Annotated in this window: 32 protein-coding genes and 1 pseudogene; 12 read left to right on the forward strand and 21 right to left on the reverse strand. The window is 74.1% G+C overall.

The window, feature by feature from the left end; genetic code table 11:
• The coding region (locus tag ACFQ11_RS23910; protein WP_378302292.1) for a hypothetical protein at positions 1-266 on the reverse strand (266 nt) is incomplete at its 3' end.
• Positions 267-370: 104 nt separating this feature from the next.
• Here ACFQ11_RS23910 and ACFQ11_RS23915 point away from each other — a divergent pair.
• Both ACFQ11_RS23915 and ACFQ11_RS23920 read left to right on the forward strand, forming a co-directional pair.
• Entirely contained in the window at positions 371-1,876 is a 1,506-nt protein-coding gene (locus tag ACFQ11_RS23915) for a DNA polymerase Y family protein (RefSeq protein ID WP_378302294.1), read from the forward strand.
• The gene (locus ACFQ11_RS23920; protein WP_378302296.1) at positions 1,869-5,141 is read left to right on the forward strand and encodes an error-prone DNA polymerase; all 3,273 of its coding nucleotides are present in this window, start codon (positions 1,869-1,871) and stop codon (positions 5,139-5,141) included. The genes ACFQ11_RS23915 and ACFQ11_RS23920 overlap by 8 nt, the downstream gene beginning before the upstream one ends.
• An 8-nt stretch (positions 5,142-5,149) precedes the next feature.
• Here the strand turns inward: ACFQ11_RS23920 and ACFQ11_RS23925 are convergent, their stop codons facing one another.
• Positions 5,150-6,079 (reverse strand): Ppx/GppA family phosphatase, encoded by a 930-nt coding sequence (locus tag ACFQ11_RS23925; RefSeq protein WP_378302298.1) that lies wholly within the window; start codon positions 6,077-6,079, stop codon positions 5,150-5,152.
• Between the two features lie 101 nt (positions 6,080-6,180).
• Between ACFQ11_RS23925 and ACFQ11_RS23930 the strand changes: the two genes are divergently transcribed.
• Positions 6,181-6,609, forward strand: coding sequence for a PH domain-containing protein (locus tag ACFQ11_RS23930; protein WP_378302300.1), 429 nt, complete (start codon positions 6,181-6,183; stop codon positions 6,607-6,609).
• Here ACFQ11_RS23930 and ACFQ11_RS23935 read toward each other — a convergent pair.
• The 5 genes from ACFQ11_RS23935 to ACFQ11_RS23955 all read right to left on the reverse strand — a co-directional run bounded on the left by ACFQ11_RS23935 (position 6,582) and on the right by ACFQ11_RS23955 (position 12,294).
• Positions 6,582-7,472: a ribokinase gene (locus tag ACFQ11_RS23935; protein WP_378302302.1), complete on the reverse strand. Its 891-nt coding sequence runs from the start codon at positions 7,470-7,472 to the stop codon at positions 6,582-6,584. The genes ACFQ11_RS23930 and ACFQ11_RS23935 overlap by 28 nt on opposite strands.
• 17 nt (positions 7,473-7,489) lie before the next feature.
• A complete protein-coding gene (locus ACFQ11_RS23940) occupies positions 7,490-9,433 on the reverse strand; it encodes an ABC transporter permease/substrate-binding protein (RefSeq protein WP_378302304.1) in 1,944 nt (647 codons plus the stop codon).
• Positions 9,434-9,436: 3 nt separating this feature from the next.
• Entirely contained in the window at positions 9,437-10,942 is a 1,506-nt protein-coding gene (locus tag ACFQ11_RS23945) for a sugar ABC transporter ATP-binding protein (RefSeq protein WP_378302306.1), read from the reverse strand.
• A complete protein-coding gene (locus tag ACFQ11_RS23950; RefSeq protein WP_378302308.1) occupies positions 10,939-11,973 on the reverse strand; it encodes a LacI family DNA-binding transcriptional regulator in 1,035 nt (344 codons plus the stop codon). The genes ACFQ11_RS23945 and ACFQ11_RS23950 overlap by 4 nt, the downstream gene beginning before the upstream one ends.
• 102 nt (positions 11,974-12,075) lie before the next feature.
• Positions 12,076-12,294 (reverse strand): hypothetical protein, encoded by a 219-nt coding sequence (locus ACFQ11_RS23955; protein ID WP_378302310.1) that lies wholly within the window; start codon positions 12,292-12,294, stop codon positions 12,076-12,078.
• Between the two features lie 164 nt (positions 12,295-12,458).
• Here ACFQ11_RS23955 and ACFQ11_RS23960 point away from each other — a divergent pair, with 164 nt between their 5' ends.
• Entirely contained in the window at positions 12,459-12,875 is a 417-nt protein-coding gene (locus ACFQ11_RS23960; RefSeq protein ID WP_378302312.1) for a hypothetical protein, read from the forward strand.
• Here ACFQ11_RS23960 and ACFQ11_RS23965 read toward each other — a convergent pair whose 3' ends face one another.
• Both ACFQ11_RS23965 and ACFQ11_RS23970 read right to left on the reverse strand, forming a co-directional pair.
• Positions 12,876-13,670, reverse strand: a complete 795-nt coding sequence (locus ACFQ11_RS23965; RefSeq protein ID WP_378302357.1) for an aldo/keto reductase — start codon at positions 13,668-13,670, stop codon at positions 12,876-12,878. It lies immediately after the preceding gene.
• Positions 13,671-13,865: 195 nt separating this feature from the next.
• Positions 13,866-14,309, reverse strand: a complete 444-nt coding sequence (locus ACFQ11_RS23970) for a MarR family winged helix-turn-helix transcriptional regulator (RefSeq protein ID WP_378302314.1) — start codon at positions 14,307-14,309, stop codon at positions 13,866-13,868.
• 95 nt (positions 14,310-14,404) lie between these two features.
• Between ACFQ11_RS23970 and ACFQ11_RS23975 the strand changes: the two genes are divergently transcribed.
• On the forward strand, positions 14,405-14,755 hold the full coding sequence (locus ACFQ11_RS23975; RefSeq protein WP_378302316.1) for a DUF1801 domain-containing protein: 351 nt from the start codon (positions 14,405-14,407) through the stop codon (positions 14,753-14,755).
• A gap of 42 nt (positions 14,756-14,797) precedes the next feature.
• Here ACFQ11_RS23975 and ACFQ11_RS23980 read toward each other — a convergent pair whose 3' ends face one another.
• The 12 genes and pseudogenes from ACFQ11_RS23980 to ACFQ11_RS24035 all read right to left on the reverse strand — a co-directional run bounded on the left by ACFQ11_RS23980 (position 14,798) and on the right by ACFQ11_RS24035 (position 35,068).
• Positions 14,798-17,956 (reverse strand): family 78 glycoside hydrolase catalytic domain, encoded by a 3,159-nt coding sequence (locus tag ACFQ11_RS23980; RefSeq protein WP_378302318.1) that lies wholly within the window; start codon positions 17,954-17,956, stop codon positions 14,798-14,800.
• A gap of 8 nt (positions 17,957-17,964) precedes the next feature.
• Positions 17,965-20,484, reverse strand: coding sequence for a glycoside hydrolase family 127 protein (locus tag ACFQ11_RS23985; protein ID WP_378302320.1), 2,520 nt, complete (start codon positions 20,482-20,484; stop codon positions 17,965-17,967).
• Positions 20,481-22,547, reverse strand: a complete 2,067-nt coding sequence (locus ACFQ11_RS23990; RefSeq protein WP_378302322.1) for an alpha-L-rhamnosidase-related protein — start codon at positions 22,545-22,547, stop codon at positions 20,481-20,483. The genes ACFQ11_RS23985 and ACFQ11_RS23990 overlap by 4 nt, the downstream gene beginning before the upstream one ends.
• Before the next feature lie 103 nt (positions 22,548-22,650).
• Positions 22,651-25,611: a glycosyl hydrolase gene (locus ACFQ11_RS23995; RefSeq protein ID WP_378302325.1), complete on the reverse strand. Its 2,961-nt coding sequence runs from the start codon at positions 25,609-25,611 to the stop codon at positions 22,651-22,653.
• Between the two features lie 168 nt (positions 25,612-25,779).
• Positions 25,780-26,085, reverse strand: a pseudogene (locus ACFQ11_RS24000) (glycoside hydrolase family 78 protein); the annotation flags it as partial.
• Positions 26,086-26,577: 492 nt separating this feature from the next.
• On the reverse strand, positions 26,578-28,635 hold the full coding sequence (locus tag ACFQ11_RS24005; protein WP_378302329.1) for a bifunctional aldolase/short-chain dehydrogenase: 2,058 nt from the start codon (positions 28,633-28,635) through the stop codon (positions 26,578-26,580).
• Between the two features lie 39 nt (positions 28,636-28,674).
• Positions 28,675-29,841: an L-rhamnose isomerase gene (rhaI, locus tag ACFQ11_RS24010; protein ID WP_378302331.1), complete on the reverse strand. Its 1,167-nt coding sequence runs from the start codon at positions 29,839-29,841 to the stop codon at positions 28,675-28,677.
• A gap of 60 nt (positions 29,842-29,901) precedes the next feature.
• Positions 29,902-30,234: an L-rhamnose mutarotase gene (locus ACFQ11_RS24015; RefSeq protein ID WP_378302333.1), complete on the reverse strand. Its 333-nt coding sequence runs from the start codon at positions 30,232-30,234 to the stop codon at positions 29,902-29,904.
• A gap of 7 nt (positions 30,235-30,241) precedes the next feature.
• Positions 30,242-31,324: a rhamnose ABC transporter substrate-binding protein gene (gene rhaS / locus ACFQ11_RS24020; RefSeq protein ID WP_378302335.1), complete on the reverse strand. Its 1,083-nt coding sequence runs from the start codon at positions 31,322-31,324 to the stop codon at positions 30,242-30,244.
• Positions 31,325-31,388: 64 nt separating this feature from the next.
• On the reverse strand, positions 31,389-32,417 hold the full coding sequence (locus ACFQ11_RS24025; protein ID WP_378302337.1) for an ABC transporter permease: 1,029 nt from the start codon (positions 32,415-32,417) through the stop codon (positions 31,389-31,391).
• Positions 32,414-33,526 carry an ABC transporter permease gene (locus ACFQ11_RS24030; protein WP_378302339.1) on the reverse strand — a complete coding sequence of 371 codons (1,113 nt, stop codon included), beginning with the start codon at positions 33,524-33,526 and terminating at the stop codon, positions 32,414-32,416. Before ACFQ11_RS24030 ends, ACFQ11_RS24025 begins: the two co-directional genes overlap by 4 nt.
• A 3-nt stretch (positions 33,527-33,529) precedes the next feature.
• Positions 33,530-35,068 (reverse strand): sugar ABC transporter ATP-binding protein, encoded by a 1,539-nt coding sequence (locus ACFQ11_RS24035; RefSeq protein WP_378302341.1) that lies wholly within the window; start codon positions 35,066-35,068, stop codon positions 33,530-33,532.
• 299 nt (positions 35,069-35,367) lie between these two features.
• On the opposite strand from ACFQ11_RS24035, the gene ACFQ11_RS24040 reads away from it, so the two are divergent.
• The 7 genes from ACFQ11_RS24040 to ACFQ11_RS24070 all read left to right on the forward strand — a co-directional run.
• Positions 35,368-36,459: a LacI family DNA-binding transcriptional regulator gene (locus ACFQ11_RS24040; RefSeq protein WP_378302343.1), complete on the forward strand. Its 1,092-nt coding sequence runs from the start codon at positions 35,368-35,370 to the stop codon at positions 36,457-36,459.
• Positions 36,456-37,169: a (Fe-S)-binding protein gene (locus tag ACFQ11_RS24045; protein WP_378302345.1), complete on the forward strand. Its 714-nt coding sequence runs from the start codon at positions 36,456-36,458 to the stop codon at positions 37,167-37,169. Before ACFQ11_RS24040 ends, ACFQ11_RS24045 begins: the two co-directional genes overlap by 4 nt.
• Complete coding sequence (locus ACFQ11_RS24050) at positions 37,166-38,620, forward strand: LutB/LldF family L-lactate oxidation iron-sulfur protein (RefSeq protein WP_378302347.1); 1,455 nt, start codon at positions 37,166-37,168, stop codon at positions 38,618-38,620. Before ACFQ11_RS24045 ends, ACFQ11_RS24050 begins: the two co-directional genes overlap by 4 nt.
• Positions 38,617-39,237 (forward strand): LutC/YkgG family protein, encoded by a 621-nt coding sequence (locus ACFQ11_RS24055; protein ID WP_378302349.1) that lies wholly within the window; start codon positions 38,617-38,619, stop codon positions 39,235-39,237. The genes ACFQ11_RS24050 and ACFQ11_RS24055 overlap by 4 nt, the downstream gene beginning before the upstream one ends.
• On the forward strand, positions 39,234-40,655 hold the full coding sequence (locus tag ACFQ11_RS24060; RefSeq protein ID WP_378302351.1) for a rhamnulokinase: 1,422 nt from the start codon (positions 39,234-39,236) through the stop codon (positions 40,653-40,655). Before ACFQ11_RS24055 ends, ACFQ11_RS24060 begins: the two co-directional genes overlap by 4 nt.
• Before the next feature lie 16 nt (positions 40,656-40,671).
• Entirely contained in the window at positions 40,672-41,331 is a 660-nt protein-coding gene (locus ACFQ11_RS24065) for a fused DSP-PTPase phosphatase/NAD kinase-like protein (protein ID WP_378302353.1), read from the forward strand.
• Between the two features lie 237 nt (positions 41,332-41,568).
• The coding region (locus ACFQ11_RS24070; protein WP_378302355.1) for an ATP-binding protein at positions 41,569-44,103 on the forward strand (2,535 nt) is incomplete at its 3' end.

Genomic DNA, 44,103 nt, shown 5'->3' on the forward strand with positions numbered 1-44,103 from the left:
GTCCACGCGCCGAGGTCGTCGCCGAGGGCCGCGACGCGCCGCGGGGCCGCCGCGCCCGCCTGTGGCTCCCCGCCCCGGACGGCACGGTCGCCGCCGACGACGCCCGTCCCGCGCTCCACGTGGTGGGCGGGCCCGCCCGCGTCAGCGAGGGCGCCCCCGTACATCGCCCGCAGCGGCGGACCGGCACGACGGCGCCGGGCTCGCGCGGCGGCCCCGCGAGCGAAGCGCCCCTTCAGCACGGGCCCGGCGTTCCTGAACACGGGCAAGGCGTCTCCCCCCGGGCCGATGCCGAACACGAGGGCGCTGCCTCCGCCTGGACCGCCGCCCGCCGGCGCGACGCGGGCGCGCGCGAAGCGGGCACGGGGCCGGCGTGAGCCGGGTGGTCGTGGTGTGGTGTCCGGACTGGCCGGTCACGGCGGCCGGGGTCGACGCCGCGACGCCGGGGGCGGTCGTCGTGGGCGGGCGGGTCGCGGCGTGCTCGGCGGCGGCGCGGGCCGAGGGCGTGCGGCGGGGGCAGGCGCTGCGGGACGCGCAGCGGCGGTGCCCGGGGCTGGTCGTGCGGGACCGGGACGCCGACGCGGAGGGGCGGGCGTTCGAGCAGGTCGTCGCGGCGGTCGCGGAGCTGACGCCGAAGGTCGAGGTGGTGCGGCCGGGGCTGCTGGCGGTCCCGGCGCGGGGCGCGGCACGGTTCTACGGCGGCGAGGAGGCGCTGCGGGTGGTGCTGCAGGACGCCGTGGTGGAGTCGGGGTACGACTGCGGTGCGGGCGTCGCCGACGGGTTGTTCGCGGCGGAGCTGGCGGCGCGGGCCGGGAACGGCGGGCTGGTCGTGCCGGAGGGCGGCGCGGCGGATTTCCTGGCGCCGTACCCGCCGGCGGTGCTGGGCCGCCCGGAGCTGGCGGAGCTGCTGTGGCGGCTCGGGATCCGGACGCTCGGCGCGTTCGCGGCGCTGCCCGCGGGACGGGTCGCGGCGCGGTTCGGGGCGGACGGGGCGCTGGCGCACCGGCTCGCGCGGGGCGAGGAGCCGCGGCCGCTCGCGGCCGTGGACGGCGCCGCGGACCTGGCGGCGCACACGGTGTTCGACCCGCCCGCGGAGCGGGCCGACCAGGTGGTGTTCGCGGCGAAGCGGCTGGCGGACGAGCTGCACGCGGGGCTCGCGGCGGCGGGCGCCGCGTGCGTCCGGCTGGAGGTCGCGGTGGAGTTCGCGGACGGGCGGGAGTCGCGGCGGCTGTGGCGGCACGACGGGCTGCTGTCGGCGCTCGCGGTCGCCGACCGGGTCCGGTGGCAGCTGTCGGCGTGGCGGCCCGCGGAGGACGCGGTGTGGGGCGGGGTGGTGCGGCTCGCCCTCGTACCGGACCAGCTCGTCCCGGACACCGGGCGGCAGGAGGCGCTGTGGGGGCGGGTGACCGACCCGGTGGCGCGGGCGGCGGACCGGGTGCAGGCGCTGCTGGGGCACCGGGCGATCACCCGGCCGGTGCCGACCGGCGGGCGCGGGCCCGGCGAGCAGGTCGTGAAGGTGCCGCTCGGGGACCTGCCGCCGGAGGACGACCGGGACGGCCCGTGGCCCGGGCGGCTCACGGTGCCCGCGCCGGCCGTCGTCCCGGCCGAGCCGGTGCCCGTCCGGCTCGTGGACGCGGCCGGGACGGACGTGGTGGTGTCGGCGCGCTGCACGGTGTCGGCGCCGCCCGCCGCGCTCGTCGTCGGGGACGGCACGGCGGCGGTCGTCGCGTGGGCGGGGCCGTGGCCGGCGGACGAGCGCTGGTGGGACCCCAAGCGGGCGCGGCGGCGGGCGCGGTTCCAGGTCGTGACCGAGGACGGGGCGGCGTACCTCGTCACCGTCGAGGGCGGCCGGTGGCACGTCGAGGCCGCCTATGACTAGCTGGTTCAACCCGCCGGTGCCGTGGCGCGAGCTGGAGGAGCGGCTGGCGTGGCGGCCGAAGGCGCCGCGGCCCGCGGAGCCCGAGCCGGAACCGGTCGTCCCGCGCCGGGTCGAGGGCGGGGTGCCGTGGGCGGAGCTGCACTGCCACTCGTCGTTCTCGTTCCTGGACGGCGCGAACGACCCGGCGGCGCTGGTCGCGGAGGCGGCGCGGCGCGGCGTGGAGGCGATGGCGGTCACCGACCACGACGGGATGTACGGGGCGGTGAACTTCGCGCAGGCCGCGCGGGAGGCCGGTGTCGCGACGGTGTTCGGCGCGGAGCTGACCCTCGGCGCGCCGGGCCCGCGCGCCGGGGCGCCCGATCCGGCGGGGCGGCATCTGCTGGTGCTCGCGCGGAACCCGGAGGGGTACGCGCGGCTGTGCTCGACGATCACGCGGGCGCAGCTCGCGGGCGGCCGCAAGGGACGTCCGGTGTACGACGAGGACGCGCTCGCCGACGCCCACGGGGGTTCGTGGGCGGTGCTGACGGGGTGCCGCAAGGGCCCGGTCCCGGCGGCGCTCGATGCGGGCGGGCCCGGGGCCGCCGAGGCGGAGCTGCGGCGGCTCGTCGAGGTGTTCGGGCGGGAGAACGTGTTCGCCGAGCTCATCGACCACGGGATGCCGCACGACGACGAGCGCAACGACGTCCTCGCGGCGCTCGCGGAACGCGCGGGGGTGGGCGTGGTGGCGTCCAACAACGTGCACTACGCGGCGCCGGGCGCGGACGCGCGGCTCGCGCAGGCCCTCGCGGCCGTGCGGTCCCGGCGGAGCCTGGACGGCATGGAGGGGTGGCTCGCGGCCTCCGGTGCGGCGCACGTGCGGAGCGGGGCGGAGATGGCGGCGCGGCTGGCGCGGTTCCCGAGCGTCCGGGAGCGGACGGTGGAGCTGGCGCGGGCGTGCGCGTTCGACTTCGACGTCGTGGCGCCGAGCCTCCCCGACTGGCCGGTGCCGGACGGGCACACGGAGGCGAGCCTGCTGCGGCGGCTCGCGACGGACGGGGCGCGGGAGCGGTACGGGCCGCCGGAGGCGGAGCGGGTGGCGGGCGCGCACGCGCAGATCGCGCGGGAGCTGGACGTCATCGAGGGGCTCGGGTTCCCCGGGTACTTCCTGATCGTCCACGACATCGTGGAGTTCTGCCGGAGCCGGGGCATCCTGTGCCAGGGGCGGGGGTCGGCGGCGAACTCGGCGGTCTGCTACGCGCTCGGGATCACCGGCGTGGACGCCGTGCGGCACGGCCTGCTGTTCGAGCGGTTCCTGTCGCCGGGACGGGACGGGCCGCCCGACATCGACCTCGACATCGAGCACCGGCGCCGCGAGGAGGTCATCCAGTACGTCTACGGGAAGTACGGGCGGGAGTGCACGGCGCAGGTCGCGAACGTGATCAGCTACCGGCCGCGCATGGCGGTGCGGGACGCGGCGCGAGCGCTGGGGTTCTCCCCCGGCCAGCAGGACGCGTGGTCGAAGAGCGTCGATTCGCGGGACCCGGTCGGGACGGAGAACCGCGTCCCGGCGCCCGTCCGGGAGCTGGCCGGGCGGATGCTGGCGCTCCCCCGGCACCTGGGCGTCCACTCGGGCGGGATGGTGATCGCGGACCGTCCCGTCGGGGAGGTGTGCCCGATCGAGTGGGCGACGATGCCGGGCCGCAGCGTCCTGCAGTGGGACAAGGACGACTGCGCCGCCGCGGGCCTCGTGAAGTTCGACCTGCTCGGGCTCGGGATGCTGTCGGCCCTGCACGACACGTTCGACCTGGTCGCCGAGCATCACGGCCGCCGCTTCGACCTGCAGTCCGTCCCGGCGGAGGACGCGGCGGTGTACGCCATGCTGTCCGACGCCGACTCGGTCGGGGTGTTCCAGGTGGAGTCGCGCGCGCAGATGGCGACGCTGCCGCGGCTGCGTCCCGAGAAGTTCTACGACCTGGTCGTGGAGGTGGCGCTGATCCGCCCGGGGCCGATCCAGGGCGGGTCCGTCCACCCGTATCTGCGTCGCCGCAAGGGCGAGGAACCCGCGACGTGCCCGCACCCGCTGATGGAGAACGCCCTCGCGCGCACACTGGGCGTCCCTCTGTTCCAGGAGCAGATGATGCAGCTCGCCGTGGACTGCGCGGGGTTCACGCCGCAGGAGTCCGACCGGTTGCGTCAGGCGATGGGCGCCAAACGCGCGCCGGAGCGGGTGGAACGGCTGCGGCGCAGGCTGCTGGACGGCATGGCCGAGCGCGGCATCCCGCCGGACGTCGCCGAGGACGTCTACGAGAAGATCCTCGGCTTCACCGGCTACGGGTTCCCCGAGTCGCACGCGCAGAGCTTCGCGCACCTGGTGTACGCGAGCGCCTACCTCAAGCGCCACTACCCGGCCGCGTTCACGGCCGCGTTGCTGCGGAACCAGCCGATGGGGTTCTACTCCCCGAACAGCCTCCTGGCGGACGTCCGGCGGCACGGCGTCGAGGTGCGGGGCGTGGACGTCAACGTCAGCGACGTCCACCCCACGCTGGAGGAACCCGTGGAGGTCCGTTCGGCGCACCCGCACGCGCCGGAGGAGCCGCAGCCCGCGATCCGGCTCGGCCTGGACGGCGTCCGCAACCTGGGCACGGACGCGGCGAAGGCGGTCGCGGCGGGCCGCCCCTACACGGACATGGAGGACCTCGCGCGGCGCGTCCCGCTGTCGCCGGGGGCGCTGGAGGCCCTCGCGACGGCCGGGGCGTTCGGCTGCTTCGGGCTGTCGCGGCGGGAGGCGCTGTGGGCGGCGGGCGCGCTGGCCGGCGCGGGCCCCGGGCAGCTCGAGGGGGTCGCGCCCGGCACCGACGCGCCCGCCCTGCCCGCGATGACCCCGGTCGAGGAGACCCTCGCCGACCTGTGGGCGACCGGCGTGTCCGGCACGCATCCCGTCGCGCACGTCCGGGACGCCCTCGACGAGCTCGGCGCGCTGCCGGCCGGGCGGCTCGCGGACGTCCGCGCCGAGACGAACGTGCTGGTCGCGGGGCTCATCACGCACCGGCAGCGGCCCCCGACCGCCGGGGGCATCGTGTTCCTCAGCCTGGAGGACGAGACCGGCATCGCCAACGTGATCTGCCCGCCGCCGGTGTTCGAGCGGCACCGCGGCCTCGCGGTCGACGCGCAGGCGCTGCTGGTGAGCGGGCGGGTGGAGCGCGCCGACGGGGTGACGAACGTCCGCGCGCACCGGCTGCGGCGGCTGCCGGTGCCGGGCCGCGTCCGCACCCGCGACTTCCGCTGAGGCGGCCGTCAGGAGGTGAGGGCGTCGAGGCGTTCCAGGATGACCCCCTCGCGGAGCGCCCACGGGCACACCTCGAGCTCGGTGAGGCCGAACAGGTCCATGGCGGCGTCGGCGACGATCGCGCCCGCGGCGAGCTGCGGCGCGCGCCGTTCGGACACGCCGGGGAGGTCGGCGCGCTCGTCCGCGGGCATCTTCGCGAGCCTGTCGGCCCATTCGGTCAGGTCGGCGCCGCCGAGCACCCGCCGCTGGAACGGTCCCTCGGAGGTCGGTGCGGCGCCGCCGATGCGGGCGAGCTGCTTGAACGTCTTGGACGTCGCGACGGCGTGGTCGGGCGGCCCGTAGCGGGCGACGTCGCCGACGTGCCGGGCGATCTCCGCGCGGACGTGCCGGCGCAGCTTGCGGACCTCGTCGGCGGGCGGCGGGTCGCCGGTGAACCAGTCGCGGGTGAGGCGGCCCGCGCCGAGCGGCAGCGAGAACGCCGCGTCGGGCTCCTCGTCGATGCCGACGGCGATCTCCAGGGAGCCGCCGCCGATGTCGACGACCAGCAGCCGTCCCGAGGACCAGCCGAACCACCGGCGGACCGCGAGGAACGTCAGCCGCGCCTCGTCCTCGCCCGACAGCGCCTCGATGCCGACCTCCTTCTCCTCCCGGATGCGGGCCAGCACCTCCTCGCCGTTCGCGGCGTCGCGGACCGCCGAGGTGGCGAACGCGACGAGGTCCTCGACGCCCTTGTCCTCGGCGATCCGCAGCGCCTCGTCGACGAACTCGCGCAGCAGCTTCTCGCCCTCCTTGGAGAGCCGGTCGCCGTCCTCCAGGTGCGCGGCGAGCCGCAGTTCCGCCTTGTGGGAGTACGCGGGAAGCGGGCGCGCCCCCCGGTGGGCGTCCACCACGAGCAGGTGCACGGTGTTCGAGCCCACGTCCAGCACGCCGAGTCTCATGCCTCCGAAAATATCGGACCGCCGTCCGGTACGACGCGGCAGAGGGCGCACGAAGCTTCTGCGAAAAGGGTTGGAACTCCCTGGCCGGTAGGCTGGCGAACATGGCGGAACGGGAATGGCGGGTGCCCGTGGCGCAGGCGGCGGCCAAGTGGGCGGCCGCCGTCGCCGTCGCGGCCCTGGCGGCCGTGTCGGCCGGCGACCGCCAGTTCCTGCTGCTCGCCGCGGCGGCGGCGATCGGGCTGGCCGCGCTGGCGCTGCGCGACCTGCTCGCGCCGGTGCGGGTCGCGGCCGACGCCGCGGGCGTCACCGTCGTGGCGGGCTACGCGGCCCGGCGGCGGATCCCGTGGGACGAGGTCGCGGCCGTCCGGGTGGACGAGCGGCGGCGGCTGCTGCTCCACACCCGGCTGCTGGAGATCGAGACGTCCGACGACCTGCACCTGTTCAGCCGGTTCGACCTCGGCGCCGAGGTCGACGACGTCGCCGCCGCGCTCGGCGAGCTGCGTCAGGGCAGCTCGTCCGGGGTCGGATAGGACGGCTGCGCGCCGGACCGCCGGACCGCGGCGGCGCCCGCGCGGGCCGCGTACGCGGCGGCCGCCCGCAGGTCGTCCCCGCGCGCCAGCCGCAGGCACAGCGCGGCGGTGAACGCGTCGCCCGCGCCGGTGGTGTCCACGGCCTCGACCTTCGGGGACGGGACGGCCGCCGCGCCGGACGCGTCGGCGACCAGCACGCCGTCGGCGCCGAGGGTGACGACGACGGAGTGGGGCCCGCGCTCCAGCAGCGCCCGCGCCATCGCGGCGGGCTCCCCCGGCTCCCCGCCGCCGAGCAGGTACGCGGCCTCGTGCTCGTTGACGACGAGCGGGTCGCACAGGGCGAGCAGGTCGGTCGGGACGGACGCGGGCGGCGACAGGTTCAGCACGACCCGGCCGCCCGCCGCCGCGGCGGTGCGGGCGGCGGCCTGCACCGCCGGAAGCGGCACCTCGAGCTGGAACGACACGACGGCCGCGCCCGCGATCATGTCGCGGGCGGCGGCGACGTCGGCCGGGGACACCCGGGCGTTGGCCCCGGGCGACACGATGATGCTGTTGTCGCCGTCCGGGCCGACGGTGATCAGCGCGACGCCGCTCGGGCCGGGCGTCGTCGCCAGGTGGGCGAGGTCGACGCCGTCGGCGGCGAGCGCGTCCCGCAGCAGGCGGCCGTGGCCGTCGTCGCCGACCCGGCCGACGATCCCGGTCCGGGCACCGAGCCGCGCGGCCGCGACCGCCTGGTTGGCGCCCTTGCCGCCCGGATGGACGACCAGGTCGGAGCCCAGCACGGTCTCCCCCGGCGCGGGCCGCCGGTCCACCTTGACGACCAGGTCGGCGTTGACCGAGCCGACGACGACGACTTCCTGCATCACGGTGTTCCTCCGGCTCAGTCGGTGACGAACTGCGCGGCGTTCTCGCGGGTGGCGATCTTGACCGGGACCGGCGCGTCGGCCGGCAGCTCCTCGCCGTCCGCCGCCTTCAGCGCGCTCTCCACGGCCATCTTCCCGAGCAGCCGCGGCTGCTGCGCGACGGTCGCGTTCATCGTCCCGTTCCGCACGGCCTCGATCCCCGCCGGGGTCCCGTCGAACGCGACGACCTTGACGTCGCCGCCCGCCCGGTCGCCGAGCGCCTTGATCGCGCCGAGCGCCATCTCGTCGTTCTCGGCGAACACGCCGTCGACGTCCGGGTGGGACTGCAGCAGGTTCGTCATGACGTTCAGGCCCTTGGTGCGGTCGAAGTCCGCGGGCTGCTTGGCGACGACCTCGATGCCGGGGTGCGCCGCGATGCCCTCGGCGAAGCCCTGCCCGCGCTCCCGGGACGCCGACGTGCCCGGCTGGCCCTGCAGGATCACGATGCGGCCCTCGCCGCCCAGCAGCTCCGCCATCTCCTCGGCGGCGAGCTTCCCGCCCGCGACGTTGTCGGACGCGACGAGCTGCGCGACGCCGGCGCCGTTGACCGTCCGGTCGGCGGCGATCACCGGGATGTCCGCGCGGTTCGCGGCCTGCACGGCGGGCGCGGCGGCGTCGGAGTCGACCGGGTTGACGATGATCGCCTCCATGCCCTGGCTGACGTAGTTCTGCACCTGGTCGACCTGCTGCGACGCGTCGTTCTGCGCGTCCGAGACGGTCAGGTCGACGCCGAGCCGCTCCGCCTCGGCCTGCGCGCCGTCGCGGAACTGCACGAAGAACGGGTTGTTGAGGGTGGAGACCGACAGGCCGATCTTCGTGCCGCCCGCGGCGCCGCCGCCGTTGCCGGTCAGCGCGAGCCCGGCGGACAGGGCGACGATCACCGCGACGGCCGCGCCGCCGCCCGCCCAGAACGTCCGGGGGCCGAACTTCACGCCGCGGCGCCGGACGGTGTCCAGCAGGACGGCGAGCGCGATGACGACGCCGATGACGACCTGCTGCCAGAACGCCGACACCGACAGCAGGTTCAGGCCGTTGCGCAGCACCGCCAGGATGAGCGCGCCGACCAGGGTGCCGAACGCGCGGCCCTTGCCGCCCGACAGGCTCGCGCCGCCGATGACGACCGCCGCGATCGCGTCCAGCTCGTAGCCCTCGGCGGCCTGCGGCTGCGCGGACGCCAGCCGGGACGCCAGCACGATGCCCGCGACGGCCGCGAACGCGCCCGACAGCGCGTAGGTGACGAGCTTCTGCCGGTCGACGCGGATGCCGGACAGCCGCGCGGCCTCCTCGTTCCCGCCGATCGCGTACATCGCGCGGCCGCTGTAGGTGCGGGCGAGGATCAGCGCGGTGAGCAGCCCCATCACGATCATGACGAGGACGGGGACGGGCAGGTACTCGCCGATCGTGTCGCCCAGGCGGGTGACCGCGCCGGGGAACGCGATCGGGCTGCCGTCGGAGATGACCAGGGCGAGGCCCCGGGCGATGCCGAGCATCGCGAGCGTCGCGATGAACGGCGGCAGCTTCCCGTAGGTGATCAGCAGGCCGTTGACCAGCCCGGCGGCGAGCCCGGCCGCGATCGCGAACACGAGCGCGACCGGCCACGGCATCCCCTGCTCGGTGGCCGTCCACGCCAGGACGACCGCCGACAGCGCGGCGACCGAGCCGACCGACAGGTCGATCCCGGCGGTGACGATCACGAACGTGGCGCCGAACGCCAGGATCGCGACGACCGCGGCCTGCACGCCGACGTTCAGCAGGTTCGTCACCGTGAGGAAGTCGTCGGACGCGACGGCGAGGGCCAGCACCAGGATCACCAGGCCGGCCAGCGCGCCGTTCTCACCCAGCAGCCGCGCGGCCGTGCGCGGCGCGCCGCCGTCCCGCTCCGGGCCTCCGCCCGGCCGCTTGCGCAAGGTTTCGGTGGACATCCTTCATTCCTCCACGTCGTCCTGGCCGGACACGGCCAGCGCCATGACCGCGTCCTGCGTCGCCTCGCCCGCCGGCAGCTCGCCGGCGATCCCGCCCCGCGCCATCACGAGGATCCGGTCGCTCATGCCCAGCACCTCGGGCAGGTCGCTGGAGATCATCAGCACCGCGTGCCCGGACGCGGTGAGGTCGTTGATCAGCCGGTAGATCTCGACCTTCGCGCCGACGTCGACGCCGCGCGTCGGCTCGTCAAGGATCAGGACCTTCGCGTCGGCGAGCAGCCACTTGCCGATCACGACCTTCTGCTGGTTGCCGCCCGACAGCGTGCGGACCTCCTGGGTCAGCCCGCTCATCCGCACGTTCAGCCGGCCAGCGATCTCGCCCGCGCCGCGCCGCTGCCCGGCCCGGTCGACGACGCCGCCGCGGCTGGCGCGGCCCAGCGTGACCAGGCCGAGGTTCTCCTGCACGTCGGCGCCGAGGACGAGCCCCTGGCCCTTGCGGTCCTCCGGGACGAGCCCGAGACCGGCCTTCATCGCGGCCTGCACGTCGCCCGGCGGCAGCGCCCGGCCGTCCACCCGCACCTCGCCGCCGTCCGGGCGGTCCGCGCCGAACACCGCACGCGCCACCTCGGTGCGGCCCGCGCCGACCAACCCGGCGAGGCCGACGACCTCGCCCGCGCGGACGTCGAACGAGACGTCGCGGAAGACGCCCGCCCGGGACAGGCCGCGGACCTCGAGCAGGGCCGGGCCCGGCTCGGTGCGCTCGCGCGGGTACTGCGCGTCGATCGGGCGGCCGACCATCAGCCGGACCAGCTCCTCCTCCGGGGTGTCGGCGGGCACCTCGGCGACCGAACGGCCGTCCCGCAGGACCGTCACCCGGTCGCCGATCCGGGGGATCTCCTCGAGGTGGTGCGTGATGAAGATGATCGCGACGCCCTCGTCGCGGAGCCGCGCGACGATCTCGAACAGCCGGTCGACCTCGCCGGTGGTGAGGACGGCCGTCGGCTCGTCCATGATCAGCACGCGGGCGTCCAGGCCCAGCGCCTTCGCGATCTCCACCATCTGGCTGCGGGCGATGCCGAGCCCCGCCATCCGGTCGGCCGGGTCCGCGGCGACGCCCACGCGCGCCAGCAGGTCGCGCGCGGCGGCGTTCATCGCGCGCCGGTCGACGAGCCCGAACCGGCGCGGCGGCCGCCCGAGGAACAGGTTCTCGGCGACGGACAGCTCCGGGACGAGGTTGAACTCCTGGTAGATCGTCGCGATGCCGAGGTTCTCGGCGTCCTGCGCGGAGCGGATCCGCACCTCCCGCCCGGCCACCTCGATCGTCCCCTCGTCGGGACGGTGCGCGCCGGACAGCGTCTTGATCAGCGTGCTCTTCCCGGCGCCGTTCTCGCCGAGCAGCACGTGCACCTCGCCGGGGCGCAGCGCGAAGTCCACGCCGTCCAGGGCCACCACGCCCGGGAACGTCTTGCGCAGGCCCCGGACGCGCAGGATCTCGTCCGCACCGCTCATCGCGGGAGCCTCCCTTCGGTCTCGTCGGATCCCTGTTCGGCGGGCTCGCCGCAGGAGCGGCGCACCACCAGCCGCGCGTCCAGCACCACCGGCTCCACCGGGCGGCCGTCGATCCGGTCCAGCAGCGCGCGGACCGCCCGGCGGCCGAGCTCCTGCACCGGCTGGCCGATCGCGGTGATCGGCGGGTCGAGATGGGTGAACCAGGGGACGTCGTCGTAGGACGCCAGCGCGACGTCCCCCGGGATCGCGAGGCCCCGCGCGCGGATCTCGTCCAGCGCGCCGAGGGCCATCAGGTTGTCCCCCGCGAAGATCGCCTCGGGGGGTTCGGGCAGGTCGAGCAGCCGCGCGGCGCCCGCCCGCCCGCTGGCCGCCTGGAAGTCGCCGGCCTGCACGTACTCGGGACGGGCGGGCAGCCCGCACGCGCGCAGCGCGGCGGTGAACGCCGCCGTGCGCTCCCGGCCGGTCGACAGCAGCGCCGGTCCGGACACGAACGCGATCCGGCGGTGGCCGAGCGCCGCGAGGTGCGCGACCAGCGCGCCGATGGCGGCCGTCCCGTCCGCCCGCACGGTCGGGACGTCCAGCCCGGGGAGCGTCCGGTCGAGGAACGCCAGCGGGCCGCCGTCGCGGACGACGTCCCGCACCAGCGGCGTGACCTCGGCCGTCGGGCACAGCAGCAGGCCGTCCACCCGCTGCTCGAGGAGCGTGCGGACGTAGTGGTCCTGCCGGTCGGCCCGCTCGTCGGCGTTGCCGATCACCACCGAGTACCCGGCGCCCCGCGCCTCGTCCTCGACGGCGCGGGCCAGCTCGGTGAAGAACGGGTTGAGGATGTCGCCGATGACCAGGCCGATCGTCCGGGTCGTGTCGGTGCGCAGCGAGCGGGCGACGGCGTTGGGCCGGTAGCCCAGCTCCGCGACGGCCGCCAGGACCCGCGCGCGCGTCTCCGCCGTCACCCGGGCGCTGTCGTTGAGGACCCGCGAGACCGTCGCGACCGACACGCCCGCACGGCGTGCGACGTCCTTGACGCCCGCCATCCCGCCTCCCTGCGCGATCCGCGTGTAATCGTTTTCAGAGCTGTGCTTGTAAACGTTTACACGATGAGCGGCGCCCTAGGCAAGCCCGAGCCCGCGCACGGGTCACCGCAGGTACAGCTCCGCGAGATCGACGACGGCGGAGAGCTCCTCGACCGTCCGGTAATAGCCGCGCCCCACCAGCGTCCCGTCCCTGGTCACCAGCAGGGCGCTGTCCCCCCGCACGCCCATGAACTCCGCCCAGACCCGGTGCGCCCCCGCCAGCCGCACCGCCGTCACCCGCAACCCGTCCGGCCCGACCCAGCTCCCCCGCCCGTCCTCCATGCACACAACGTTACGATCATGTACTCTCCGGAGTTTCCGCAGGGTGCGGGCGGCCGGCCGCACGAGCGGCGGAACGGAGCTCCGTGCGCGCCGGGTGCCGCCGGAACCGGGCGGGAGGCGGGGTGCGTCGGAGGGGAGACCGGTCCATCGCCCGAGGAGGGGACATGGCGTTGCGGCTGCTGATCGCGATCACGGCGCTCGGCGCCGCGGCGGCGGTGGTCGGGTGCGGCGATCCCGCGCCGGACGGCGACCGGACGGTGCGGGCCGGTGAGGAGTTCACGCTCGCCCCCGGCGACACGGCGCGGACCGCCGGCGGGTTCGCGGTCCGGTTCACCGGCGTCCCGCGGGACAGCCGGTGCCCGGAGGACGTGACCTGCGCCTGGGAGGGCGACGCGACGGTGACGGTCGAGGTCACCGCCGCGGGGGCGTCGCCCGTCGAGCGGGAGCTGCACACCAACCGCCGGTTCGCCGCCGAGACGACCGTCGGCGGGCGCACGGTGCGCCTGCTGCGCCTGGCGCCCGCGGCGCGGCAGGGCGGGGTGCCCGCCGCGCGGTACCGGGCCCGGCTGACGATCGGGTGATCAGGCCCCGGCGTCGAACGTCGCCGGGTCCGGGCCGACGCGGGCGCCCTTGTCCAGGTCGCCGATCCGCTTCATGTCGTCCGGGGTCAGCTCGAACCCGAACACGTCGATGTTCTCGGCCATGCGCGACGGCGTCACCGACTTCGGGATGACGACGTTGCCGAGCTGCAGGCTCCAGCGCAGCGCCACCTGCGCGGGCGTGCGGCCGTGCGCGCGGCCGATCTCGGCGAGCGCCGGGTCGTCCAGGAGGCCCTTCCCCTGCCCGAGCGGCGACCACGCCTCGGTGCGGATGCCGTGCTCGGCGTGGAAGGCGCGCAGGCCCGCCTGCTGCAGGTACGGGTGCAGCTCGATCTGGTTGACCGCCGGGACGACGTCGGTCTCGTCCAGGACGTGCCGCAGCGTCTCGACGGTGAAGTTCGAGACGCCGATCGAGCGGGCGCGCCCGTCCCGCCGCAGCTCCTCGAGCGCCCGCCACGTCTCCAGGTACGTCCCGCGGTGCGGCATCGGCCAGTGGATCAGGTACAGGTCGACGTAGTCGAGACCGAGCCGCTCCAGGCTCGCGTCGAACGCCCGCAGCGTCCTGTCCCGCCCGTGGTCGCCGTTCCACACCTTGGTGGTGACGAACAGCTCCTCGCGCGGGACGCCCGACGCGCGCAGCGCCCGTCCGGTGCCGCGCTCGTTCTGGTAGACGGCGGCCGTGTCGATGCTCCGGTAGCCGTTCTCCAGCGCCGTCGTCACCGCCTGCTGGGCCTCGTCGTCGGGCACCTGGAAGACCCCGAAGCCCAGCTGCGGCATGGCGCGGCCGTCGATGAGGTCCACGTTCGGTACGGTCACGGTTCCGTCCCCCCTCTGGCGTGCACGTGCGGTGGCGTTCGTGCCCGGCGGACGGCCTCCGAACCGGGCACTGCGCCCACGATGGTCGAAATCTTGATCATATCCGCGTCCGCCCCGGCCCGGACGCGCTCCGCCCCGGCCCCGAGTGCGCCGAGGTCAGGCCCGGTCGCGCTGCGAGCGGACGACCTCCTGGAACGCCTCCTTGAAGGCGGCGTAGCGGTCGGCGCCGAGGTTCTCGGCGTGGCGGCGCTCCATGTCGGCGAGGATCGCGCGGGCCTTGGCGATCTCGTCCCGGCCGTGCTCGGTGGGGACGACCCGCTTGGCGCGGCGGTCGTCCGGGTCGGGCTCCCGGCGGACGTAGCCGAGCTCGGCGAGCTCGTCGACGATCGTGCCGATGATCTGCTTGTGCTGCCCGGTGCGCGCGGCGAGCTCGGTCGCGCGGGCGCCGTCCCGGCCGAGGAAGGCCAGGACCGTCCCGTGCCGCGGGCGCACGTCCGGGTGCCCCTGCTCGGCCAGCCGCTCGAACAGCTCGCGCTGGAGCGCGCGCATCAGCTGACCCGCCAGCATGCCCAAGTCGGGACCTCCCCTGTCCTCGTCCACGTTCCCCCCAATTTAGTCACGAATATTGACTATCAACCTCCGTGATTGTATCGTGGAAGCACACGGAACGCACACCGCCCCGAAGGGACCCGGCCATGAGCAGCACGGACGTGGACGTCTACATCGACACCAAGCTCGACCCGAAGCACCGCGGCACCGTCGACGCCCTGCGCGCCCTCATGGCCGACGCCGCGCCGGACGCCACGGAATGCCTCACCTACGGCTCCCCCGCCTGGCGCGGCGCGAAGATCCTCGCCGTGATCAGCCCGAGCAAGACGCACCTGACGTTCGCGTTCGAGCGCGGCGCCGAGTTCGACGACCCGCACGGCCTGCTGCAGGGCGTCGGCAAGCGCACCCGGCACGTCAAGATCAAGCCGGGGGCCGACCTCAACGAGGCGGCCCTGCGCGACTACATCGCCCAGGCCACCGCGCTCGACGCCGCGTGAGCGGGGCCGCTCCCGGGCCCGCGCCCGGGAGCGGCCCGCACGTCAGGCCGTGCCGTGGAACGTGTGATTCCCCGACCCCACGGTCACCGGCGCGTCGCGGCCGGGGACGCGGACCTCGGCGGTGCTGCCCGCCGGGACGGTCACCTTCAGCGTGACGCGGCCGCCCTCCAGCCTCCACGACGAGCGGACCTCGCCGTACGGGGTCCGCCGCGTCGCGGACGCGCTCGTCAGATCGCCGACGACGGACGGTGCGATCAGCAGCTTCCGGTAGCCCGCCGAACCGTCGGCCTGCCGGATCCCCGCCAGGTGGCCGCTGAACCAGGCGTCGATCGCGCCGAGCATGAAGTGGTTCTGCGACTGGCCGCTGCCGCCGTCCCACGTCTCGCCGAGCGCGGTGTTGCCGTGCACGACCTGGAAGCCGTAGCTCGGGCTGTCGGTCTGGGTCGCGATCTTGTAGAGGACGTCGTCGGGCAGCACGCGCAGCGCGGACGGCAGCGAGATCTCACCGAGCACGAGGTTCCAGCCCTTCTCCTCGATGGAGGAGACCAGGTGGTCGAGCAGCCGCCGCCGCTGGTCGTCCGGGACGGCGCCCATGTCGAGCGCGATCGCCTCCGCGCCGTGCCCGCCGCCGCCGAACGTCCCGGTCTCCGGGTCGTACAGCTCGTCCGACAGGGCCTTGGCGCTCAGGTCGGCCTTGGCGCGGAACGCGGCGGCCTCGTCCGGCTTCCCGAGCGTCTCGGCGATCTCGGCGAGGGTGTTGTTGAGGCTCCACCAGCCGAACGTGCCCGAGACGAGCTTGGGGAACGTGCGGTCGGGGCTGAACCAGTCGCCGAGCGTGTAGTCCGTCAGCCCGTTCTCGACGCGGCCCTCGATGTGCGCGGCGTACCGCTTCATCTGCGGGTAGTACGTCCGCATCGTCTCCACGTCGCCGTACTCCCGGTACAGCTGCCACGGGACGTGGACGAACGCGCCGCCCCAGTTGGAGTCGTCCCGGTACGAGCCCGCCAGGACCGTGTAGTCCGGGACGGTCGAGGGGATGAGGCCCGTCTCGGTCTGGGCGTCCGCCATGTCCTGGACGACCTTGCGCAGGTGCGCGTGCACGTCGTAGTTGGCGGCGAGGGTCGGGCCGACGAGGTGGTCCTGCTCCAGCCAGCCGAGTTTCTCGCGGCTCGGGCAGTCGGTGAAGACGCTCATCATGTTGCCCTCGATGGCGCGGCGGACCAGCCCGTGGATCCCGTTGATCAGATCGTTGGACGACCCGAACGAGCCGGCCGAGTCGTTGTCGGCGTGCAGCACCTGCCCGTTGACGCGGATCGACGCGCCCTCCGGCAGTCCCCGGACCTCCAGGTAGCGGAAGCCGTGGTAGGAGAACCGCGGGTGCCAGGTCTCCGGGCGGGACGACCGGGTGGTGTACTCGTCCCAGATCGGGGCGCCCACGTTGCTGATCGACTGGTTGACGCGCCCGTCCTTGAGGCTCTCGGCGGGCAGGACCCGGACGGACGTCCCGGCGGGCGCGTCGATCGTGATCTCGGGACGGCCGGCGATGTTGCGGCCGACGTCGAACACCTTGTAGCCGTCGCCGGAGCCGACCTCACGGCCAGGCAGCTCGTCGATGACGCGGACCGGCTCGGACATGCGGCCGGTCAGCGGGCCGGGCGCCGCCACGGGGACGGCGTCCTCCCAGCCCTCGCGGGACGCGCCGGGGCGGTCCCAGCCGGGGCGCTCGCGGCGGGCGTCGTGGTCCTCGCCGCCGTACCAGTTGGAGAAGGTGACCGGCCCGAGGACGGTCTTCCAGCTTCCGTCGCTGACGATCCGCCGCACGGATCCGTCCCGCAGGGTGACCTCGAGCTGCGCGGTCATCTTCGGGTCGCTGAACGTGTCGGCGAACTTGCGGTACCGGTCGGGCGTGGAGATCACGTTGGCGATGCCGTTGCCCAGCTCGACGCCGAGGGTGTTGCCGCCGGAGCGCAGCAGCTTCGTCACGTCGTAGGTCGCGTACTGGACGCGGTCGGCGAAGTCGGTGTTCGCGGGTTCGAGCTCGGCGTCGCCGATGCGGCGCCCGTTCAGCCGCGCCTCGTAGACGCCGAGGCCGGCGATGTAGAGGCGGGCGTCGCGGACGCCGCCGGGCAGCCGGAAGTCCTTCGCGAAGATCGGCATGGCCTCCGGGACGATCGCCTCCGGCGGCTCCTGGTCCGCGACCTGCTCGCGGGTCGTGAACGGGCCGCCGGCGGCGTCGGCCGTGCCGACGGTGAAGTCGGCGGGCGTGTGCGGCGCCTTGCCGCCCTCGGCGGGCCGGTCGGTGCGCGGCCACAGGACGACCTGGTCGAACGTCCGCGCCTCGCGGAGGTCGACGGTCAGCGCGAGCGGCTCGTCCGACACGTCCGGGTCGCCGTGCGCGGAGCTGCGCCAGCCCGCCTTCTCCTGGTTCGTGGTGCGGGTGCCGTCGGTCAGGTGCCGCGTCGCCCACTTGCGGTTGACGTCCCCGCCGGTGTCGGACGCGGTGACGGTGCGTCCCTTCGCGAGGTTGGTGTCCGGGTTGCCGGAGTCGCGGACCTCGAGTTCGGCGAGCGCCAGCCGGTGGGTGCCGCCGTCGAGGGTCTCCTCCAGCGGCAGCCCCAGCTCCGTCACGTTCAACCGGACGAACCGGGCGGTGGTGTCGGGCAGCTCGACCACGATCGGGTCGGGCTCCTTGTCCTTGATCTGCCAGTCCTCCTGGGTGATCCACCGGCCTCGCCAGTCGCTCTGCGCGGTCAGGCCGGTCTCGAACCAGGACGGCGACGACCATCCGGACGGGCGCCCGTCCGTCCAGACGCGGACCCGCCAGTGCACGCGGGTGCGGCTGCCGATCTTCTTCCCGGCGTAGTCGGCCTGCGGGAACTCCGACTCCACGCGGCCGGAGTCCCACAGGTCGGGCCGCCCGCGGTGCAGCGACCGCTCGCTGGTGGCGGCCTGGATCTGGTACGCGGCCTGGACGACGTTCCGGCCGCCGCGCAACCGCCAGGTGAGCGGCGGGGTCGTGTCGTCGATCCCCAGGGCCTCGTTCAGGTGGAACGCCTCCAGCCCGACGGGACGGACGCCGCCCGCGGCGTGCGCGGGTGCGGAGACGAGCGTGAGCGGAAGCGCGACGGTGACCGCCGCGGCGGCGAGACCGCGCAGTTTCCTCTTGGACGATTTCTTCTTGGACGATTTCGTATCGGGCAACGGGGCTCCTACTGGGTGTCGGCCAGAGCCGAGATCTCGGACGCCGTGAGGACGTGGTCGTAGAGGCGGAAGCCGGACACCGCGCCGTGCAGGTGCGGGCGGCGGGTGTCCTGCTGGTCGCCGAGGTAGTTCGCGGTCGTCGCGCCGAGCGCGAGGGGGCTCATGACGAGATCGTCGTTGCGCGCGGCCTCGGCGCCGTCGATGTACAGGACGGCCGAGCCGTTCCCGGCCGTGACGGCGACGTGCGTCCAGGCCCCGGTGGGCAGGGCGGACGGGGCGTCGGCGACGTCCTCGCCCTCCATGCCGGTGACGCGCATCCCGAACCGCGCCCGTCCCGAACCGGTGCGGGCGGTGAGCGCGAAGTACGTCTCCCGATTGAAGCCGAGGTCGAAGACGCGCACGTTGTTCACGAGCGAGTCGAGCCGGACCCGCAGCGCGACCGTCAGCTCGTCCAGGCCGCGCAGCAGCCCGGGCGGCAGCCGCACGTGGCCGCCCGCGCCGTCGAGGACGACCGCGTCGCCGTCCCCGGCCCAGGACGCCCCGGCGGCGAGCGTCGCGTCCGGCCATCGGCCGGTGGCGTCGGCGAGGCTGCGGCCGCGCAGCGGGAAGTGCGCCAGCAGTCCTCGCCGGTGCCGGTGCGCGGGCGTCAGCCAGTAGACGGTGTAACGCTCGTGCTGGACGTCCGCGAACGGTTTCAGTTCGACGTCGGCGCCGTCGGCCTTCGCCGTGTAGTGCAGCGGGCGGCGGCGGTCGGGGCGCAGCGACCGCGGGTCGATCGCCGGGAACGTGGCGAGCGCCCGGTCCCCGTACCGTCCGGCGAGGACGACCGGGCCGACGGTGACGGCCTGCACGTTCGGGTTGTCGGGGGCCTTGCGCCACACCGGGGCCATCGGGGCCGACAGCTCGACGACGTCGCCGCGCCGCCAGTGCCGCTCGATCTCGGCGTAGCGGCTCGGACGAGCGCGGAGCGGCACCGCCCGTCCGTTCACGCGCACGTGCGGCTCCTGCCCGCGCGCGCCCAGCCACCCGGGAATCCGAAGCTTCAGGACGAAGCGGGACGAACCGTGCGTCACGGTGAGCCGGGTCCGTTCCGCGTACGGGTAGTCGGTCTCCTGTTCGAGCCCGATGCCCCGTTCCCGCCACGTCAGTTCGGAGGGGATGAACAGGTTGACGTACAGCTCGTCCTTCGTGTGGAAGTAGATGCTGTCGGCGAACTTCGTGTGCGTCTCCATGGCGGTGCCGTGGTCGCAGGAGAAGTTGTCGTAGTCGCTGCTGTAGCTGCCGGGCGCCGCGCCGAGACCGCCCTTGGGCTCGCGCTGCGAACCGGGCCACAGGCCCGTGTAGTACGTGACGAACCCGTGCTCGGACTCGGGGTCCTGCTGGCCCAGCATCTGGTTCAGCAGGGTCCGCTCGTAGTAGTCCATGTACGCGGAATCGTCCGGGTCGTGCAGGAACAGCAGCCGCGTCAGCTTCAGCATGTTGTAGCTGTTGCAGTTCTCGCAGGTGTCCGAGCCGAGCCGGGACGCGATCTGGTCCGGCGGGCAGAACATCTCGTTGTTGCTGTTGCCGCCGATCACGTACGTGTGGTGGTGGACGACCGTGTGCCAGAAGAACGCCGCGATGTCGCGGTAGCGGGCGTCGCCGGTCGACTCGTACTCGCGCATCGCGCCGACGATCTTCGGGATCTGGGTGTTGGCGTGGTACCCGTCGAGGGCGTCGCGGCGCTCGGCGAGCGGCCCGTAGATCTCCTCGTGGTCGAAGCGGCGGGCCGTCCGCAGGTGGGCGGGGTCGCCGGTCACCTGGTGGAGGGCGGCCAGCACCTCGTTCATGCCGCCGAACTCGACGCGCAGGATCTGCTGCATCCGCTCGTGGGACAGCTTGCCGGTGCGGGCCTCGGCCCACGCCGCCATGCGGGTCACGACGTCCAGGGCCTGCCGGTTCCCGCTCAGCGTGTACTGGTCGAGCAGACCCGCCATGATCTTGTGGATCGTGTAGTAGGGCGCCCACGGTTTCCCGCCGGACTCCAGGTCGGCGAACACCGACTCGGGGAACGCCGACAGGTAGCCGGCGGTGAACCCCGCCGACGACGCCGCAGCCTGGCATTTCGCCAGCTCGGCGACGATGTACCGGCCCTTGGCGGCGAACGCGTCGTCGCCGGTGTTCGCGTGGGCCTGCGCGAGCCCCGACAGCAGGTGGCCCGTCGAGTGCCCGCGCAGCAGGACGTCCGGGGCCTCCCACCCGCCGCACGGCTCGGCGGACGACGGCAGCCCGGCGTTCGTCCGGAACGTGTGCAGCAGCCGGTCGGCGTCGACGAACTTCAGGTAGGCGCAGGTCCGCTCCATGTTCGCGCGGAACGGACCGTCCAGAAGGGTGACGTCGGAGAGCGGGAAGGGCGCGAGGGCCCCTCCCGCCGGGTGCCCGTGCCGGGCGGCGGCGAGCGCGGGGGGCGCCGCCGGGAGGGCGAGCGCGGTGGCGGTGGCGCCCGCCGTGCCGATGAAGGCGCGGCGGGTGAACGGAGCGGCCGTCATGCGCGCTCGCTCCGGACGCGGTGGTCACCGCGCAGGCCCTCGACGTACACGTAGGTCCCGTCGGACGAGACGCCGCGGGCGTGCGCCCGGCGGCCGTCCCACACCAGGCGGCCGTCCACCCGGACCTCGACGCGCTCGCCGAACGTCGGCACGCCGACGCGTCCGCTCGCCCGGCGCGGGGCGTCCAGGCGGGCGGTGAACACGCCGTGCTTCGAGACGTTCCAGGACGCCTCGACCCGCCCGAGCGTCGTCGTGATGCTGCCCCTGGCGAACGTCAGGTCGGCGGTGTGCGGGACGAAGTCGAACGTGCGCCCGCCGGCGCCGGTCGGCTTCAGCCCGAGGACGTTGAAGGTCAGGGCCGGGGTCGGGCCGGTCGCCCACGCATGCGCGAGGGACACGTAGGAGCTGCAGTGCACGCAGCCGTCCTCCAGGTTGCGGAACGACTCCCAGAAGGTGCTCTTGGTGCCCTCCGGGTGGTCCAGCATGTAGCCCCACTGGCGGCGGATGATGTCGACGCCCGCCTGGTCGGCGGCACGGCTTCCCGCGTTGAAGTGGGCGTTGACCTCCATCGACCCGGAGAAGACGCCCGGGTTGCCCTTGTTCTCGGGCGCGGTGGAGGAGATCGACGTCCAGTTCGTCTTGAGGCGGTCGCTGATGCGCCGCGCCTTGGCGTCGCCCGCGAGGCCGTACCAGACCGCGACGGAGTTGCCCGCCTGCGGGTGGATGGCGGAGTCGGGGTAGAACCGGTAGGCCCCGGCCTCCTCGTCCCACAGGTGGGCGTCGATCGCCTCGCGGATCGCGGCGGCGCGCTCGGCGTAGGAGCGGGCGAGGTCGCGGTCGCCCCGCGCCTTCGCCATCTCGGCGCCGGTGTCGAGGACGCGCCACGTCAGCACGTTCGCGAGGAGGTTCTCGCCCTTGGCGAGGATCCGCACGGAGTCGCTCGTCCCGGTGATGTGGACGAGGCCCTTGGCCCGGATCTTGCCGGTGATGAAGTCGACGGCCTCGGTGTAGTCGTCCCAGATCGTCGCCAGCCAGCGCCGGTCGCCGGTGTGCAGGTAGTGGTCCCAGGTGGCGGCGAGGGTCCACAGGTGGTAGGTGTCCGAGCCGTACTTGTCCAGCTCGGGGCCCGCGTACGGCAGCTCGCCGGTGTCGCGCTGGTGCCGGTACACGGTCGTGAGGGCGTTCTCGGCCGACTCGGTGTCGTCGAACGCCGCGTAGGCGGCGGGGACCTCGATGCCGAGGTCGCCCGGCCACACCGTCCGGTCGCGCTTGGCGCCGTCCACCAGGATCGTGTCGCCGACGCCGACGGTGCCGGTGTTGTCCCACAGTTCCGCGGGCGGCTCCCAGATCCGGCCGCGCTTCGGCGAGATGGTGTTGAGCTGGACGGTGTACGCCCCGGCGTACCAGATCCGGTTGAGCAGGTCGTCGGACGAGTAGAAGTAGTTCGCGTACTCCGCCGGGTCCGCCATCTTCGGGGCGGCGGTGAAGTGCAGGGACACCGCGTCGAGCTCGACCGTCCCCGCGGTCTTCAGGAAGATCGTCAGGTACCGGAAACCGCCGCGGAGGTGCTGGTCGGGCGTGGTGTAGGACGTGCGTCCGTCCACGTCGACGGTGAGGGCGCCGTCGCGGGAGCGGGGGCCGCCCGTGGACGCGTCACTGGTCGTGCCGACGTACACCGACGACTCGGCGAACGCGACGCCGACCTGCTGCGCGCCGTCCGAGCCGGCGAAGTGCAGGCTGGTGAGGCCGCCGACCTCCTTGCCGAAGTCGAGCGTGATCGACGCGCCCGCGCCGCTGAGCGTCGTCCGGCGGCCCTTCAGGACGGCCGCGGCGTCGTGGACGGTCCCGGTCGTGCGGAAGACCGACACGGGGCGGAGCGTCCGCGACTTCGACGGGGACAGGATGTACTTCTCCCAGGGGCGGGCGCCGTGCCCGTTCCCATTGCCGTTCCCATTGCCGTGGCCGGGGTCGGCCAGGGCGGTTCCCTGGGCCGCCACCAGGGCGGACAGCCCGAGGGCGAGGGCGGCCGCCCCGCGGCGGCGCCTGGATACTCTGGAGTGCATGGATTCCTCGCAATTCCGGTCTTGAGCAGGACGGGGATGAGGGATTCGGCGTGCGGGAGGGCGGGCCAACGCCCTCCCGCACGTGTCTCCGGGTGGTCGCGGGTCAGCGGGTGCGGACGGCCTCCTCGGCGTAGGGGACGAGGCGGACGGGGCCGATCAGGCCGTAGTCCTGCCGGCGCGCGTTCCCGTAGACGTCGGGGTCGGCGACGCGCAGCCGGTTGTTCAGCGTCGTCGCCACCTCGACCTCGATCGTGTTGCGGCCGCGCCGCAGGTACGGGCCGACGTCGACCTTCGGGACGAGCACGCTGACGGCGGGCAGCCGGCGGCCGTTGACGGTGACGCGGCAGGTGTCGAACACCTCGCCGAGGTCGAGGATCGCTCCGGCGGCGCCGTCCCGGCCGTCCCAGTCGACGGTGGTCGTGTAGGTGCCGATGCCGGAGACGTCCGCCAGCTCGGGGATCTGCGGCCACGGCTTGAGGGCGTCGAGCCGCAGGTCGTGCCGCTTCACGCCGTCGGGCGTCATGTCCTCGACGCGCAGCCGCCAGGACGTCAGCTCGCGCGCCTCGGGGACGCGGCGGATCTCGGTCCGGACCGTCCGCCCGTCCGGCAGGGTCGTGGCGTAGGTCCCGGCGGCGGTCGCGCGGGCGACGAGCCGGTTCCGCTCGACGCGCAGCTCGGCGTCCGAGGCGGTGGCGTGCGGCGCGTTCCCGCCGTGCGCCAGCTTGATCACGACGGCTTCGCCGGGCCGGAGCGCGATGCGGAGCGTGACCTTGTCGCCGTCCTCCTTGTAGACGGCGACGCGCCGCTCCTCGCCCGTCCACAGGTCCAGCAGGTACGGGACGGCGCGGCGGTCGGAGCGCGTGAACGCGACCTCGTGGTCGATCGGCGCGACCGGGGGCTTCACCTGGTCGGCGTGCTTGCCGTTGACCAGGTAGTAGTAGTCGGCGCGGCGGTCCTCGCGGTGGGCGACGAGCAGCGTGGAGCTGCGCGCGTAGGACACCGCGGGCTTCACGCCGAGGTCGGCGAGGGCGCCCGGGACGTCGGCCTCGGTGGCGATGACGCGGACCCTGGGCTGCGCGAACAGCTCCCCCAGGACGGCCCGCAGCTTCGCGTTCTCGCCGTCGCGCTCCAGGCCGGGGACGGTCGCCGCGGACCAGTCGCCGAGGAAGACCAGCGGCAGCCCGGCCTTCGCCAGCTTCAGCATCGTCCGGGCGCTGTCCAGCGGGAGGGTGCACTCCTTGCCGGCGAACCGGTCGCCCTCCACGAACAGCACCTTGTAGGCGGGGCCGTCCGGGGCGAGACGGCCGTTGCGGACGGTCGCCGAGGGCAGGTCGAGCAGCGGCGCGCTGATGAACTGGTGCGTCCAGCCGAGCGGGACGCCCTCCTTGGTGAACCATCCGGCGCCGATGCCCGTCTTGGTGTAGCCCTTCTGCCGGAATACGGCCACGTCGATGCGGTTCGTGCCGGTGCGCATCGTGTGGTGGATGCGCGACATGTAGGCGGCGATGTCCGGGACGTGGCGCCACGTCGGCTGCCGCGGGCCCCACGACTCCGAGTAGCCGATGTTGCCGCTGTAGGGGGTGAACCCGGCGAAACCGGGCCAGTTCGCGCCGGGGGCGGTGGCGTAGGAGAAGCCGTGCAGGACGGTCTGGTTCAGCCCGGCCGCGTAGGCGCCGCCCATGGTGAGCAGCAGCCGCTCCCACGTGGTGTTGTAGGCGCCGCCCTGGTACGCGCCCGCCTCGCACGACAGGACCTCGCGGCCCGCCATGTCCCGGCCGCCCGCGAGCGCCCGGTAGTCGTCGAGGTTCTTGAAGCCGAGCGACTCGCCCTCGGGGACGTCCAGGATCGCCGCCGCCCGCATGGAGTCGGTCTCCAGCCCGTACGGCTGCGCCCGGTACTCCAGCCCGATCGAGTGCGCCCACTTCGCGATCGCCGCGAAGTGGTTCTCGGCGAACAGGTCGGAGATCGTCAGCCAGAAGTCGTGCCGGACGTGCGAGGTGGTCGCGGCGTCGTAGGTGTAGATCGTGTCCTCGTCGTGCCGCACGATGACCGGCAGGTACGGCATCAGGTCGTAGCCGCGCCGCTTGCGGAACTCCTCGGGCAGGCCGGGCGTCCAGTTGAGGGCGTCGGTCTCCAGCTCGATCGAGTCCTCGAACAGCGTCCACCCGGCCCGCCGGATCAGCTTCCGGATGCGCGGGGTGAGGAGCTTCGCCTCCCAGAACGCGGTGACCGCGCGGGTCCCGGCCTTGCTGAAGTGGTCGACGACCGTGCTGGGCGGGTCGGTGTGCGGGCCGGACTCGGGCCGCTGCCCGCTGCCGCGCCGCCAGTACGACAGCAGCACCCAGTCGCCGTCCGCCGGGGCGGTCCAGGCGATGCGGCCGTTCGCGGCCTTCGCGGTCAGGTCCTGGAAGGAGGCGGGCGCGAGGCCGGTCTCCTTTCGGGTGTCGTTCGCCGGGTCGAGCCGGACCGCGTGCACCGCGACGAGGTGCCGCTTGGTGACGCCGGCCGCGGGCGCGGCGACGGGCTCGGGGACGGGCCCGTCGTGCGTCGCCCCCGCCGCGACGGTCGCCGCGCCGTACGCGAGCTCCTGCACGGCGGCCTCGTCGTCGGGCGTGATCGACGGGACGGCCGCGGGCCACGCCGGGCCGATCGTCAGGTCGACCGTGACGCCGCGCCGCCGCGCCTGGTCGAGCGCCGCCTCGACGGCCTCGTTCCAGGCGTCGGTGCCCCAGCCGTGCTTCTTCGGGTCGAGGAGCGACTTGTCGTCGATGCTGTGGTGCAGCGCGACGATCTCCGCGCCGCCGAACCCGGCGTCGGCCATCTGGTCGATCTCCCGGCGGATCTCGGCCGGGTCGACGTGGGCGTCCGGCCACCACCAGCGGAACCGGGGCCGGACGGCCGCCGACGGGCGGGCGAACGCGCCGTGCCCGCCGTGCCCGTTCCCGGGCTTGGCGGCGGCGACGGCGGTCTCTCCCCCGAGCGCGGGCGCGGCGGCCGCGGCGACGGCGGCGGCGCCGCCGATCTGCAGGACGCGCCTGCGCGAGACCTCGTTGCGGTCGTTCAACTCTTTCCTCCTGTGCGGATCACTGGAATGCGGCCGGGGCCGGCCGGGCCGATGGCGGGGAGCCGCCCGGTGGCGCCGCGGCCGTCGGTGCGGGGGGCGCGGGTTCGGGTGCGGGACCGCCGTAAGGGGACGGCCACGGAGTCGCGTTCGGTGGTCATGGAGCGTTCCCTACAGGCGGGTTCGAACGTGGGCGCGGGGCCGCACGGTCCGCGGCCGTCCGGCGGTGAAGTCCCGGCGGGCGAGCGTGCACGCGTCGGGGTCGCCGGTGGCGTGGCAGAGCCAGTGCGCGTCCGGGTCCCCGGCGCGGATGCCGGTGTCGATAGAGGCGGGCCGCGACCAGGGAGGGCGCTTCCCGGTGCGGTCCCACATGCGGACCCGCCAGGTGGAGGAGGCGCCGGGCGCCGGCGTCCTCCCGGCGCAGGCGGCGTACTCCTGGCGGCCGGGGCGGGCGCGGCCGCTGTTGCGGACTTGGGCGCCGGGCGCGGTCGCGCGCCTCGATCTCGTAAGCGGTCTGGATCTCGCCGGGGTCGCGGTCGCGCGGCCACCGGACGAACTGGGGCGCGCCCTCGACGTTCAGCGCGCGGGACCGGCCGTCGACGGCCGGGCGGGCGGGGGCCTGCCGCGCGCGCCCGGCCCGCGGGGCGGCCCGGGCGGTGCCGGGGAACGCGGCGGCGGGGGTGCCGATCGGGAGGGCGGGCGGGGGGATGAGGAGTCTGGACCGTGCCGGTCGCATGGGCTGCCTCCGGTTTCGGGCACGGCGGGGCGGGCCCGCGGCCGCGCGCACGCGGCCGGGGCTCCGCTCACCGGCCCCTAGGGTGGGATCCCCCGATCGCACTCTCTCGTCGTGACGGTCTTCGGTTGTGGCGGTCGCCGGCGCTACGTCAGTGCAGAACGCCGGTCAGTGCAGAACGCCGGTCAGTGCAGAACGCCGGTCAGCGCAGAACGCCGGTCAGCGCAGAACGCCGGTCAACGCAGGAACGCCGCGGCGACTCCGGCGTCCACGGGCACGTGCAGGCCCGTCGTGTGGGTCAGGTCCCCGCCGGTGAGGGCGAAGACCGCCGCCGCGACGTGCTCGGGCAGCACCTCCCGCTTGAGCAGCGTCCGCTGGGCGTAGAACTCGCCGAGCTTCTCCTCCTCGACGCCGTACACGGCGGCGCGCTTGGCGCCCCAGCCGCCGGCGAAGATCCCGGAGCCGCGCACCACGCCGTCGGGGTTGACGCCGTTGACGCGGATGCCGTGCTCGCCCAGCTCGGCCGCCAGCAGCCGCACCTGGTGCGCCTGGTCGGCCTTGGTCGCGCCGTAGGCGATGTTGTTCGGCCCGGCGAACACCCCGTTCTTCGACGCGATGTAGACGATGTCGCCGCCCATCTCCTGGTCGATCATCACCCGGGTGGTCTCCCGGGCGACGAGGAACGAGCCGCGCGCCATCACGTCGTGCTGCAGGTCCCAGTCGGCGACGGTCGTGTCCAGCAGCGGCTTGGAGATCGACAGCCCGGCGTTGTTCACGACCAGGTCCACGCCGCCGAACGCCAGGACGGCGTCCCGCACGGCCGCCGCGATCTCCTCCTCGGACGTGACGTCCGCCGCGACGGCCACCGCGACGTCCGACGCCCGCGGCGCGGACGCGCCCAGCTCGGCGGCGACCTTCTCCGCACCGGCCAGGTCGCGGTCGGCGACGACGACGCAGGCGCCCTCGGCGGCCAGCCGGCGCGCGGTGGCCGCACCGATGCCCGACCCGCCGCCGGTCACCAGCGCGACGCGGGTGGCGAGCGGCTTCGGCTTCGGCATCCGGCGGAGCTTGGCCTCCTCCAGCTCCCAGTACTCGATGCGGAACTTCTCCGCCTCGTCGATCGGCGCGTACGACGACAGCGCCTCCGCGCCGCGCATCACGTTGATCGCGTTGACGTAGAACTCGCCCGCGACCCGCGCGGTCTGCTTGTTCGCGCCGAAGGAGAACATGCCGACGCCGGGCACCAGGACGATCGCGGGGTCCGCGCCGCGCATCGCCGGGGAGTCCGGGGTCGCGTGCCGCTCGTAGTAGGCGGCGTACTCCTCCCGGTACTTCGCGTGCAGCTCCTTCAGCCGCGCCTTGACGGCGTCGAGCGGCGCGGACGGCGGCAGGTCCAGCACCATCGGGGCGACCTTGGTGCGCAGGAAGTGGTCCGGGCAGGACGTGCCGAGCGCGGCCAGCCGCGGGTGCTCGGCGCGCGACACGAAGTCGAGCACGGCCTCGCCGTCGGTGTAGTGCCCGACCTGCGGACGGTCCGTGGACGCGAGCCCGCGGATCAGCGGGAACAGGGCGGCGGCGCGCTCGCGGCGCTCGTCCTCCGGCAGCGGCTCGTACCCGTCGATCACCGGCCCGAACGGGTCGGCCCTGCCGTGCTCGGCGATGTACGCCTCGGCCGTCCGGATGATCTCCAGCGAGTTCGCCTCGCACTCCTCGCTGGTGTCGCCCCACGCGGTGATGCCGTGCCCGCCCAGGATGACGCCGATGGCCCCCGGGTTCGCCTTCTTGATCGCGGCGATGTCGAGGCCGAGCTGGAACCCGGGCCGCCGCCACGGCACCCACGCCACCCGGTCGCCGAAGATGCGGCGGGTCAGCTCCTCGCCGTCGGCGGCCGTCGCGATCGCGATGCCCGAGTCGGGGTGCAGGTGGTCGACGTGCGCGGCCTCCACCAGGCCGTGCATCGCGGTGTCGATGGACGGCGCCGCGCCGCCCTTGCCGTGCAGGCAGTAGTCGAACGCGGCGACCATCTCGTCCTCGCGCTCCACGCCCGGGTAGACGTCCACGAGCGCGCGCATCCGGTCCAGCCGCAGCACGGCCAGGCCCTTCTCGGTGAGGGTGCCGAGGTCGCCGCCCGAGCCCTTCACCCACATCAGCTCGACGTCGCGGGCCGTCACGGGGTCGGTGACGGTGCCCTTCGCCGAGGCGTTGCCGCCCGCGTAGTTGGTGTTGCGGGGGTCGGAGCCGAGGGCGTTGGCCCGTTCCAGTAGCTGGCCCACCTCGGGTGGGGTCGCGGTCATCGATGCTCTCCTTGTCGGTGATGGATCCGGCTCGGCGGGTCAGGCGCCCCAGCCGGCGGCCCGGCCGTCCTTGCGCTCGTCGACGATCCGCTCGTAGTAGCCGGACGCCTTGTACGCGGCGATCGGGTCCGGGTGCAGGCCCATCTCCTCGCGCAGCTCGGCCAGCAGCGGGCGGACGTCGGTGTTGTAGGCGTCCATGAAGATCGCGTTGGCCTCCAGGACGTCGCCGGCGGCCTGCGCGGCCGACAGCGCGTCGCGGTCGATCAGGAGCGCCTTCGCGGTGGCCTCCTGGACGTTCATCACCGAGCGGATCTGGCCCTGGATCTTCGGCTCGATGTTGTGGCACTGGTCGAGCATGAACGCCACGCCCGTCTCGGCGTCGTACCCGCCGCCGCGCACCACCTCGTGCATGATGCGGAACAGCTGGAACGGGTCGGCGGCGCCCACCATCAGGTCGTCGTCGGCGTAGAAGCGGGAGTTGAAGTCGAACCCGCCGAGCTTCCCCTCGCGCAGCAGGAACGCCACGATGAACTCGATGTTGGTGCCGGGCGCGTGGTGCCCGGTGTCCACGACGACCTGCGCCTTCGGGCCGAGCTTGACGCAGTGCGCGTAGGACGCGCCCCAGTCCGGCAGGTCGGTCATGTAGAAGGCGGGCTCGAACAGCTTGTACTCCAGCAGGAACCGCTGGTCGTCGCCGAGGCGCTCGTAGACGGCGGCGAGCGCCTCGGCCATCCGGTCCTGCCGGGCGCGGACGTCGTCCTGCCCCGGGTAGTTCGTGCCGTCGGAGAACCACAGCTTCAGGTCGCGGGAGCCGACCTCGTCCATGATGTCGACGCACTCGAGCAGGTGGGCCAGGGCCTTGCGGCGGATCGCCGGGTCGGGGTTGGTGACGCTGCCGAGCATGTAGTCGTCGTCTTGGAAGACGTTGGAGTTGACGGCGCCGATCCGCACCCCCCGCTCCTCGGCGTGCGCGGCCAGCGCGGCGTAGTCGTCCACCCGGTCCCAGGGGATGTGCACCGCGACGCTCGGCGCGACCCCGGTGAAGCGGTGCACCTGCGCGGCGTCGTCGATCTTCTCCTGCGGGGTGCGCGGCACGCCCTGCTGGGCGAAGACCTTGAAGCGGGTCCCCGAGTTCCCGTACGCCCAGGACGGAGTCTCGATCTGCTGGCGGCGCAGGGCGTCCTTCACCGCGCTGGTGTCGCTCACGGTCAACCTCTCGATTCGTCAGTAGCCCTCTGGTGAAGGCCCGTGTTCCGGTGGCCCGCCTCAGGCGAGGTGGAAGACCTCTTGCAGGGGCCGCATCCCCTCGTCGGGGCGGCCGTCGAGGTCCTCGAAGAACGGCGCCATCTCCGCCTGCCAGCGGGTGTTGACGTCCGTGCGGGCCATGCGCTCCTGCGCGGCCTCGAAGTCGTCGGTCTCCAGGTAGCCGACGAGGAGCCCGTCCTCGCGCAGGAACAGCGAGTAGTTGTGCCAGCCCGATTCGCGCAACGCGTCCTGCATTTCGGGCCAGACCGCCTGGTGGCGTGCTTTGTACTCCTCCAGGCGGTCCTGCCTGACCTTCAGCAGGAAGCACACGCGCTTGGCGCTTCCGGAGTCCATCCGACGATCAGAACCGGTACTCGTCGATGTTCTCGGCGTTGAACTTCGTCGGCGGGCCGAGGACGATCTCGCCGTTCGGCTGGATCGTGCGCTCGCCGAGGTCGCCGGCCTTCAGCACCTCGCCCTCCTTGCCGGTGATCTGGCCGGACGCGAGCGCGCCGCCGGCGTACGCGGCGAGGTAGCCGAGCTGCTTCGGGTCCCAGAGGGCGAACTCCTCGACGGTCTCGTTCTTGATGAACTGCCGCATCTGGTTCGGGGTGCCGAGGCCGGTCACCGCGACCTTGCCCTTGTACTCGGAGCCGTCGATGTAGCGGGCCGCGGCGGCGATGCCGACCGTGGTCGGGGCGATGATGCCCTTCAGGTCCGGGTAGGCCTGCAGCAGGCCCTGCGTCTGCTGGAAGGACTTCTGGTCGTCGTCGTCGCCGTAGGCGACCTTGACCAGCTCCATCTCGGCGTACTCGGGCTTCTCGAGCTCCTTCTTCATGAGCTCGATCCAGGCGTTCTGGTTGGTGGCGTTCGCCGTCGCGGACAGGATCGCGAACTTGCCCTTGCCGTCGATCTGCTCGGCGAGCATCTCGACCTGGGTGCGGGCGATGTCCTCCGAGCTCGCCTGCTTGATGAACACGTCGCGGCACTCGGGCGCGGTGTCGGAGTCGTAGGCGACGATCGCGATGTCCTGCTGCATGGCCTGCTTGAGCGGGCCGCACACCGCGTTCGGGTCGTTCGCCGAGATCATGATCGCGTCGTGCTGCTGCTGGATCAGCGTGTTGATGTAGGAGACCTGCGAGGACGCCGACGCGTCGGACGGGCCGACCTCCTTGGCCTCGGCCTCGAACCCCTTCGCGGCCGCGATGCCGGAGTCGTCCACGATCTTCATGTACGGGTTGTTGACCTGCTTGGGCAGGAACGCGAGCTTCAGGCCCTTCTCCATGGGCGCGTTCGGGTTCGCGGTCTTGCCGCTGCCGGCCTTGTCGCCGGACGCTTCGGCCGAGTCCTTCGTGGTGCCGCCGCAGGCGGCGAGCGACAGCGCGAGCGCGCCGGCGGTCGCCGCGGCGAGGGCCCGGCGCGGGAGGCGCAGACGGACGGTCATGGATGTGCCTTTCGAAGATTCCAACTGGGGTGGGTCGCGCGGGGCGGGGGGCGGGCCCGGTGGGCTAGGTGGAGGCGGCGGGGGACGCGGTTCGCGCGCCCCGCCGCCGACCTCTCGCCTCGCGGAACACGGCGATCAGCCGCGGCGTGAGGACGCTGATGATGAGCAGGAACCCGGTGACGATCGACTGGGTCTCGGTGCTGACGTCGTTGAGCATCAGCAGGTTGCGCAGCAGGCCGATCACCAGGACCGCGGCGATGACGCCGCCGAGGGTGCCCTTGCCGCCGTCGAAGTCGATGCCGCCGAGCAGCACCGCCGCGATGACGGTCAGTTCCAGGCCGAGGCCGTTGTCGGCGCGGGCGCTGCCGTAGCGGAGCGTGTAGACGATCCCGGCGAGGGAGGCGACGACGCCCGACACCGCGAACAGCACGAGCTTGATGCGCTTGACGCGGATGCCGGCGAAGTACGCGGCGTCCTCCTGCGCGCCGATCGCGAACAGCGAGCGGCCGATGCCGGTGGCGTGCAGGACGATCGCGGTCAGCAGGGCCAGGACGGCGAACAGCGCGATCGGGTACGGGATCGGGGTGCCCGGCACGTTGTTCAGGGTCATGTCGGTGTAGGTCTGGGGGAACTGCGAGACCGCGCCGGTGCCGAGCGTGACGTAGGCGAGGCCCCGGTAGAGGGTCATCGTGCCGATGGTCACCGCCAGGGACGGCAGCCCCAGCTTCGTCACCAGGAACCCGTTGATCAGGCCGCAGACGAGCCCGACGGCGAGCACGATCGGGACGATCGTCTCGATGGCCATGCCGCCGTCCCACAGCTTGCCGGTGAGGGCGCTGCACAGGCCGAGGACGGACGCGACCGACAGGTCCACCTGGCCGCAGACGACCAGCAGCGTCATCGGCAGCGCGATCAGCGCGATCTCCGACAGGTCGCGCAGCGCGAACGACAGGTTGCCGCTGTTGCCGAAGTCGGGCGAGAACCCGATGCCGCCGACGAACACCGCGACCAGCAGCGCCGTGATCGCCGTCTCCCACCGGACGAACCGTCCGGCCGTCCCCGGCATCGACCGGGGGCGCGCGTCGCTCGTCATGAGTCCTTCCCCTTCGTGACCGTCCCGGCCCCGGCCTTCGCCGCGCCCGGGGCGCCGGGCGCGTCGGCCGAATGCCTGGTCCGGGACTTCAGCGCCCGGGCGACGCGCAGTTCCAGCAGCCGGTCCACGCTGATCGCCAGCAGCAGCAGCACGCCCGTGATGGCCTGCTGCCAGAACGAGTTGACCTTGAGCACCACCAGCACGCTGCCGATGGTGGTGAGCAGCAGCGCGCCGAGCGCCGCGCCGTAGACGGTGCCGACCCCGCCGGTGATCGCGACGCCGCCCACCACGACGGCGCTGACGACCGTCAGCTCCCAGCCGTTGGCGGCATCGGCGACGACGGTGCCGAACCGGGCCAGCCACAGCACCCCGGCGAGGCCGGCGAGGGCGCCGCTGACCAGGTAGGCGGTCAGCACGCGGCGGCGGATCGGGATGCCGGCCAGACGCGCCGCCTCCGGGCTGGAGCCGATCGCGTAGAACTCGCGGCCGGACGAGTAGGAGCGCAGGTAGTAGCCGACCAGCAGCATCACGACGACCGTGATGATCGGCAGGTACGGGACGCCGAGGACGCCGCCGGTGCCCAGCGACAGGATGCCGTCCGGGACCTCGGACGCGCTGATCTGCTCGCCCTGCGCGATCCGGTACTGGAGCCCCTGGATCACGTACAGCGTGCCGAGCGTGACGACCAGGGCGGGGACCCGGCAGAAACTGACGAGCAGTCCGTTGACGAGTCCGCAGGCGAGGCCGATCCCGACGCCGAGCACGACGGCGACGAGGAGGTTCGTCTCGGTGCCCGACACGAAGCTGCCGACCAGGAACGCGACGAGCCCGACGACCGACCCGACCGACAGGTCGATGTTGCGGGTGACGACGACGATCGTCTGCCCGACGGCCAGCAGCACCAGGATCGAGGCGTTCAGGAAGATGTCCTTCACGCCCTGCTCGGACAGGAACCGCGGGTTCGCGATCGTCGTGGCGACGACTAGGACGACCAGCGCGCCGAAGATGCTCAGCTCGCGCGCGCGCAGGAGGAGGTCGACGAGGCGGCGGCCTCCCCCCGGCGCGCCGTCCGGGCCGCTGCGGGCCGGGGACTCTGCGAGGACGGTCATGGGTCAGGCGGCCTTTCCGTTGTCGGCGCGGCCGGTCGCGGCGGCCATCACGTTCTCCTCGGTCGCGTCCGCGCGGTCGATCTCGGCGGTGATCCGGCCCTCGTGCATCACCAGCACGCGGTCGGCCATGCCGATCACCTCCGGCAGGTCGGAGGAGATCATCAGGACGGCGAGGTCCTGCGCGGCGAGCTCCGACAGCAGCCGGTGCACCTCGGCCTTGGTGCCGACGTCGATGCCGCGCGTCGGCTCGTCCACGATGAGGACGTCCGGCTCGGTCGCCAGCCACTTGGCGAGCACGACCTTCTGCTGGTTGCCGCCCGACAGGACGCCGACGACGTCGGTGAGCCGCGCGTACTTCAGCTGCAGCTTCAGCGCCCAGTCGGCGGCGCGGTCGCGCTCCACCCTGCGGGAGATCAGCCCGGCGCGGCCGGTCGCGCGGCGCAGCGACCGCAGCTGGGTGAGGCCCATGTTCCGCTCGATGGACATGTCCATGACGAGGCCCTGCTGGCGGCGGTCCTCGGGGACGAGCGCGAGCCCGGCCGACATCGCCGCGGTCGGGCTGCCCGCGGGCAGCGCCTTCCCGGCGACCTCCACGGACCCGGCGTCCCAGCGGTCCACCCCGAAGATCGCGCGGGCGACCTCGGAGCGGCCCGCGCCGACCAGCCCGGCCAGCGCGACGATCTCGCCGCGCCGCACCTCGAACGAGACGTCGGTGAAGGTGCCCTCGCGGGTCAGCCGGCTCACCTTGAGCGCGACCTCGCCGGGCGCCACGTCCTGCTTGGGGTAGAGCGCGTCGAGGTCACGGCCGACCATGCGGCGGACGAGGTCGTCGGGCGTGAGGCCGTCGAGCGGCTCGGTGCCGATGTAGCCGCCGTCCCGCAGCGTGGTGACCCGCTGGCAGATCTCGAAGATCTCCTCCAGCCGGTGCGAGATGAACAGGATCGCGCAGCCCTGCTCCTGCAGCGTCCGGGTGACGGTGAACAGGCGGGCGACCTCCTGCCCGGTCAGCGCGGCCGTCGGCTCGTCCATGATCAGCACGCGGGCGTCCCGGGAGATGGCCTTGGCGATCTCGACGACCTGCTGGTCGGCGATCGACAGGCCGCGCGCGGGCTGCTGCGGATCGAGCGCGACGCCGAGCCGCTCGAACAGCCTCGCCGTCTCGGCGTGCATCGCCCTGCGGTCGATGCGGCCGCCGGCGGAGCGCGGCTGGCGGCCCATGAAGATGTTCTCCGCGACCGACAGGTCGGGGAACATCGTCGGCTCCTGGTAGATGACGGCGACGCCGGCGGCCTGCGCGTCGGCGGGGCCGCCGAAGCTCACCGGCTCCCCGTCGACCCGCACCTCGCCCGCGTCCGGCCGGTGTACGCCTGCGAACGTTTTTACGACCGTGGACTTGCCTGCGCCGTTCTCCCCCGCGAGCGCGTGCACCTCGCCCGCGTGGAGCTCCAGGGTGACGCCCTGCAGGGCGCGGACGGCGCCGAACGACTTGCTCACGTTGACCAGGGCCAATGTCGGCGGTGCCGACCGGCCGGGTGCACTCATGGCGACCCTCCTCGCGGGGGACGTCCGAAACGGGACGGTGAAAAACGTTTTAACAGGATGTTGCGGAGGACGGTAGATGTGACCTGACGCACCCGTCAAGAGGGAACATCGGCGAAAACCCGGCGCAACGTCGCGGAAACCCCGATATGGCAGGGGACGCCGAGATTCTGAAGATCCCTCGCGGCCGGGTCCGGACGCCGCCGCGAGGGCGGCCGATCTGTTCATCTCGGGGTTGACACGTTTTAATCGATGTCCCACAGTGTCCGACACCACAACCGGATCTCCGACGGGGGCGAAGCGTGACCACTGAAGGCACCGGGCGGCCCGGCGGCGGCCGCTCCGCACGGGGGCGCCCCACCGTGGGCATCAAGCAGGTCGCCGCGCGCGCCGGCGTCTCCCCCGGCACCGTGTCGAACGTGCTCAACCGTCCCGAGCGGGTCGCCGAGGCCACCCGCGCCCGCGTCGAGCGGGCGATCGTCGAGCTCGGGTTCGTCCGCAACGGCTCGGCGTCCACGCTGCGCGCCGGGCACAGCAGCACGATCGGGCTGATGGTGCTCGACCTCGCCAACCCGTTCTTCACCGACCTCGCCCGCGGCGTCGAGGACGTCGCCAGCGAGCGCGGCTACGCGGTGATCCTCGCGTCGTCGGCCGAGTCGGACGAACGCGAGCAGCGCAACCTGCGGGTGCTCGCCGAGCAGCGGGTGCGCGGCGTGCTGCTCACCCCGGTCGGCGACGACGGCGCGAACGCCGACGTGCTCCGCGACCGCGGCGTCCCGGTCGTCCTGCTGGACCATCCGACGCCGCGCGCCAACCAGTGCTCCGTCGCCGTCGACGACGTCGCGGGCGGCGAGCTGGCCGCCGGGCGGCTGCTGGACGACGGGGCCCGCACGCTCGCGTACGTCGCGGGCCCGTCCGTCCTGCGGCAGTGCGCCGACCGCCGCAAGGGGGCGCTGCGCGCGCTCAAGGCCGCCGGGCTGGGCCGGGAGGCGATGCGCGAGGTGACCGTCCCGGCGATGAACGCCCGGTCCGGGCAGGAGGCCGCGCTGCGGCTGCTCGCCGACGACCGCCCGCTGCCCGACGCGATCTTCTGCGCCAACGACCTGATCGCCCTCGGCGTTCAGCGGGAGCTGCTGAACGCGGGGGTGAAGGTCCCGACCGACGTCGCGATCATGGGGTACGACGACATCGAGTTCTCCGCGGCCGCCGCCGTCCCGCTGAGCTCCGTGCGGCAGCCCACCTACCAGCTCGGCCGCATCGCGACCGAGCTGCTGCTCGAGGAGTGCGACGACGAGGGCGCCGGGCACGCGCACCAGCAGGTGATGTTCCAGCCGGAACTGGTGGTCCGCGAGTCGAGCCGGCCGGCCGGGGGCCCGAAAGGGGATCGGGGATGAAGGTCGCGCTGTTCCTGACGTGCGTCAACGACACGATGTACCCGGAGACCGGGAAGGCGATGGTGCGGCTGCTGCGGCGGCTCGGCCACGACGTCGAGTTCCCGCCCGGGCAGACGTGCTGCGGGCAGATGCACCTCAACACCGGCTACCGGACGCAGGCGAAGCACCTGGTGAAGGGATTCTCCGAGACCTTCGACGCGTACGACGCGGTGGTCACGCCGTCGGCGTCGTGCGCGGCGATGATCCGCGACTGGCATCCCCGCCTCGCGCCCCGCACCGCCGGCCTGGCGTCCCGCGTGCACGAGCTGACCGAGTTCCTCGTCGACGTCCTCGGCGTCACCGACGTCGGCGCGTACTACCCGCACCGCGTCACCTACCACCCGACCTGCCACTCGCTGCGGATGCTGCACGTCGGCGACCGCCCGCTGAGACTGCTGCGCGAGGTCCGCGGCATCGACCTGGTCGACCTGCCGGACGCGACGCAGTGCTGCGGCTTCGGCGGCACGTTCGCGCTGAAGAACTCCGAGGTGTCGGCCGCGATGTGCGCGGACAAGGTGACGGCCGTCCGAGGGACGGGCGCCGAGACGCTGTGCGCCGCCGACAACTCCTGCCTGATGCACATCGGCGGCGCGCTCACCCGCACCCGCGCGGGCGTCCGGACCGTCCATCTGGCCGAGATCCTCGCGTCCACGGAGGAAGACCCCGCATGAGCCAGCACGCGATGCCGACCTACCTCGGCATGCCGTCCTTCCCGGACGCCGCCCGCCGCGCCGTCGCCGACCCGCGGCTGCGCGGCAACCTCGCGCACGCCACCGGCACGATCCGGGAGCGGCGCGCCGCCGCCGTCGCCGAGCTGGACGACTGGGACGCGCTGCGGGAGTCGGGGAAGCAGATCAAGGACCACGTCCTGGCGAACCTCGGCCACTACCTGCGGCTGCTCGAGGAGAAGGTGACCGAGGCGGGCGGAACGGTCCACTGGGCCCGGGACGCCGCCGAGGCCAACCGGATCGTCGCCGGCCTGGTGAAGGCGACCGGCGAGACCGAGGTCGTCAAGGTCAAGTCGATGGCGACCCAGGAGATCGGCCTGAACGAGGCCCTCGCCGAGGAGGGCGTCACCGCCTACGAGACCGACCTCGCCGAACTGATCGTCCAGCTCGGCCACGACCGCCCGTCGCACATCCTCGTCCCCGCCATCCACCGCAACAGGTCCGACATCCGCGACATCTTCCGGAAGGAGATGCCGGACGCGCCCGCGGACCTGTCGGACTCCCCCGCCGACCTCGCCGAGGCCGCCCGCAGGCACCTGCGCGCGAAGTTCCTGTCGGCGAAGGTCGCGGTGTCGGGCGTCAACTTCGCCGTCGCCGACACCGGCACCCTCGTCGTCCTCGAGTCCGAGGGCAACGGCCGGATGTGCCTCACCCTCCCCGAGACGCTCATCTCGGTGATGGGCGTGGAGAAGATCGTCCCGTCGATGCGGGACCTGGAGGTGTTCCTGCAGCTCCTCCCCCGCTCGTCCACGGCCGAGCGGATGAACCCCTACACCTCCACCTGGACGGGCGTGCACCCGGGCGACGGGCCCCGCGACTTCCACCTCGTGCTGCTCGACAACGGCCGCACCGAGACGCTCGCCGACGAGGTCGGGCGGCAGGCGCTGCGCTGCATCCGCTGCTCGGCGTGCCTGAACGTCTGCCCCGTCTACGAGCGGGCCGGCGGGCACGCGTACGGGTCCCCGTACCCGGGGCCGATCGGCGCGATCCTGTCGCCGCAGATCCGCGGCGTCGGCTCCGACGTCGACGCCTCCCTCCCCTACGCGTCGTCGCTGTGCGGCGCGTGCTTCGAGGCGTGCCCGGTGGCGATCGACATCCCCGAGGTGCTCGTCCATCTGCGCGCCCGCGCCGTCGAGGACGGCCCGCGGCATCCGATGGAGCGCGCCGCGATGACCGCCGCCGGGTGGGCGCTGCGCTCGCCCGCACGGCTGGCGCTCGCGCAGCGCGCCGCGTCCGCGTCCCGCCGGATCGTCGCGCCCCGCGGCCGGATCCGGCGGCTCCCCGGGCCGCTCGGCGCCTGGACGGAGACCCGCGACGCGCCCGCCCCGCCGAAGGAGTCGTTCCGCGCCTGGTGGGCCCGGACCGACGGCGGCCACGAGGAGGACGACCGGTGAGCGCGCGTGACGAGATTCTGCGACGGATCGACGGGATCGTCCCGGTCCGTCCTGCTTCGGAGGTCGCCGCCGACTACGCGCGGATCGACCGGGACTACGTGCGGCGGCATCACGCGGACGGCGTCCTCGACCTGTTCGCCGAACGCGTCGCCCACTACCGGGCCACCGTGCTGCGCACGACCGAAGCCGACCTGCCCCGGGTCGTCGCCGAACGGCTGGCCGCCCGGCCCGGCACGCACGGCGTGCCGTCCGGCCTGCCGGAGGCGTGGCTCGCCGGCGTGACGTCGGAGCTGGTGCGCGACCCGGCCGTCGCCGGCCTCGACCGGCTCGCGGGCGCCGTCACCGCCTGCGCCGCCGCGATCGCCGAGACCGGCACGATCGTCCTCGACCACGGCGCCGGGCAGGGACCGCGCGCGCTGTCGCTCGTCCCCGACTACCACCTGATCGTCGTGCGCGCCGGGCAGGTCGCCCCCGACGTCCCCGAGGCGCTGGAGCGGCTCGACCCGTCCCGTCCCCTGACGCTGGTCTCCGGCCCGTCGGCGACCAGCGACATCGAGCTGTCGCGCGTGGAGGGCGTGCACGGCCCCCGAACGTTGGAAGTGGTGATCGCCGAATGAGCGAGAAGGTGTTCGCGGCCGTCGACCTCGGCGCGTCCAGCGGCCGGGTGATGACCGCGCGGGTCGGGCCGGACGTCCTGGACCTGCGGGAGGCGCGCCGGTTCGCGAACCGGCCCGTGCGGGTGAACGGCACCCTGCACTGGGACGTCCTCGGGCTCTACGGCAACGTCCTCGACGGCCTGCGCGCCCACCCGGGCGAGCTGGCGTCCATCGGCATCGACTCGTGGGCCGTCGACTACGGGCTGCTCGACGAGAACGGGCGGCTGCTCGGCAACCCCGTCCACTACCGGGACGGCCGCACCGCCGGGGTCATGGAGCGGCTCCGCGCCGAGGCCGGCGACGACCTGCTCTACCGGGAGTCGGGCCTGCAGTTCCTCCCGTTCAACACGATCTACCAGCTCGCCGCCGACGACCTGTCCCGCGCGCACTCGCTGCTGCTGATCCCCGACCTGCTCGCCCACTGGATGACCGGGGAGACCGTCGCCGAGCGGACGAACGCGTCCACGACGGGCCTGCTGGACGCCCGCACCGGGCTCTGGTCGGGCACGCTGCTCGACCTCGTCGGCGTCCCGCCCGGCCTGCTGGCGCCGCTGGTCGACCCGGGCGAGGTCATCGGCCGGATGGGGCCGGAGGCGGGCAACGAGTGCGGGCACCGCGGCACCCCCGTCACCGCCGTGGCGTCGCACGACACCGCCTCCGCGGTCGCCGCCGTCCCGGCGTCCGGCCGGTTCGGCTACATCTCCTGCGGGACGTGGTCGCTGGTCGGCGTCGAACTGGACGAGCCCGTCCTCGGGGAGGAGAGCCGCAAGGCGAACTTCACCAACGAGGGCGGGATCGACGGCACCGTCCGGTACCTGCGCAACGTGATGGGGCTGTGGCTCCTGCAGGAGTCGATGCGGGCGTGGGGGAACCCCGATCTGCCCGCCCTGCTCGCCGAGGCCGCGCGGGCGCCGGGGCTGCGCTCCCTCGTCGACCCCGACGACCCGGAGTTCCTGCCGCCCGGCGACATGCCGTCCCGCATCGCCGCGCACTGCCGCCGCCGCGGGTTCCCCGAGCCGGCCACGCGCGCGGAGACGGTCCGCTGCATCATGGACAGCCTCGCGCTGGCGCACCGGGAGACGCTGCGCGAGGCCGCGCGGCTGTCGGGCACCGAGGTCGAGGTCGTCCACCTCGTCGGCGGCGGGAGCCGCAACGAGCTGCTCTGCCGACTGACGGCCGACGCGTGCGGGCTGCCGCTCGTCGCCGGCCCGGTCGAGGCGACCGCACTGGGCAACGTCCTGGTGCAGGCGCGCGCGCACGGCATCGTGGGGAGTCTCGCCGAGATGCGCGGCCTCGTCGCCGCGACCCAGCCGCTGCGCCGCTACGAGCCGTCGGCCGATACCGGCCGCTGGGACGAGGCGGCCGAACGCCTGCGCTGACGTATAGCCTCGCCGTGTGCGCGCGCGGCGAATCCTCGGCTGGACCCTGGTCGGCGGCGCCGCAGGCTGCGCGGCGTCCTGGCTCGCCACGAGCGCGGCGATGCTGCTGCTGAGCGAGCGCGCCCGCGCGGGCGTCCACCGCGTCCCCGCGCCGGGCATCGCGAAGTTCGCCCGCGCCGACGCCCGCGTGTGGCGCGGCGCGGCCCCCACCGCCGAGGGATACCGCTGGCTGCGCGCGCAGGGCGTCCGCACGATCGTCGACCTCCGCGCCGAAACGCCGGAACCGGCGGACGCGCAGGGCGGCGCGTCGGCGCGCGTGTTCGGGATGCCGGTCGTGCGGATTCCCGTCCGGGACGGGCGGGCGCCGGCCCCCGGGCAGGTGCGGCGGTTCCTGGACGTGGTCGCGGACGCGCGGGGCCCGGTGTTCGTGCACTGCGGCGCCGGGGTGGGGCGGACGGGGTCCATGGTCGCGGCGTACCTCGTCGGGACGGGACGGGCCTACGCCGCGGCCGCCGCCCGGCGGAGCCTGGCGTTCGGGCCGCCGACGCTCGAGCAGCTCGCGTTCATGCGGGGCCTGGACGGCCCCGCGGCGCGGCGGCCGCCGCGGGCCCTCGTGGTGTTCAGCCGGATCGCCGACTCGCCCCGCCGGGCGCTGGCGAGGGTGCGCGGAATGTGACGGCCGGGGCACGGTTTGGCCGCCACCGGTTGACACGGGCCCCCTTGCGACGCTTGATAGCTATTGGACACGATGGCCACGGAGGAGGCAGATCCGCGCGGACCCGCGCGGTCCGGGGGCGTGTTGCCCCGCCTTATTGACTGATCACCCGATAAGGTGATCGTTGCAATTCTCGGGAACCGCGACGACAAGCATGATCACGGCGTATCGACCGCCTGTCGCTGTTGGGGTGTGGTGATGGAGGGTCGTGCCGACCGCGGCGCCGGGGCTCAGCCGGCCGGCAACGCTCCGCTGGTAGGGCGGCGGGACGCGCTGGACGGGATCGGCCGCGCCCTGGACGGCGTCGAGCACGGGTTCGGGTTCCTGGCGCTGATCGGCGAGCCGGGCGTCGGCAAGACGCGGCTGCTGGGCGAGCTGGCGGACGGCGCCGGCGCCCGCAAGCTCCCCTGCCTGGCGGGACGCGCCGCCGAGTTCGAGCAGGAGATGCCGTTCGGCGCGGTCGTGGACGCCCTCGACGACCTGCTGGAGGAGTCGGTCCCCGAGTTGCCGGACGCGCAGCTGCGGCTGCTCGGCACCGTCTTCCCGGCCCTGTCGGACCCGGCGGCCGAACCGGCGCCCGCCGGGGGCGATCCGGAGTCGCGGGTGGCCCGCTACCAGCTCCACCGGACGGTGCGGCACCTGCTGGAGCAGCTCGCCGCGCCGTCCGGGCTGGTGCTGATCCTGGACGACCTGCACTGGGCCGACGACGCGACGATCGAGCTGCTCGACCATCTGGTCCGGCACCCGCCGCGCGCCCGGGTGCTGGTCGCGGCGGCGTACCGGCCCGCGCAGGCGTCGCCGCGGCTGGCGGCGCTGGTCGACGCGGCCGGGCCGCACGGCACCCGCATGCCGGTCGACCCGCTCTCCCGGGGCGAGGTCGAGGAGTTCCTCGGCCCGCGGGTGAGCGCGGCGCGGTGCGAGTCGCTGTACAAGGCCAGCGGCGGCAACCCGTTCTACCTCGAGGCGCTGGCCAGGATGGGCCGGGACGACGGCACCGCGGTCGACGGGACCGACTGGAGCCAGGGCGTCGCGGACCTGACAGAGGTGCCGGCGGCCGTCCGGACCGCGCTGCAGGTGGAGCTGTCGGCGCTGCCGCCGGAGGCGCTGCTGCTGGCGCGGGGCGCGGCCGTCGCCGCCGACTTCTTCGAGCCCGCGCTCGCGGCGGTGGCCGCCGAGCTGGACGAGGCCGACGCGCTCGCCGCACTGGACGTGCTGACCGGGCACGACGTGGTGCGCGCCGGGTCGGGCGGGCGGTTCAAGTTCCGGCATCCGCTGGTGCGGCACGTCGCGTACGCGTCGACGGCGGCGGGGTGGCGGCTCGCGGCCCACGAGCGGGTCGCGGTGCGGCTGGCGGAGCTGGGCGCGCCCGCGACGGTGCGGGCGCACCACGTGGTGCGATCGGCCCGGTTCGGGGACCGGCGCGCGGCCGCGACCCTGGTGGAGGCGGCGCGCTCGGTCGGGCGGCAGGCCCCCGGCACCGCCGCGTACTGGCTGCAGGCCGCGCTGGGACTCCTGCCGGACGAGCCGCCGCCCGGCGGCGCGGACGACGGGCCCGACCGGACGGAGCTGCTGCTGGAGCTCGCGCACGTGCAGGCCGTCAGCGGCCACGCGGAGGAGGGCCGGGAGACCGCGCGGACGCTGCTGGCGCTGCTGCCGGCCGACGACACCGTCCGCCGGGCGCGGACCGTGCACCTGTGCGCGGTGATGGACCGGCAGATCGGCCGCATCCACGAGGCCCGCGCGCTGGTGCTGGACGAGCTGCGCCGCCTCCCGGACCGGCAGACGCCCGAGGCGGTGCTGCTGCGGATCCGGCTGGTCGCCGACCGCATCCAGAGGGCCGACGACCGCGGCTCCCAGGCCGTCCTGGACACCATTCCCGAGAGCGCGCCGGAGTGGGGCGCGGGCCTGACGGCGGCGGTCGCGTCGATGCGGCCGATGGTGTCGTACGTGCGCGGCGAGATCGCCGAGGCGATCGCGTACGCGCGCGCGGCCGACGAGCGGTTCTCCGCGGCCGCCGACACCGACTTCGCCGACTGCCTCGACTGCATCACCTGGCTGGTGTGGGCCGAGCTGTTCCTCGGCATGTACGACAGCGCGCTGCGGCACGTCGACCGGCTCGTCGCGATCGCGCGGCGCAGCGGGCAGCTCTACATCCTCGGTTACATGCTGGCGGGACGGGCGCGCGGGCTGAGCCTGCTCGGGCGGTTCGAGGAGGCCGCGGCCGCCGCCGACGAGGCCGCCGCCGTGGGCCGCGACCTGCGGTCCCCCGAGGTGATCGCCTACGGGGCGACGCAGCAGTGCCTGATCGCGAGCTGGACCGGCGACCACGAGCGGGCGCTGGCCGCCGGGGACGAGGCCGTCGGCTGCGACACCGGGTCGGGCGAGTGGTGGACGCACATGGCGCCGGTGTCCCGCGCGTTCGCGTTGATCAACGCGGGGAGTCCCGCGGAGGGCGCCGCGGCGCTGATCGCCGCGTGCTCGGCCGGCACGGGCGGGCTCGACTTCGGCACGCTGACGGCGTGCGCCGAGTCGCTGGCGCGGGTCCGCGCCGGCCAGGACGACTTCGACGACGCGGCCACCTGGGCGAACATCGCGGAGGAACTGGCCAACCCGGCACTGGAGGGCGATGTCGGCCTGGGCCGGCTCGCCCGCGCCCATGCCGTCCGCCGCACCGACCCCGGCCGCGCGGCGGGCATCGCACACGCGGCCGCCGCGCTGCTGGCGGGCGCGGGC

The sequence above is a fragment of the Actinomadura sediminis genome (genome assembly GCF_042675525.1).
Taxonomy (GTDB): domain Bacteria; phylum Actinomycetota; class Actinomycetes; order Streptosporangiales; family Streptosporangiaceae; genus Spirillospora; species Spirillospora sediminis.

Bases quoted from the DNA above. Each gene is read 5' to 3' on its own strand.
- ACFQ11_RS24015 (WP_378302333.1), bottom strand. From the start codon at position 30,234: ATGGACTCCGGAAGCGCCAAGCGCGTGTGCTTCCTGCTGAAGGTCAGG.
- rhaS (WP_378302335.1), bottom strand. From the start codon at position 31,324: ATGACCGTCCGTCTGCGCCTCCCGCGCCGGGCCCTCGCCGCGGCGACC.
- ACFQ11_RS23975 (WP_378302316.1), top strand. From the start codon at position 14,405: ATGAGCAGCACGGACGTGGACGTCTACATCGACACCAAGCTCGACCCG.
- ACFQ11_RS23945 (WP_378302306.1), bottom strand. From the start codon at position 10,942: ATGAGCGGTGCGGACGAGATCCTGCGCGTCCGGGGCCTGCGCAAGACG.
- ACFQ11_RS23960 (WP_378302312.1), top strand. From the start codon at position 12,459: ATGGCGTTGCGGCTGCTGATCGCGATCACGGCGCTCGGCGCCGCGGCG.
- ACFQ11_RS23965 (WP_378302357.1), bottom strand. From the start codon at position 13,670: ATGCCGCAGCTGGGCTTCGGGGTCTTCCAGGTGCCCGACGACGAGGCC.
- ACFQ11_RS24030 (WP_378302339.1), bottom strand. From the start codon at position 33,526: ATGACCGTCCTCGCAGAGTCCCCGGCCCGCAGCGGCCCGGACGGCGCG.
- ACFQ11_RS23925 (WP_378302298.1), bottom strand. From the start codon at position 6,079: ATGAGACTCGGCGTGCTGGACGTGGGCTCGAACACCGTGCACCTGCTC.
- ACFQ11_RS23990 (WP_378302322.1), bottom strand. From the start codon at position 22,547: ATGCACTCCAGAGTATCCAGGCGCCGCCGCGGGGCGGCCGCCCTCGCC.
- ACFQ11_RS24035 (WP_378302341.1), bottom strand. From the start codon at position 35,068: ATGAGTGCACCCGGCCGGTCGGCACCGCCGACATTGGCCCTGGTCAAC.
- ACFQ11_RS24050 (WP_378302347.1), top strand. From the start codon at position 37,166: ATGAGCCAGCACGCGATGCCGACCTACCTCGGCATGCCGTCCTTCCCG.
- ACFQ11_RS24025 (WP_378302337.1), bottom strand. From the start codon at position 32,417: ATGACGAGCGACGCGCGCCCCCGGTCGATGCCGGGGACGGCCGGACGG.
- ACFQ11_RS23955 (WP_378302310.1), bottom strand. From the start codon at position 12,294: ATGGAGGACGGGCGGGGGAGCTGGGTCGGGCCGGACGGGTTGCGGGTG.
- ACFQ11_RS23985 (WP_378302320.1), bottom strand. From the start codon at position 20,484: ATGACGGCCGCTCCGTTCACCCGCCGCGCCTTCATCGGCACGGCGGGC.
- ACFQ11_RS24060 (WP_378302351.1), top strand. From the start codon at position 39,234: ATGAGCGAGAAGGTGTTCGCGGCCGTCGACCTCGGCGCGTCCAGCGGC.
- ACFQ11_RS23950 (WP_378302308.1), bottom strand. From the start codon at position 11,973: ATGGCGGGCGTCAAGGACGTCGCACGCCGTGCGGGCGTGTCGGTCGCG.
- ACFQ11_RS23920 (WP_378302296.1), top strand. From the start codon at position 1,869: ATGACTAGCTGGTTCAACCCGCCGGTGCCGTGGCGCGAGCTGGAGGAG.
- ACFQ11_RS24045 (WP_378302345.1), top strand. From the start codon at position 36,456: ATGAAGGTCGCGCTGTTCCTGACGTGCGTCAACGACACGATGTACCCG.
- ACFQ11_RS24005 (WP_378302329.1), bottom strand. From the start codon at position 28,635: ATGACCGCGACCCCACCCGAGGTGGGCCAGCTACTGGAACGGGCCAAC.
- ACFQ11_RS23930 (WP_378302300.1), top strand. From the start codon at position 6,181: ATGGCGGAACGGGAATGGCGGGTGCCCGTGGCGCAGGCGGCGGCCAAG.
- ACFQ11_RS23935 (WP_378302302.1), bottom strand. From the start codon at position 7,472: ATGCAGGAAGTCGTCGTCGTCGGCTCGGTCAACGCCGACCTGGTCGTC.
- ACFQ11_RS23940 (WP_378302304.1), bottom strand. From the start codon at position 9,433: ATGTCCACCGAAACCTTGCGCAAGCGGCCGGGCGGAGGCCCGGAGCGG.